This window comes from Streptomyces sp. NPDC053367, from assembly GCF_044545925.1.
Lineage (GTDB): Bacteria > Actinomycetota > Actinomycetes > Streptomycetales > Streptomycetaceae > Streptomyces.
Genome location: NZ_JBITYN010000004.1, coordinates 504,647 through 561,118 on the forward strand (window position 1 = coordinate 504,647; position 56,472 = coordinate 561,118).

General features: G+C 73.9%; 51 protein-coding genes (2 of these 51 only partly in view). 27 read left to right on the top strand and 24 right to left on the bottom strand.

The genetic code is table 11. The features are described 5' to 3' along the window. A protein-coding gene (locus ACIGXJ_RS14980) for a hypothetical protein (RefSeq protein ID WP_399644680.1) crosses the window boundary here: on the top strand, positions 1-34 show its 3' portion. 1,460 nt of this gene lie to the left of the window's left edge; only the last 34 of its 1,494 coding nucleotides appear in the window; its start codon lies off the left edge, out of view; the stop codon is at positions 32-34. Between the two features lie 36 nt (positions 35-70). Here the strand turns inward: ACIGXJ_RS14980 and ACIGXJ_RS14985 are convergent, their stop codons facing one another. Further along, entirely contained in the window at positions 71-1,486 is a 1,416-nt protein-coding gene (locus ACIGXJ_RS14985) for a PP2C family protein-serine/threonine phosphatase (RefSeq protein WP_399644682.1), read from the bottom strand. A gap of 402 nt (positions 1,487-1,888) precedes the next feature. On the opposite strand from ACIGXJ_RS14985, the gene ACIGXJ_RS14990 reads away from it, so the two are divergent. Beyond that, positions 1,889-2,302 carry an SsgA family sporulation/cell division regulator gene (locus ACIGXJ_RS14990; protein WP_399644865.1) on the top strand — a complete coding sequence of 138 codons (414 nt, stop codon included), beginning with the start codon at positions 1,889-1,891 and terminating at the stop codon, positions 2,300-2,302. A 12-nt stretch (positions 2,303-2,314) separates the two neighbouring features. Here the strand turns inward: ACIGXJ_RS14990 and ACIGXJ_RS14995 are convergent, their stop codons facing one another. The 3 genes from ACIGXJ_RS14995 to ACIGXJ_RS15005 all read right to left on the bottom strand — a co-directional run bounded on the left by ACIGXJ_RS14995 (position 2,315) and on the right by ACIGXJ_RS15005 (position 6,222). Then, on the bottom strand, positions 2,315-3,328 hold the full coding sequence (locus ACIGXJ_RS14995; protein WP_399644684.1) for a Gfo/Idh/MocA family protein: 1,014 nt from the start codon (positions 3,326-3,328) through the stop codon (positions 2,315-2,317). Between the two features lie 85 nt (positions 3,329-3,413). After that, complete coding sequence (locus tag ACIGXJ_RS15000) at positions 3,414-4,508, bottom strand: chemotaxis protein (protein ID WP_399644687.1); 1,095 nt, start codon at positions 4,506-4,508, stop codon at positions 3,414-3,416. A gap of 70 nt (positions 4,509-4,578) precedes the next feature. Next, positions 4,579-6,222 (bottom strand): alpha/beta hydrolase, encoded by a 1,644-nt coding sequence (locus tag ACIGXJ_RS15005; protein ID WP_399644689.1) that lies wholly within the window; start codon positions 6,220-6,222, stop codon positions 4,579-4,581. A 268-nt stretch (positions 6,223-6,490) separates the two neighbouring features. Between ACIGXJ_RS15005 and ACIGXJ_RS15010 the strand changes: the two genes are divergently transcribed. Together ACIGXJ_RS15010 and ACIGXJ_RS15015 are read left to right on the top strand one after the other, a co-directional pair. Beyond that, the gene (locus ACIGXJ_RS15010; RefSeq protein ID WP_399644691.1) at positions 6,491-7,189 is read left to right on the top strand and encodes a chaplin; all 699 of its coding nucleotides are present in this window, start codon (positions 6,491-6,493) and stop codon (positions 7,187-7,189) included. Positions 7,190-7,341: 152 nt separating this feature from the next. Further along, complete coding sequence (locus ACIGXJ_RS15015) at positions 7,342-9,105, top strand: glycoside hydrolase family 15 protein (RefSeq protein ID WP_399644693.1); 1,764 nt, start codon at positions 7,342-7,344, stop codon at positions 9,103-9,105. Positions 9,106-9,141: 36 nt separating this feature from the next. On the opposite strand, the gene ACIGXJ_RS15020 is transcribed toward ACIGXJ_RS15015, so the two are convergent. The 3 genes from ACIGXJ_RS15020 to galE all read right to left on the bottom strand — a co-directional run bounded on the left by ACIGXJ_RS15020 (position 9,142) and on the right by galE (position 15,466). Then, positions 9,142-9,903 (bottom strand): class I SAM-dependent methyltransferase, encoded by a 762-nt coding sequence (locus tag ACIGXJ_RS15020; RefSeq protein WP_399644695.1) that lies wholly within the window; start codon positions 9,901-9,903, stop codon positions 9,142-9,144. A 12-nt stretch (positions 9,904-9,915) separates the two neighbouring features. After that, positions 9,916-14,202 (bottom strand): aminotransferase class I/II-fold pyridoxal phosphate-dependent enzyme, encoded by a 4,287-nt coding sequence (locus tag ACIGXJ_RS15025; protein ID WP_399644866.1) that lies wholly within the window; start codon positions 14,200-14,202, stop codon positions 9,916-9,918. 163 nt (positions 14,203-14,365) lie between these two features. Continuing rightward, a complete protein-coding gene (gene galE, locus ACIGXJ_RS15030) occupies positions 14,366-15,466 on the bottom strand; it encodes a UDP-glucose 4-epimerase GalE (protein ID WP_399644697.1) in 1,101 nt (366 codons plus the stop codon). A 449-nt stretch (positions 15,467-15,915) separates the two neighbouring features. Between galE and ACIGXJ_RS15035 the strand changes: the two genes are divergently transcribed. After that, positions 15,916-16,692 carry a GNAT family N-acetyltransferase gene (locus tag ACIGXJ_RS15035; RefSeq protein ID WP_399644699.1) on the top strand — a complete coding sequence of 259 codons (777 nt, stop codon included), beginning with the start codon at positions 15,916-15,918 and terminating at the stop codon, positions 16,690-16,692. Positions 16,693-16,806: 114 nt separating this feature from the next. Here ACIGXJ_RS15035 and ACIGXJ_RS15040 read toward each other — a convergent pair whose 3' ends face one another. Continuing rightward, positions 16,807-17,247: an SPW repeat protein gene (locus ACIGXJ_RS15040; protein ID WP_399644701.1), complete on the bottom strand. Its 441-nt coding sequence runs from the start codon at positions 17,245-17,247 to the stop codon at positions 16,807-16,809. A gap of 278 nt (positions 17,248-17,525) precedes the next feature. Continuing rightward, positions 17,526-18,134, bottom strand: a complete 609-nt coding sequence (locus tag ACIGXJ_RS15045) for a sigma-70 family RNA polymerase sigma factor (RefSeq protein WP_399644704.1) — start codon at positions 18,132-18,134, stop codon at positions 17,526-17,528. 218 nt (positions 18,135-18,352) lie between these two features. On the opposite strand from ACIGXJ_RS15045, the gene ACIGXJ_RS15050 reads away from it, so the two are divergent. After that, positions 18,353-19,381, top strand: coding sequence for a MerR family transcriptional regulator (locus tag ACIGXJ_RS15050; RefSeq protein ID WP_399644706.1), 1,029 nt, complete (start codon positions 18,353-18,355; stop codon positions 19,379-19,381). A gap of 57 nt (positions 19,382-19,438) precedes the next feature. Here ACIGXJ_RS15050 and ACIGXJ_RS15055 read toward each other — a convergent pair whose 3' ends face one another. From ACIGXJ_RS15055 to ACIGXJ_RS15065, 3 genes are all read right to left on the bottom strand, one after another. Beyond that, complete coding sequence (locus ACIGXJ_RS15055) at positions 19,439-20,812, bottom strand: cryptochrome/photolyase family protein (protein WP_399644708.1); 1,374 nt, start codon at positions 20,810-20,812, stop codon at positions 19,439-19,441. Continuing rightward, positions 20,809-22,383 (bottom strand): SDR family oxidoreductase, encoded by a 1,575-nt coding sequence (locus ACIGXJ_RS15060; RefSeq protein WP_399644710.1) that lies wholly within the window; start codon positions 22,381-22,383, stop codon positions 20,809-20,811. Before ACIGXJ_RS15060 ends, ACIGXJ_RS15055 begins: the two co-directional genes overlap by 4 nt. A gap of 294 nt (positions 22,384-22,677) precedes the next feature. Continuing rightward, complete coding sequence (locus ACIGXJ_RS15065; RefSeq protein ID WP_399644713.1) at positions 22,678-23,709, bottom strand: acyl-CoA dehydrogenase family protein; 1,032 nt, start codon at positions 23,707-23,709, stop codon at positions 22,678-22,680. A 110-nt stretch (positions 23,710-23,819) separates the two neighbouring features. Here ACIGXJ_RS15065 and ACIGXJ_RS15070 point away from each other — a divergent pair, with 110 nt between their 5' ends. The 3 genes from ACIGXJ_RS15070 (at position 23,820) to ACIGXJ_RS15080 (ending at position 26,778) form a co-directional block, all read left to right on the top strand. Continuing rightward, a complete protein-coding gene (locus ACIGXJ_RS15070; RefSeq protein WP_399644867.1) occupies positions 23,820-24,176 on the top strand; it encodes a YciI family protein in 357 nt (118 codons plus the stop codon). Between the two features lie 193 nt (positions 24,177-24,369). Then, on the top strand, positions 24,370-25,560 hold the full coding sequence (locus tag ACIGXJ_RS15075) for an RNA polymerase sigma factor (protein WP_399644716.1): 1,191 nt from the start codon (positions 24,370-24,372) through the stop codon (positions 25,558-25,560). A gap of 297 nt (positions 25,561-25,857) precedes the next feature. Beyond that, positions 25,858-26,778, top strand: coding sequence for an aldo/keto reductase (locus ACIGXJ_RS15080; protein ID WP_399644719.1), 921 nt, complete (start codon positions 25,858-25,860; stop codon positions 26,776-26,778). Here ACIGXJ_RS15080 and sph read toward each other — a convergent pair. Both sph and ACIGXJ_RS15090 read right to left on the bottom strand, forming a co-directional pair. Further along, on the bottom strand, positions 26,751-27,737 hold the full coding sequence (gene sph, locus ACIGXJ_RS15085; RefSeq protein WP_399644722.1) for a sphingomyelin phosphodiesterase: 987 nt from the start codon (positions 27,735-27,737) through the stop codon (positions 26,751-26,753). The two genes, ACIGXJ_RS15080 and sph, sit on opposite strands and share 28 nt — an antisense overlap. 156 nt (positions 27,738-27,893) lie before the next feature. Next, positions 27,894-28,292, bottom strand: a complete 399-nt coding sequence (locus ACIGXJ_RS15090) for an ester cyclase (protein ID WP_399644724.1) — start codon at positions 28,290-28,292, stop codon at positions 27,894-27,896. Between the two features lie 535 nt (positions 28,293-28,827). Here ACIGXJ_RS15090 and ACIGXJ_RS15095 point away from each other — a divergent pair. Further along, on the top strand, positions 28,828-29,229 hold the full coding sequence (locus ACIGXJ_RS15095) for a VOC family protein (protein ID WP_399644726.1): 402 nt from the start codon (positions 28,828-28,830) through the stop codon (positions 29,227-29,229). A 56-nt stretch (positions 29,230-29,285) separates the two neighbouring features. Further along, the gene (locus ACIGXJ_RS15100; protein WP_399644728.1) at positions 29,286-30,350 is read left to right on the top strand and encodes an adenosine deaminase; all 1,065 of its coding nucleotides are present in this window, start codon (positions 29,286-29,288) and stop codon (positions 30,348-30,350) included. On the opposite strand, the gene ACIGXJ_RS15105 is transcribed toward ACIGXJ_RS15100, so the two are convergent. Both ACIGXJ_RS15105 and ACIGXJ_RS15110 read right to left on the bottom strand, forming a co-directional pair. Continuing rightward, on the bottom strand, positions 30,338-30,847 hold the full coding sequence (locus tag ACIGXJ_RS15105) for a DinB family protein (protein ID WP_399644730.1): 510 nt from the start codon (positions 30,845-30,847) through the stop codon (positions 30,338-30,340). The genes ACIGXJ_RS15100 and ACIGXJ_RS15105 overlap by 13 nt on opposite strands. A 17-nt stretch (positions 30,848-30,864) precedes the next feature. Then, a complete protein-coding gene (locus tag ACIGXJ_RS15110) occupies positions 30,865-31,758 on the bottom strand; it encodes a LysR family transcriptional regulator (RefSeq protein ID WP_399644731.1) in 894 nt (297 codons plus the stop codon). A 139-nt stretch (positions 31,759-31,897) separates the two neighbouring features. Between ACIGXJ_RS15110 and mgrA the strand changes: the two genes are divergently transcribed. From mgrA to ACIGXJ_RS15135, 5 genes are all read left to right on the top strand, one after another. Then, complete coding sequence (gene mgrA / locus ACIGXJ_RS15115) at positions 31,898-32,890, top strand: L-glyceraldehyde 3-phosphate reductase (RefSeq protein ID WP_399644733.1); 993 nt, start codon at positions 31,898-31,900, stop codon at positions 32,888-32,890. Positions 32,891-33,100: 210 nt separating this feature from the next. Beyond that, positions 33,101-33,511 carry a hypothetical protein gene (locus tag ACIGXJ_RS15120; protein ID WP_399644735.1) on the top strand — a complete coding sequence of 137 codons (411 nt, stop codon included), beginning with the start codon at positions 33,101-33,103 and terminating at the stop codon, positions 33,509-33,511. Positions 33,512-33,591: 80 nt separating this feature from the next. After that, on the top strand, positions 33,592-35,940 hold the full coding sequence (locus tag ACIGXJ_RS15125; RefSeq protein WP_399644737.1) for an FHA domain-containing protein: 2,349 nt from the start codon (positions 33,592-33,594) through the stop codon (positions 35,938-35,940). 6 nt (positions 35,941-35,946) lie between these two features. After that, positions 35,947-36,849, top strand: coding sequence for a hypothetical protein (locus tag ACIGXJ_RS15130; protein WP_399644739.1), 903 nt, complete (start codon positions 35,947-35,949; stop codon positions 36,847-36,849). Further along, entirely contained in the window at positions 36,839-37,810 is a 972-nt protein-coding gene (locus tag ACIGXJ_RS15135; RefSeq protein ID WP_399644741.1) for a serine/threonine-protein kinase, read from the top strand. The genes ACIGXJ_RS15130 and ACIGXJ_RS15135 overlap by 11 nt, the downstream gene beginning before the upstream one ends. On the opposite strand, the gene ACIGXJ_RS15140 is transcribed toward ACIGXJ_RS15135, so the two are convergent. Beyond that, positions 37,807-39,075, bottom strand: a complete 1,269-nt coding sequence (locus tag ACIGXJ_RS15140; protein WP_399644743.1) for a streptophobe family protein — start codon at positions 39,073-39,075, stop codon at positions 37,807-37,809. The genes ACIGXJ_RS15135 and ACIGXJ_RS15140 overlap by 4 nt on opposite strands. A gap of 186 nt (positions 39,076-39,261) precedes the next feature. On the opposite strand from ACIGXJ_RS15140, the gene ACIGXJ_RS15145 reads away from it, so the two are divergent. From ACIGXJ_RS15145 to ACIGXJ_RS15160, 4 genes are all read left to right on the top strand, one after another. Beyond that, positions 39,262-40,422 (top strand): DUF6777 domain-containing protein, encoded by a 1,161-nt coding sequence (locus ACIGXJ_RS15145; protein WP_399644745.1) that lies wholly within the window; start codon positions 39,262-39,264, stop codon positions 40,420-40,422. Between the two features lie 90 nt (positions 40,423-40,512). Next, on the top strand, positions 40,513-40,968 hold the full coding sequence (locus ACIGXJ_RS15150; RefSeq protein WP_399644747.1) for an ATP-binding protein: 456 nt from the start codon (positions 40,513-40,515) through the stop codon (positions 40,966-40,968). Between the two features lie 55 nt (positions 40,969-41,023). Further along, on the top strand, positions 41,024-41,605 hold the full coding sequence (locus tag ACIGXJ_RS15155; RefSeq protein WP_399644749.1) for a DinB family protein: 582 nt from the start codon (positions 41,024-41,026) through the stop codon (positions 41,603-41,605). A 158-nt stretch (positions 41,606-41,763) separates the two neighbouring features. Continuing rightward, on the top strand, positions 41,764-42,180 hold the full coding sequence (locus ACIGXJ_RS15160) for a helix-turn-helix domain-containing protein (RefSeq protein ID WP_399644751.1): 417 nt from the start codon (positions 41,764-41,766) through the stop codon (positions 42,178-42,180). Between the two features lie 6 nt (positions 42,181-42,186). On the opposite strand, the gene ACIGXJ_RS15165 is transcribed toward ACIGXJ_RS15160, so the two are convergent. Both ACIGXJ_RS15165 and ACIGXJ_RS15170 read right to left on the bottom strand, forming a co-directional pair. After that, positions 42,187-42,789 carry a ClpP family protease gene (locus ACIGXJ_RS15165; protein ID WP_399644868.1) on the bottom strand — a complete coding sequence of 201 codons (603 nt, stop codon included), beginning with the start codon at positions 42,787-42,789 and terminating at the stop codon, positions 42,187-42,189. Positions 42,790-42,791: 2 nt separating this feature from the next. After that, positions 42,792-43,430: an ATP-dependent Clp protease proteolytic subunit gene (locus ACIGXJ_RS15170; protein ID WP_399644753.1), complete on the bottom strand. Its 639-nt coding sequence runs from the start codon at positions 43,428-43,430 to the stop codon at positions 42,792-42,794. Positions 43,431-43,589: 159 nt separating this feature from the next. Here ACIGXJ_RS15170 and ACIGXJ_RS15175 point away from each other — a divergent pair, with 159 nt between their 5' ends. The 5 genes from ACIGXJ_RS15175 (at position 43,590) to ACIGXJ_RS15195 (ending at position 47,800) form a co-directional block, all read left to right on the top strand. Then, on the top strand, positions 43,590-44,072 hold the full coding sequence (locus tag ACIGXJ_RS15175; RefSeq protein WP_399644755.1) for a VOC family protein: 483 nt from the start codon (positions 43,590-43,592) through the stop codon (positions 44,070-44,072). A 172-nt stretch (positions 44,073-44,244) separates the two neighbouring features. After that, positions 44,245-45,045: a VOC family protein gene (locus ACIGXJ_RS15180; protein ID WP_399644757.1), complete on the top strand. Its 801-nt coding sequence runs from the start codon at positions 44,245-44,247 to the stop codon at positions 45,043-45,045. Positions 45,046-45,076: 31 nt separating this feature from the next. Beyond that, positions 45,077-45,775, top strand: a complete 699-nt coding sequence (locus ACIGXJ_RS15185) for a ribonuclease H (RefSeq protein WP_399644759.1) — start codon at positions 45,077-45,079, stop codon at positions 45,773-45,775. Positions 45,776-45,952: 177 nt separating this feature from the next. Continuing rightward, positions 45,953-47,167: an FAD-dependent monooxygenase gene (locus ACIGXJ_RS15190; RefSeq protein WP_399644761.1), complete on the top strand. Its 1,215-nt coding sequence runs from the start codon at positions 45,953-45,955 to the stop codon at positions 47,165-47,167. 207 nt (positions 47,168-47,374) lie between these two features. Then, a complete protein-coding gene (locus ACIGXJ_RS15195; RefSeq protein WP_399644869.1) occupies positions 47,375-47,800 on the top strand; it encodes a DUF6328 family protein in 426 nt (141 codons plus the stop codon). Between the two features lie 60 nt (positions 47,801-47,860). Here the strand turns inward: ACIGXJ_RS15195 and ACIGXJ_RS15200 are convergent, their stop codons facing one another. Then, a complete protein-coding gene (locus ACIGXJ_RS15200; protein ID WP_399644763.1) occupies positions 47,861-48,901 on the bottom strand; it encodes a hypothetical protein in 1,041 nt (346 codons plus the stop codon). A gap of 140 nt (positions 48,902-49,041) precedes the next feature. Here ACIGXJ_RS15200 and ACIGXJ_RS15205 point away from each other — a divergent pair, with 140 nt between their 5' ends. Continuing rightward, complete coding sequence (locus ACIGXJ_RS15205) at positions 49,042-50,490, top strand: serine hydrolase domain-containing protein (protein ID WP_399644765.1); 1,449 nt, start codon at positions 49,042-49,044, stop codon at positions 50,488-50,490. On the opposite strand, the gene ACIGXJ_RS15210 is transcribed toward ACIGXJ_RS15205, so the two are convergent. The 4 genes from ACIGXJ_RS15210 to ACIGXJ_RS15225 form a co-directional block, all read right to left on the bottom strand. Further along, entirely contained in the window at positions 50,468-52,069 is a 1,602-nt protein-coding gene (locus tag ACIGXJ_RS15210; protein WP_399644766.1) for a protein kinase, read from the bottom strand. The genes ACIGXJ_RS15205 and ACIGXJ_RS15210 overlap by 23 nt on opposite strands. A gap of 143 nt (positions 52,070-52,212) precedes the next feature. Further along, the gene (locus ACIGXJ_RS15215) at positions 52,213-53,190 is read right to left on the bottom strand and encodes a threonine/serine dehydratase (protein ID WP_399644768.1); all 978 of its coding nucleotides are present in this window, start codon (positions 53,188-53,190) and stop codon (positions 52,213-52,215) included. Positions 53,191-53,225: 35 nt separating this feature from the next. Beyond that, complete coding sequence (locus tag ACIGXJ_RS15220) at positions 53,226-54,506, bottom strand: CAP domain-containing protein (protein ID WP_399644770.1); 1,281 nt, start codon at positions 54,504-54,506, stop codon at positions 53,226-53,228. A gap of 154 nt (positions 54,507-54,660) precedes the next feature. Continuing rightward, positions 54,661-55,857, bottom strand: coding sequence for a serine hydrolase domain-containing protein (locus tag ACIGXJ_RS15225; RefSeq protein WP_399644773.1), 1,197 nt, complete (start codon positions 55,855-55,857; stop codon positions 54,661-54,663). Between the two features lie 198 nt (positions 55,858-56,055). Here ACIGXJ_RS15225 and ACIGXJ_RS15230 point away from each other — a divergent pair, with 198 nt between their 5' ends. Continuing rightward, positions 56,056-56,472 carry the beginning of a M4 family metallopeptidase gene (locus ACIGXJ_RS15230; RefSeq protein WP_399644774.1) on the top strand. The gene runs 1,332 nt beyond the window's last position, so the window shows 417 of its 1,749 coding nt (coding positions 1-417); the start codon lies at positions 56,056-56,058; the stop codon falls past the right edge of the window.

Consider the following 56,472-nt stretch of genomic DNA (forward strand, 5'->3'; position numbering starts at 1 on the left):
GAAGGGCAAGGGGGGCCGCACCGCACCGGCGTGACCCCCGCGGGGGTTCGACGGCAGGGCGGCAGCCCGGTCACGCGACGACCTTGGCGACGAGCACGCAGGCCTCGGCCTCGCGCGCTGCTCCGCCGCACTCCTCCACGACCAGCCGCAGGCAGTCCTGTGCGGTGTCCGCCGCGCCGAGGCGCGGGGCGAGGTCCAGGAGGCGGCGCACGGAGGCCTCTTCGGCGTCCCCGGGGACCAGTCCGGGGGTGTGCAGCAGCAGGACGTCGCCGGCCTCAAGGGTCTCCTCGGCCTCGCCGTAGGAGGCTGTCGTGGTCGCGCCGAGCAGGACGCCGTCCGGGGCGTCCAGCCTGCGTCCCGTCCCGCCGCGGAACAGCAGCGGGGCGGGGTGTCCGGCCCGAGCCCACACCAGGGCGCGGCCGTCGGGCCGGTAGCGGCAGCACAGGGCGCTGCCGAGGGCGGGCTGGACGGTGGCGTCCAGGAGCTGGTTCAGCCAGGTCATCAGCGGGCCGGGCCGGGTGCCGGTCATCGCCATGCCGCGCAGGGCGCCGAGCAGCATCGCCATGCCCGACGTGGCGGCGACGCCGTGGCCGGCGAGGTCGCCGACGCTCAGCAGGGTCTCGCCGTCGGACAGTTCCAGCGCGTCGTACCAACTGCCGCCGATCGCCGCCCGGGAGCTCGGCGGCAGCCGGCGGGCGGCCAGGTGCAGGGCGGGCGGGCCCTGGTGCGGGAGCCGCAGGGAGCCGCGCCACGGGGGGAGCACGGCTTCCTGCAGCTCGACCGCGAGCCGGTGTTCGGTCTGTGCGCGATGCCGGTGGTGCCGGAGCGAGTCACGGGTCTCGCTCACGGCCTCCTGGCTGCGGCGCAGTGCGCTGACGTCCCGCAGCACGGCCCACATCGAGGCGGTGCTGCCGTCGCCGTCGAGCACCGGCTCGCCCATCATGTGGACGGTTCGGGTCTCACCGTCCGGTCGTACGACACGGAACTCGCCGTCGATGCGCTTGGCGTCGACCAGACAGTCCGTGACCATCGCCGTCAGGCGCGGCCGGTCCACGTCCAGCACCAGGGACGGCAGTTCGTCGAGGGTGAGCGGTGCGGAGGCGGGGTCGCGGCCGAGGATCTCGTAGAGCTCGGCGGACCAACTCGCCTCGTCCGACAGGAGGTTCCACTCCGCGCTGCCGACCCGGCTGAGCAGTGACTCGCGGGCGGGTGCGGGGCGTTGCGCGGGAGGTGCCTGCGGTGGCTCGTCCTCGGGGCCGTCGCGCAGTTGCGCCAAGTGCTCGTCGAGGTCGTTGAGCTGGTGCAGGGCCAGGTCGTACAGAGCGCGCTGCCAGCGGTCCTCCGGGTCGGAGCCGTCGCCGGGCACATCGCGCCGCACCGCGTCCACGTCGCCCTTGAGCCGCCGCGTCTGTGTGATCAGCGCGTCGACCGCGCCTCGTCCGGGTGGCTGGGCGGCTGGGTGGTCCGCGGAGAGATGGGGCGGCATGACGCACTCCGATGAGGGGACGGTACGACCAAGGCTGTCGGTGGGACCGCTACGACTGTCGCACAGCCCGCGACGCCCTGTAAGGGATTTGGCAACACACGATACGGTGGTGCTTCTGGCATATGCCACAGTCTTCACGGACCGGTTCCGGCACGCCTTCCGGCTGCCTGTCGTGTCGCGCAAGTCGTAGAGACCGTACGCGAGTTGACGCAGTCGCGGCCGCCGTCCGCCCAGGTCCATTCTCCTGTTCGACGGGCATGCGTTCTGCCACTTAGGCGCGTGACGCAGGTCACACAATTCTTTCGGGTCTCGGTGTAATGCGAACGCCCCTTTCGGGGTCGTACTCACATGCCGGAAGGACCGGCCGACGCTCGACTCACGGGGGACCCCATGGACTCGCAGATCCAGATCACGCTCCAGCAGCCCGCCGGCGCCCGGCTGATCACCGCCGACGAGCAGGAACTGCCGGTGCCCGCCACGCTCCGCTACGTCTCCCAGGACCCGCTCGCCGTGCACATCGACTTCCCGCCCGAGGTCTCCCTGGAGGAACAGCCCGTCACCTGGACCTTCGCCCGCGGCCTGCTCGCCGACGGACTGCACGGCCCGGCCGGGACCGGGGACGTGCACATCTGGCCCTGCGGCCGGGCCCGTACGGTGCTGGAGTTCCACTCGCCGCACGGCCTCGCCCTGCTCCAGTTCGACACCGCCGCCCTGCGCCGCTTCCTGCTGCGCACCTACGCCGTCGTGGGCGCCGGGCACGAGGACCTCGGCGACGCCGTGGACCGGGGACTGAGCGCGCTGTTCGACGGGGTGTGAACCGGGCGGCCCTCACGCGTACAGGGCGGGGCGCGGGGCGAGGTCGACGGTGGTTCGGACGCCGCTCTCCTGCGCCCGCACCCCGGCTTCGGCGACCGCGGAGGCCGCGTAGCCGTCCCAGGCGCTCGGACCGGTGACCCGGCCCCGCCTGACCGCCTCCACCCAGGCTTGCACCTCACGGTCGTAGGCGTCGGCGAACCTCACCAGATAATCCTGCGCCACCTCCTCGCGGGCGCCGCCCGCCGAGGTGACCAGCATGCCGTGGCCCTCACCGATCCGGGCGCTGCCCGCCTCGCACACGGCCTCGCAGCGCACCTGGTAGCCGAAGCCGCAGTTGACGAACACCTCCACGTCCACCAGGGCCCCGCCGGCCGTCTCGAACAGCACGAACTGCGGGTCGAGCAGGCCCTCGGGCGCCCGGCCGGAGGAGCGGGGCCGCACCACGGTCACCGCGGTCAGCTCCTCGCCCAGCAGCCAGCGGGCGGCGTCGATCTCGTGCGCGACCGAGCTGTCGATCAGCATCGCCGAGGTGAAGTCCGGCGGCGAGGACACATTGCGGTGCACGCAGTGCAGCATCAGCGGCCGGCCCAGCCGCCCTTCGTCCAGGACGGCCTTCAACCGCCCGTACTCGGCGTCGTAGCGCCGCATGAACCCGATCTGCGCCAGCCGCCTGCCCAGCCGCACCTCGGCCTCGACGATCCGCAGCGCGCCCCGCGAACCCGGCACCATCGGCTTCTCGCACAGCACCGGCAGCCCACGCGCGAACGCCGCCAGCAGCGCCTCCTCGTGCGCCGGGCCCGGCGAGGCGATCAGCACCGCCTCCACGCCGGGCGCGTCGAGAGCGGCCTCCGCCTCGGCGTGCACACGCGCCCCCGGGATCCCGGCCACGGCGCGCTTCGCCCGCTCCACATCCGGGTCGGCCACGGCGGCGACCCTCGCACCGCTCACCACCCGGTCCAAGCGACGTATGTGGTCGGCCCCCATGTGCCCGGCCCCCAGCACCGCCACACCCAGCAGGTCACTCACGCGCGCACTCCCTCGTCTCCGCCTGTCCCGCCGTAGCGTAGGCCGGGCGGGCCGATCGGTGACGAGGGAGTACGGGGCGGGGGCGTCAGTAGCGCAGCACCCCCGCGATGCCGCCCGATTCGCCGAGCGTGCCGTCCGGGACGAAGCGGACCTCGGCGCCGGTCTCCAGGCACTGCTCGACGATCTCGTCGACGATGTCCTCGCGGGCGTCCAGGTCGCCGCTCACGGCGGGTACCAGATGGGAGCCGTCGTCGCGCACGGTGGCGCGGTAGTTCTCCTCGACGGCCAGCAGCCGGACGCGCGCCTCGCGGGCGTTCTGCCACACCTCGTCGAGCCCGGCCGCGAACTCCCTGCGCCCGCGCGCCGCTTCCAGCTCCCGGGCGACCTCGTCGGTGCCGCGCCGGGCCTCCTCCTCCACGACCGGCCGCAGGGCCTGCCAGACGGCCTCCGGGGAGGCGTGCGCGAGCCCGCCGCGCGGCACCCTCGGCACGCCCCGGGTGTGCAGGCCGACCTCGTCCAGCGCCGACAGCGCGGCCCGCTCGCCGGTGACGTACACCGGGCGCGGGGCGGCCCGCAGGACCGCGCCGAGGGCGGTGTCGGCGTCGCGCAGGAAGCGGCGGGTGTCCTCGTCGCGGAAGGTGCTCGGGTTGTCCCCGATGCGCTCACGGCGCTCGGGGTCGAAGTTCTCCACGCGCCGGGTGAACGGGAAGCCGCCGGAGCGCTCCTCGACGACCCGGTCCGCGCCGCCGTTCCACAGCGTGACCCGGTCCGCCGCCACCGACAGCGCCCAGAAGGGCTGCTCGGCGGCCTGCGCGGAGACGAGGTTGCGGGTGAGGAACGTGTCCGAGAGCACGACCCGTTCGGGCACCTCCCGGGCCACCGACCACACCTGGTGCTCACCGGGGGCGGCGAAGATCACCAGGCCGTCCTCGGCGTGCGTGAGATCGATCTCGGCGAGCGCCTTGTCGAGATGGGCGACCACGTCGACCCGCCGCTCCCGGGTGACCGACGGATCGGACTCCAGCTGTCGCTTGGCCTCGGCCACCACGTTGCGCAGCCGGACCGGGTCCTGGGCGTTCTCGGGTTCGCGGCGATGCGTGGGCGTCAGCACGGACACCGCCGGATAGGGGCGTGGACGCCGCAGTTCGCTGAGGGCCTCGGGGCTGAGTGCGTGCTCCATGACAGCACCATAGGTCCGTTTCGTCCGTCGGGCATTCGGGGTAACGGACCTGTCCGGCAAGGGCCGTCGCTCAGCGGTCGCGGTCGGGACCGCAGGAGCTGCCGTCGGGCGGCAGGGAGCCGTAGAGCAGGAAGTCGTCCACCTTGCGGTGCACACAGGCGGAGGAGCCGTAGCCGGTGTGGCCCTCCCCGCGGTGGTCGAGCACCACCGCCGAGGAACCGAGGCGCTTGGCGGTCTCCACGGTCCAGCGGTACGGCGTCGCCGGGTCACCGCGCGTGCCCACCAGCAGCATCTTCGGCGTGTCCACGTCCTTGACCTGCTCGCGGATGTAGTCGGTGCCCTTCGGCCGGCCGTGGCACATCAGCACCTGGGTGAGCCGGTAGACGCCGAAGACCGGCGAGGCACGCTCGTAGTCGGCGCGCAGCCGGGCCAGATCACGGGTGATCTGCTCGGCCGTCGGGCGGTCGGGATCGTCCGCGCAGTTGACCGCCATCAGCGCCGCGGGAAGGTTGTCCAGCGGGACGTCCTCCCCGTCCACGAGCGCGCCCCCGGTCTCCTCCCCTTCCTCCCCGGCCTTCCCGCTCTCCCGGGTCTTCCCGGCCTCCCCGCGCACCGGCAGGGCGATGCCGCCGCCGGCGAAGGCCTCGATCGCCCGGGTGTCGCCGTCCTCCAGGAGCGAGGCCAGCGCCCGCTCCAGCGACGGCCACAGATCCTCGCTGTACAGCGCCTGCCCGAGCGCGCCGACCAGGTCCTGGCCGCTGAACGGCCCGTCGAACTGGGTCGGCACCGGGTCCTCGTCGAGCGAGCGCACCAGCTGTACGACGTCCTCGCGGGCGCTGCGCGCGTCCTGCCCGAACGGACAGGCGATGTCCTCGACGCACCAGTCGATGAACGCGTCCAGCGCCACCTGCTGCCCCCGGGCGCCCACGATGCCCTGCTCGGTCAGCGGCTCGGTCAGCGTGTCCACGCCGTCCAGCACGAACCGGCCGACCTTGTCCGGGAACTGCGCGGCGTACACCGCGGCCAGCCGGGTGCCGTAGGAGAAGCCCAGGTAGTCGAGCTTCTTGTCGCCGAGCGCCGCCCGGATGACGTCCAGGTCGCGCGAGACGTCGACCGTGCCCATGTGCTCCAGCACCGGACCGGAGTGCGCCGCGCACTCCTCGGCCACCTTGCGCAACTTCCGCAGGACGGACCGAGGGTCGTTGAGCGCGTCGTCCGTGCCGTCCAGGTCCACGGCGGTCTCGTAGCCGGTGTCGCCGCAGCTCACCGGGGAGGAGCGGCCGACTCCGCGCGGGTCGAAGGAGACCACGTCGTAGCCCTCGGCCAGGTCCATGAAGTCCTCGATGCCGTAGGAGAGTTCGGCGACCCCGGAGCCGCCCGGGCCGCCGAAGTTCAGCACCACCGAGCCCTTCGACCTGCCGGTGGCCCGGTAGCGGGCGAGCGCCAGCTCCAGTGTGCCCGCCTCGGGGTGGGCGTAGTCCAGGGGGACGGTGACCTTGCCGCACTGCAGGTCCTCGGGGCGCTCGGTGCCCTCGGCGGTCTCGCACGCCTTGACCGACCAGCGGATCCTCTGGTCGTAGAAGCGGGACAGGCCGGGTCCGTCCTCGTCGGCCGCGGCGGGCAGCCCCGCGCCCAGCAGCGCGAGCCCCGCGGTGCCGGTGACGATCCATCGCCGGACCGCGGGCCGGTGCGCGGCGGACAGCTTGGTCGGCACGATCCCTCCAGATCACGGACCGGGAGACGAAGGCCCTCGGGCCACGATAAGCGGCCCCGCCGGGCACCGCCCGTGGACGAGCGGGCGGCCGGCGACCGGCGTATTCTCCGCCTCCCTGCCTTCACCGGGTTCACCGGCTTCACCGCACGTTCGACGAACCCGGCACCCGATGGGGTGAAAGGTGGTTCGGCCATAACTCCGACGGTTCGCCCGCGTTCTATCGGGTGCGGGCGAGTGCCCGTATCCATGTCTGGAAGGCAGGGAACCTATGAGACGGGTGACCCGAAACGGTGTGATGGCCGTCGTCGCGGCAGCCTCCGGCGCGATGGCCGCCGCGGGCGCCGCGCACGCCGACTCCACGGCCGACGGGACCGCGGCCGGATCGCCGGGGGCGGTCTCCGGCAACAGCGTCCAGCTGCCGGTGCACGTCCCGGTCAACCTGTGCGGGAACACCGTGAACGTGGTGGGACTGCTCAACCCGGCCGCGGGCAACAGCTGCGTGAACGAGTCAGAGGAGAGCAACCCGGCCGGCCCGCCGCCCGGCGCCGACGCCAGTGGCGTCACCGAGGGCTCACCCGGGGTGATCTCCGGCAACGGCGTCCAGCTGCCGGTCGACCTGCCCGTCAACGTCAGCGGCAACTCCGTGAACGTGGTCGGCATCGGCAACCCGGTCCTCGGCAACCACTCCGGCAACATCCCCGGCGAGGAACCCGAGCAGCCGCAGCACCCGCTGCCGCCGAAGAACCCCGTCGAGCCCGAGGCACCGACGAAGCCCGGCCCGCGCAACGTCCCGCCCGAGGCCGAGCCCGGCACCCCGCCGCTCGCCGGGGAGACGGCCCCGCCCGTGCACGCCGCGCTCGCCCACACCGGCACGGACGCCGTCCTGCCCGCCGCGGCCGGCAGCGCCGCCCTCCTCCTCGGCGGCCTCGCCCTGCACCGCGGATTCCGCCGCCGGCCGACCGACTGAGCGCCCTCGGCCGACCCCGGACGACCCTGGACAGCCCCACCGGCCCCCGCCCGGTGGGGCTCCGCACGAGGCGCCCGCACACCGGGCGCGGCCCGACCCGCCGGCGTACGCTGGAAACACGGCGAAGTGCGGGACGGCGCGAGCCTTCGATCATGAGCAGCCTCATCGAGGACTACGCCCTCCTCAGCGACCTGGAGACCGCCGCGATGCTCGGCAGGGACGGGTCGGTCGATTGGCTGTGCCTGCCGCGGTTCGACTCCCCGGCCTGTCTCGCGGCACTCCTCGGCACCGCCGACAACGGCTTCTGGCGCATCGCCCCGCGCGGCGCCGCGGGCCCCTGCACCCGCCGGGCCTACCGGCGCGACACGCTCGTCCTCGACACCGAGTGGGAGACCGCCTCCGGCAGCGTGCGGGTCACCGACCTCATGCCGCCGCGCGCCCAGTTCCCCTGCCTCGTACGGATCGTCGAGGGCCTCACCGGCGCGGTGACCGTGCGCAGCGAACTGCGCCTGCGCTTCCACCAGGGCCGGGTCGTGCCCTGGACCCGCGGCGCCGCCGAGCGCTGCCGGGTCGCGGTCGCCGGACCCGACGCCGTGTGGCTCGGCTCCGACGGACCCGCCGCCGACCTCGCCGAGGACGGCACCACCGTCACCGACTTCACCGTCGGCGCGGGCCGCCGCCTCGCCCTCACCCTCGCCTGGACGCCCTCGCACCGCACGAACGCGCCCGGTGTGCTGTGCGTGCCCGCCGACACCGCGCTGAAGGAGACCGGCGACTTCTGGCGGCACTGGACCGCCCAGTGCCGCTACCAGGGGCCCTGGCGGGACGCCGTCGTACGCTCGCTGATCACCCTCAAGGCCCTCACCTACGCCCCCACCGGCGGGATCGTCGCCGCGCCCACCACCTCACTGCCCGAGCGCATCGGCGGCGAACGCAACTGGGACAGCCGCTTCTGCTGGCTGCGCGACTCCGCCTTCACCCTGTCCTGCCTGCTGCGCAGCGGCTACCACGAGGAGGCCACCGCCTGGCTCGGCTGGCTGGTGCGCGCCGTCGCCGGCGACCCCGCCCGGCTGCAGACCGTCTACGGCGTCGGGGGCCAGCGCCTGCTGCCCGAGACCGAGGCGACCTGGCTGTCCGGGTACGAGGGCTCGACACCGGTACGGTTCGGCACCGCCGCGACGGGCCACCCCCTCGGCGTGCAGGGCGAGATCGGCGAGATCATGGCCACGCTCTGCCTCTCGCTGCGCGCCGGCATCGACGTGCCCCCGCACGTGTGGAGCCTGGTCAAGTCCCTGATGGGCCACCTCCGCACGCACTGGCAGGAACCCGACCAGGGCCTGTGGCAGACCCGCGGCCCGGCCCGGCAGTTCGTCCACTCCAAGGTCATGGCCTGGGTCGCCGCCGACCGCGCCCTCACCCTCGGGGCGCTGCTCGGCGCCGACGTGCCGGACGGCTGGCGGGTCATGCGCGACCAGGTGCGCGCCCAGGTCTGCCGCCGGGGCTGGCACGACGGCCTGCGCTCCTTCGTCCAGGCATACGGCAGCGAACGCCTCGACGCCTCGGCCCTGCTGCTGCCCGCGCTGGGCTTCCTGCCCGCGGCCGACCCCCGGATGAGGGACACCGTGCACGCCCTGGCCGCCCTGGAGCAGGACGGCTTCCTGCGCCGCTACACCCCCGACGACGACCGGGAGGGCACATCGGTGGCCTGCTCGCTGTGGTACGCCGACGCCCTCGCCGCGCTCGGCGAGACCGGCCGCGCCCGAGCCGCCTTCGAGCGGGTCCTCGCCATCCGCAACGACGTCGGTCTGCTCGCCGCGCAGTGGGACCCCGCGGCCCGGCGCCAGCTCGGCAACGCCCCGCTGGCCTTCAGCCATGTCGCGCTGATCGGCACCGCGTTCGCGCTGCGGGACGCCTGAGCCCGCGGAGGCGCGGCGCGCCCTGCGGGACGCCCCTCAGGCGCCGGCCGCCGTCGCGGTGAGCAGCACCATGCCGGTGTCGCCGTAGTCCGGCAGCGTCGGGTCCGCGTCGATCCGGGTCACCGACAGCTCGTCGGTCAGCGGAGCGAACACCTCGGTCACCGTGTCCGGGCCGACCGGACAGCCCGGCCAGCGCGAGGCGGGCCCGATGCGGTAGGTGGGCATGTTCTCCATGAACGCGGCCACCAGATACCCGCCGGGCGCCACGCACCGCACGAACAGCCCGCAGAACTCCGCGAACTCGGCGAAGTCCTCGGTCGCGCCCTCCGCCACGAAGTGCATCGACGCCAGCCCGTAGGCGCCCGGCTCCAGATCCCGTACGTCGGTGTGGACCACGCTCACCCCCGCCAGCGCGGCCGCGAGCGTCGCCGGCACGTCCGGGTTCAACTCCCGGCACAGCGCGTGGAACGGCTGCCAGCTCGCGTCCGGCGCGCACAGGATCTGCCGCTCCAGATAGGCCACGTTGCTCGCGCCCGTCTCGACCGCCTCGATCCGCCGGCACGCGCCCGACGCGAGGATCAGCGGATACAGGTTCGGGCCCGCCCCGAACTCCACCGCGCGGTCCACGCTTCCGCGCGGCAGGCCGCGGTAGAAGGCCGAGTGGTGGGCGATGACCGCGGCGTCCGAGGGGTGCAGGTCCCGGTAGTTCTCGGCGAGGTAGTCCGCCACCGGCCAGCTGTCCCAGTCGACGTCGTCGTTGTGCGTGGTGCGGGCCCCCGGCATCCCGTGTGTCGTCATGGCGCTGCCCTCTCAGCTCCTGGTGCGCAGCGGGAAGCGCTCCGCCAGCCCGGTCAGCGTGGCGTTGAGCCGCTCGATGTCGGCGTCCGAGTTCAGGGCGGTGATCTGGACGCGGAACCCCACCCGGTCCCGCGGCACCAGCGGATACGCGGCCAGCGTCACATAGATGCCGGACCGCCACAGGAACGCGCCGACCGCGTCGAGGTCCTCCGCGCGGGCCAGCGGCACCTCCATGATCGGCAGCCGGTCGCGGTTGAGCGTGGCCACGCCGAGCCCGTCCAGATGCTCCAGCACCCGTACGGTCTTGCGGTACAGGTCGGCCCGGATCACGTCGCCGCGTCGCTCGTTGACGTCCAGCCCGGCGAGCGTGGTCGCCAGCGACGCCGTCGGGGAGGGGCCCGAGTACAGGTACGGCCCGGCCGCCGTCTTCAGCCGGTTCTTGAGCGCGGTCGGCAGCGCCAGGAACGCCAGCAGCGACGAGTACGCCTTGGAGAAGCCGCCGACCAGCACGATCCCCTCGTACGACTCCCCGGTGTGCCGCACCACGCTGTTGCCGCGCGAGCCGTACGGGCACAGCTCGCCCGGGCCGCGCTCGCCGATGACGCCGAAGCCGTGCGCGTCGTCGACGTACAGCGTGGCGCCCCGTGAGCGGCACACGCCGGCGAGGGCCGGCAGGTCGGGGATGTTGCCGCTCATGCTGTTGACGCCGTCCAGGCACACCAGCCGGGGCGGGCCCGGCGGCGCGGACGCCAGCAGTGCGTCCAGCTCGTCGACACGGTCGGCGCGGAAGCGGCGCAGCGAGGCGCCCTGGGAGCGGGCCGCGACACAGCCGTCGTAGATGGTCCTGTGCGCGGTCGCCTCCACGAACACGCTGCCCTGTCCGGCGAGGACCGGGATGACGGAGGAGTGGATGAGCGTGATCGTCGGCAGCAGCAGCGTGTCCTCGGCGCCCAGCAGCCCGGTCAGCCGCTCCTCGATCTGCGGGTACAGACGCGGGCTGCCCAGCAGGCGCGACCAGCTCGGATGGGTGCCCCAGCGGCGCACCGCGGGCTCGACCGCGGCGATGACCTCCGGCTCCCAGTCGAAGCCGAGGTAGTTGCAGGAGGCGTAGTCGATCAGCCAGCGGTCGCCGCTGCGGATGTGGCGCCCGCGCACCTCGTCCAGGACCGCGTCGCTCATCGGGCTGGTGCGCCGCAGATGTTCGAGCCCGGCCCAGCGGACCCCGGGCGCGGAATCGGGCACCGGCTCGGGGATCGGCCCGGACCCGACCGGGGCGGGCGGGGCGAGACGGGTGCCGTTGCCGCTGCGCAGGACCCGTTCGCTCTGCTCCACCGTCATCGGCCGGGCGAACAGATAGCCCTGCCCGAACCGGCAGCCCATGTTCGCCAGCAGGTCCCGCTGCTCCGCGTCCTCGATCCCCTCGGCGATCACCTGCAGCCCGAGGGTGTCGGCGATCCGCACGATGCCCTCCACCAGAGCCACCTGCTGCGCGTCGCGGGCGAGGTCGTCGATGAACGACTTGTCGATCTTCAGGACGTCGATGGGGAAGTCCCGCAGATAGCGCAGCGAGGAGAAGCCGGTGCCGAAGTCGTCGACCGCGATGTGCACCCCCAGCTCCTTCAGCGAGCCCAGCACCGACTGGATCTGCGCGTCCCGGCGCAGCAGCACCGTCTCGGTCAGCTCCAGCTGCAACGAGCCCGGCGCGAGCCCCGGGGTGCGCAGCGCCTGCGCCACCTGGTCGAGGAAGCCGCTGTCGCGGAACTGCCGCGCGGAGACGTTCACGCTGACGTACGGCGGGACGGCCGGGCCGGACAGCCGCTGCAGCCCGGCGATGTCGTGGACGGCGTTGCGCAGCACCCACGAGCCCAGCACCGCGATGTCCCCGGTCTCCTCGGCCAGGGTGATGAAGTGCTCCGGCGCCACCGGCCGGTGCGCGGGGTAGGGCCAGCGCACCAGCGCCTCGAAGCCGACCACCTCACCGGCGGTGATGTCCACCACCGGCTGGTAGCGCAGGGTGAACTCCCGCCCTGCGACGGCCCGGGCGAGCCTGCTCTGCAGGTCGTGCCGCTCGACCATGCGCGTGTGCAGCATCGGCTGGAAGCGCCGCCACTGCCGCTTGCCGGCCGCTTTCGCCGCGTACAGCGCGAGGTCGGCGTGGCTGAGGAGCTCCTCCGCGCCGGTGCTGTCGCGGGCCGTGGCCACACCGATGCTGGCCGACACGGTCACCTTCTCGTCGGCGAGGTCGAAGGGGCGGCTGAGCGTCTGTACGACCTGCGCGGCCAGCAGCTCGGCGTCCAGTGGCCGGCGGGCGTCCTCCATCAGTACCGCGAACTCGTCCCCGCCGAGCCGCGCCGCGGTGTCCGTACGCCGCAGGGTGCGGCTCAGCCGGCCCGCCACCGCGATCAGCAGCTGGTCGCCCGCGGAGTGCCCCATCGTGTCGTTGACCAGTTTGAAGTCGTCCAGGTCGATGAAGAGCAGACAGGTCAGCGTCGACTCGCGGCGCGAGCGCAGCAGGGCGCGCTCGATGCGTTCCATCAGCAGTGTCCGGTTCGGCAGACCGGTCAGCGAGTCGTGGAAGGCACGCTGGGTCAGCTCGTGCTCCAGACGGCGCTGCTCGGTGACGTCCCGCAGCGTGATCACCAGGCCGCCCACGGTGCTCTCGTCGCGGAAGTCGCTGCACCGCACCTCCACCTCGACGCGGCCCTCCCCGCGCTGCACCCACCAGTGGTCGTGGTCGTCGCGCGGCCCGCTCTCCCGTACGGCCGTCAGCCGCCGGGCCGCGCGGGCCCGGTCGCGCGGGTCCAGCAGGTCGGGCAGGACCCGGCCCTGCAGGTCCGCGGTGCCGAACACGGACTCCGCCGACGGGCTGGCGTACCGGATCCGGTCGTCGTCCTCCAGGATCAGGATGACGTCGGAGGCGTTGCGCACCAGGGTGCGGAAGTAGGCCTCGCTCTCCTGGCGGACCACCTCCTGGCGCAGCTGGACCCGCTCCAGGGCCAGCCCGGCGTGCGAGGCGAGGATCTCCAGGGACCGCCGGGTCTCGCCCAGCCGCCGGGCCGGGCCCGCGACCAGCAGCAACCCGTGCGCCTGGTCGGCGACCTGCTCGCGCGGGGTCAGCGGGCACACCAGCGCGGCCTCCAGGCCGGCCAGCTCCTCGGCGAGCTGCGGTCCGAGCCCGTCCGGCCGCAGCAGGCGAGGGGCGCGCAGCCCCAGCTCCTCGGCGCGCTGCGCCGACAGCAGCAGCGCGCGATGGCGCACCGCGGGGCCCAGCAGCGTGTCCACCGCCGCCTCGCAGGTGCGGGCCACCTCCGCCGGCCGGACCGCGGAGACCAGGGAGGCGGCCGCCCCGCGCAGCGCGTGCTCACGGGCGATGGCCCTGCGGTGGGCCACGACCATCCCGGCGAGCCGCAGGATGACCAGCAGGAACAGGATGCCGGAGAACGCGGCGATGACGGACGCGTGCCGGGGCCGGTCCGTCAGCCCCTCGAGCAGCAGCAGGGCCGGCGCGATCAGGGTGGCCAGGGCGAGCAGCACCAGCCGGCGCGGCAGCGGCAGCAGCGACTCGCGGCGCGGCTCGGGAGCGGTCAGCTCGGCCATGGAGGGGTGCAGCGCGGCCAGGCCCCAGGCGGTGTAGAAGACGATCCACCCGGCGTCCAGCAGTGTGCCCACCTGCCACATCGAGTTCAGCTGCAGGATGCCGTACGCGATGTCGAAGCCGAGGAGGGTGGCGGTGCCGAGGGCGAGCAGCTGGACCGAGCGGTTGGGCGCGCTGCGTGGGCCGCGGATCAGCAGCTGGGTCAGCAGCGCGAGCACCAGCACGTCACCGAGCGGGTAGGCGACACTGATCGCCCGCTGCTGCCAGGTCAGGCCCTCGACCTCCGACTGCGGCTGCACCAGGTACACCCACACCGGCAGGGCCAGGCCGGCGGTGACGATCAGCGCGTCGAGCAGGCTGGGCAGGTCGTGCCCGGACCAGCGGTAGCGGACCAGACCGGCCAGGCCGGTCGCGAAGAGCGGATAGGTCACCAGGTAGCAGGCGTCGGCGGGAGAGGGGAACGGGTTGGAGGCGTCGAAGTACGCCTCCAGCACGTTGTAGTACGTGTCTCCGGTGACGAAGATCAGCAGCCCCGCGGCCAGCACCCACCAGGGCCAGGCGTGGGCGGGCCGGTTGACACGGGTGCCGATGAGCACGGCCGCCACCCCGGCAAGGCCGATCACGGCCCACAGCGGCGCCCGGGTGGAGGGCACGGTGAGATACACGGCCGTGACGGCGCCGACCAGCGTCAGATGCGCGGCCATGAGCCGCTGGGGCGGCAGCAAAGGCGGTCTCCTCCTCACCGGGGAGGGCGCCGGGCCGTCTGCCTGGTCCGGACGGGTTTCGATGGTAGGCATCGCCGCTCCGCGCCTGCATCTCGTACGGAGCTGGGGCCCGCCGCCACGGAGGGGGCCGGGGGCGTGGCCGTCATTCCTCCTTGCCGAAGCGCCGGGCCGAGCCGGCGTAGCCGTGCGGGTTGAGCTGCTGGAAGTGCCAGGCGTCGCGGCACATCGCGGACAGGTCCCGGGTCGGTCGCCAGCCCCAGGCCCGGGCCACCGCGCTCGCGTCCGCGATCAGCTCGGGCACGTCGCCGGGCCGTCGCTCGACGATCTCGAAGGGGATCGCGCGGCCGCTCACCGAGCGGAACGCGGCGACCAGGTCCAGCACCGAGCTGCCGGTGCCGGTGCCGAGGTTGAACACGCGCATGCCGGGCGCGTCGGCGAGATGGTCCAGGGCCACCCGGTGGGCCTCCACGGTGTCCATGACGTGCAGGTAGTCCCGGACCGCGGTGCCGTCCGGAGTCGGGTAGTCACCGCCGAACACCGGCAGCCGCTTGCGCCGGCCCACCGCGACCTGGGCGACGTAGGGCATGAGGTTGTCGGGTGTGCCGGGCGGGTCCTCGCCGAGCAGCCCGCTGGGGTGGGCGCCGACGGGGTTGAAGTAGCGCAGGCACAGCACGACGAACTCGGGCCGGTGCCGGCACACGTCGCTCAGGATCTGCTCGCACAGCGCCTTCGAGGAAGCGTAGGGGCTGGCGGGGCGGGCGGGCGTCGACTCGTCGAGCGGGCCGCCGCCCGCGTCGCCGTAGACCGCGCACGAGGACGAGAACACCAGCCGGCGGACCTGGTGCTCGTGCATGGCGGACAGCAGGGACGTGGTGCCGCCGACGTTGTTGTCGTAGTAGCGCACGGGCATCCGTGTCGACTCGCCCACGGCCTTGTGCGCGGCGAAGTGCACGACGGCGTCCACGGAGTGGCGGTCGAAGACGGCCGACAGGGAGCGCCGATCACGGATGTCCAGTTCGTAGACCGCGCCGACGAAGCGGCCGGCGATCCGTTCCACCCGGGTCAGGACCTGGGGGGTGCTGTTGGAGTAGTCGTCGACCACGATCACCTCGTATCCGTGGTCGAGCAGTTCGACGCAGGCGTGGCTGCCGATGAACCCGGCACCGCCGGTGACGAGCACCGTCGAGGGTGCGGACGGCGCGTCCGCCGCCCCGGGCCTGTCGTACGACGTCCTGGTGACCACGGCGGTCACCGGCCCTGCGCGGGCGCATCGCGGGGCAGCCGCCCCGGGGCTGTTCGCGAGGCGCCCGCGGTGTGCCCCGGGAGTGGGCCGGTCGTGACGGACGCGGACGGCGGCGCAGGGGTCGCCAGGCCGGGGCGGGACCGGTGCTTGCCCGGGGCGGGGAGGAGGCCGGATACGGGCGGCAGCGCGGGCGCACCCCCGGCGGTCTCCCGGCGAGCGGGGGCCCGGACGCCGCGTGGCTCGGTACGCGCCATGGGACGCTCCTGCGGGTGCGCTGTACGCTGACGGGGTACGTTTACGTCGTACATGTACGACTTTGCGCGTGTTGCGGGCCCACGTCAAGGCGGGGCGGTGCCCGTTCCCGGTCGACGCCGGAGCAGGGACGTCACCGGCCGCGGCACGGCCGAAATCTGTTGCGGCGTGTGACGGCGGATGCTGCAGTGTCGCGCATGGATCACGCACACGCACTCGCCCTCTACGACCGCGAGATGCGCGAACACGCGCGCCCCGACGGACCCGGCGCGCGGATCGAACGGGCCGGGCGGGTGGTGCGCCAGGTGGCCGGGCCGCTCGACTGGAACGGCGTCCTCTGGTCCCGCCTCGACGCGTCCGACGCCGACGCGGCGATCGCCGAACAGGTGGCTCACTTCGGCGCGTTGGGCCTCGAGTTCGAGTGGAAGGCGTACGGCCACGACCGGCCGGACGACCTGGGCGACAGGCTCCTCGCGGCGGGGTTCACCGCCGAGGCCGAGGAGACCCTGATGATCGGCGAGGCCGCCGGACTCGACCTCACCGCCCGGGAACCCGACGGTGTCCGGGTCGTGCCCGTCACCGACGCGCGGGGCGTCGACCTTGTGGCCGGGGTGCACGAGGAGGTCTTCGGCACGGATGCCTCCCGGCTGCGCCACCGCATGCTCGCGCAACTGGCCGCCACCCCGGACACGCTCCTCGCCGTGCTCGCGCTGGCCGGGGACGAGCCGGTGAGTGCGGCCCGCATGGAACTCGTGCCCGGCACCGGCTTCGCCGGGCTGTGGGGCGGCGGCACGCTTCCCGCATGGCGCGGCCGGGGCATCTACCGCAGCCTGGTCGCCCACCGCGCCCGCGCCGCGCTGTCCCGCGGGTACCGGTACCTCCAGGTCGACGCCTCCGACCAGAGCCGCCCCGTCCTCGAACGCCTCGGCTTCGCACCCCTGACGACGACCACGCCGTACGTCCGCACGCCCTGAGCCCGGGACCGACGAGGCCTCCGTCTCGCATGAAGCCGCGCAGAGAGGCGCGCACGAGGGGGCCGGCCCGCGGGGTGCGCCGGGCCGGCCCTCGACCGTTGTCCAGGCAACCCCCTACGGCGCCGGGACGCTCTTCGCGGCGGTGCCGGCGCACATCAGCCCGAGGATCACCGCAAGGGCGCCGACGATCACGTTGTTCAGCACCACGCCCGCGTCGGGGCTGTCGCCGACGATCCACGGCGAGACGATCATCCACACGCCCAGCGCGCACATCGCCCAGCTCAGGCCGTACATACGCTCCGGGGCCCGGGTGAAGCCCAGCGCCAGCAGACCGATCGCTATGCCGATGACGAGGTTGTGCGGCACCAGGTCCGGCTGGCTGGTGGTGTAGTGGACGATCCAGGGGGATACGGCGCAGTACAGACCGAGCAGGAACACCGGTCCGTCGACGAGCGCCACATCACGGCCGCCGAGCATACGGGCGTAGCGTTCCCGCATCTCGGGGGCGTCGGGGTGGGTGGTGATATCACCTCTCGTATGCGAGACGTCGGCCATGACTCGTCTCCTTTGACTAGCAGGCCTGACCGCGTCCGGTGCGGTAGCGGACGATCGCCGCGTACCTGCATTTTGCGCTTATTTGTCCTTTATGTGTAGAGGTGGCGGCCGCGCGGCCCGCGGGGGAGGCAGGGCGGCCGGCCCCCGGGGAGCGCCGACTCTTCCCAGGGGCGGCCAGGAGGCCGAGGGTCCGGGCGCCCTGCCGGCGGTGCCGAGGGAACCGCACCACCGACACCCCTTCCGCCCACCGTCCGCCCGCGGATGCACCCGTCTCGGCCTCAGTCGCCGAAGTCCTCCCGCAGCTCCCGGCACAGCCGGTGCAGCCCGCGACGCGCGTGGCTCTTGACCGTGCCCAGCGGCCAGCCGGTGCGCTCCGCGATCTGGGTCTGCGTCAGGTCCTCGAAGAACGTCAGCCGCAGCACCTTCTGCTGGGCCGAGGGCAGCCTGGCCAGCTCCCCGCGCACCAGCAGCCGGTCCAGGGCCGCCTCCGGGTGGTCGCGGACGGGCGCGGCGGGCCCGAGCCCGGCGCCCGCGGCGGCGACGAGGTCACCACGCCGGCCACGCGCCGCCAGGGCGTCGGCGATCTTGTGACGGGCGATGCCGACGATCCACCCGGCGACGGGCCCGCGCTCGGGCCGGTAGGTGCAACCGCCCCGCCACACGCCGAGGAACACCTGCTGGGTGACGTCCTCGGCCTCCCCGCGGTCGCCCAGCGCACGCCACGCCAGGGTGTGCACCAGCCCCGACCAGCGCCGGTACGCGACGGTCAGACAGGCCTCGTCCCCGGCCGCCAGCCCGCGTGCCAGGTCCGCCTCGGAGAACACCTCGCAGTCGGCCTCGGGGACTGCCTCGGGGCCGGACGGGCAGAGAACCGGGTGCGCGGTCATGACGGTGACTCCTCCTGCCGGAGCGGACACGGACGGGGTCGGACGTGCGCGCGAGGCCCGGTGCGGGCGGCGGGTCTGGAGCGGACCGGGACCGGCACCGGCCGGGGGCCGGGCGTGGGCCGAGGTGGCGCGTGGAGCGGGCCGGACATGGACGTCATCGTCCGAGTGGTACGGATCACGGCTCAACTCGCATCGATTCTGCGTCGTATCGTGGAGGCATGGACGACAGCACGGCTCACGGGCCCGCCGCGGCCCCGCCCCGGCAGGATCCCGGGGGCGCCCGGCCGGCCCTCACCACCGGGGCGCTGGCGCGTCGGCTGGGGGTGTCGCCCACCACCCTGCGGTCCTGGGACCGCAGGTACGGCATCGGGCCCGCCGCCCGGACGGACGGCCGGCACCGGCGGTGGACCCCGCGGGACGTCGCGGTGCTGGAGGAGATGTGCCGACTGACGTCCGCCGGTGTGCCGCCGGCCGAGGCGGCCCTGGCCGCGCGGGAGTCCGGCGAGGGCATCCCGGCCGAGGACGCCGGCACGGCGGCGCGGCGACCGCGGTCACGGGCGGCCGGCACGCTGCCGCTGGGCGATGTGCGGCAGGAGTGCCGGGGCCTCGCGCGTGCCGCCGTACGCCTCGACGCGGCCTCCGTGGAGGAACAGCTGGTCGCGGCGGTCGACCGGCACGGGCTGGTCGTCGCCTGGCAGGAGGTGATGGTGCCGACCCTGCACGCGGTGGGCCGCAAGTGGGCGTCGTCGGGGGACCGTTACGTCGAGGTGGAGCACCTGCTGTCCTGGCACGTGTCGAGCACGCTGCGGCGGTCTACCCGGCCGCCCGTGCCGCACACCGCGTCGCACACCGCGGGACCGGTGGTGCTGGCCTGCGTCCCCGGTGAGCAGCATGTGCTGCCGCTGGAGGCGCTCAACGCCGGACTGAGCCGACTGGGCCTGCCGGTGCGGATGTTCGGCGCCGCCGTGCCCGCGGAGGCGCTCACCGCGGCCGTGCGCAGGCTCGGCCCGGCCGCCGTGGTGCTGTGGGCGCAGAGCCGGTCCTCGGCGAACCGGCCGCTGGCCCGGCATCTGGCCGACGCCCGCTGGGGGATGAAGGGAGCGCGCCGCGGGCCCTGTGTGCTGACGGCCGGCCCGGGCTGGCTGGGACGCCCCCAGGAGGGAACGCTGCGCCCGGTGTCGTTGCGGGACGCACTGGACGCGCTCGCCGCGCTGTACCCGGACCGGCCGCACCAGGACCGGCCGTGACCGGACGGACCGCACCGAGGCCGACCGTGCCGAGGCCGACCGCACCCGGGCCCGCGGTCAGTCCAGGCCGCGCGCCCGCCGGAACCGGGCCAGCGCGTCCGGCAGCGAGACGATCGGGCCGGGGTAGTCCAGCGCGGCCCGCTCACCGGCGGGCAGCTTCCACGGCTCGTGCACCGCGGCCCCCGCGACCGCCGCCAACTCGGGCACCCAGTGCCGTACATAGGCTCCGTCGGGATCGAACCGCCGTGCCTGGGCGAGGGGGTTGAGGACCCGGTTGGGGCGGGTGTCGGTGCCCGTGCCCGCGACCCACTGCCAGTTCAGCTGGTTGTTGGCGACGTCCCCGTCGACCAGCAGCTCCAGGAAGTACCGGGCGCCCAGCCGCCAGTCCACGTACAGCGTCTTGGTGAGGAAGCTCGCGGTGAGCAGCCGGCCGCGGTTGTGCATCCAGCCCTCGTGCCGCAGCTGCCGCATCGCCGCGTCGACGACCGGGTAGCCGGTACGGCCCTCGCGCCACGCCTCGAAATCGTCACCGGCCTCCCGCTCCGGACGCCACCGGTCACGCCGGGAGCGGTAGTCGGCGCCGGCCGCGGCCGGCCGTGCCGCGAGGACCTGCCGGTGGAAGTCGCGCCAGGCCAGCTGCCGTACGAACGCCTCGGCGCCCGCGCCGCCCGCCCCGCGTGCCCTGTGCACGAGTTCGACAGCGGACAGCGTGCCGAAGTGCAGATGCGGGGACAGCCGGGACGTCGCGTCGCCCGCCAGGTCGTCGTGCCGGTCCTGGTAGGCGCCGAGGCCGCCGCGCAGCCACGCCGTGAACCGGGTGCGGCCCTCCGTCTCGCCGCCCCGGGCCAGCCCCGGCGACACGCCCGTGACGTCCTCGCGGGCGGCCGGGTCCTCCGACCGCACCGCGTCCGGCACCCGCACGGCCCCGGGCGCGCCGAGCGGCTCGCGCAGCCGCTGCTGCGACCAGCGGCGGAAGTACGGCGTGAAGACCGCGAAGTGGTCCGACGCCGCCGGGGTCAGCGCGCCGGGAGCCACGGCCCCGGTCACCGTGTCGTGCACGTGCAGCCGTACGCCCTCGGCCTCCAGCGCCCGCCGCAGCCGCCGCTCCCGGCGCTGCGCGTAGGCGCTGACATCGGCCGCCATGTGCACCTCGTCGGCCTCCGCCTCGGCGGCCACCCGGCACACCTGCTCGACCGGGTCGCCGGACCGCACGACGAGCCGGCCGCCCCGCGCGCGCAGGCTCGCGTCGAGGTCGCGCAGGCAGTCGCCGAGGAACGTCAGCCGGTTCGCTGCCGCGAAACCGGCGCCTGCCACCGCCGGGTCCCGCACGAACAGCGGCACCACCGCGCGGCCGCCGTGCAGGGCCGCCCGCAGCGGCGGGTGGTCGCTCACCCGGAGGTCGGCGGTGAACAGGACGACGGAGGTGTTCACCGCGCCGAGCTCCGCAGCAGACGCGACAGCGTCCGGCGCGGCACCCGGGCCCGGGACCCGGAGGTGCGGCCGGTCGCCCCTGCCCCCGCGGTGCGGGCGATGTTGCGGGCCATACCGCCGAACACGACGGCGTGGAACGGCGAGACGCTCCACCAGTAGAGGTGGCCCAACAGCCCGTGCGGATGGAACACGGCCCGCTGGCGGTAACGGGTGCGGCCGTCGTCGTCCGTCTCGGCGCACATCTCCAGCCAGGCCAGCCCCGGAAGCCGCATCTCCGCCCGCAGCCGCAGCAGACGCCCCGGCTCGATCTCCTCCACCCGCCAGAAGTCCAGCGACTCACCGACCCGCAGCCGGGCCGCGTCCCGGCGGCCCCGACGCAGTCCGACCCCGCCCACGAGACGGTCCAGCCATCCGCGTACCGCCCAGGCCAGCGGGAAGGAGTACCAGCCGTTCTCCCCGCCGATGCCCTCGATCACCCGCCACAGCGCCTCCCGCGAGGCGTCGACCGGCAGCTCCCGGAGGTCCGTGTACAGGCTGCCGCCGGCCCAGTCCGGATCGGTCGGCAGCGGGTCGCTGGGCGCGCCCGGCACCGAGGCCGACGACCACCGGGTGGCGACCTGCGCGTCGCGCACACGCCTGAGCGCGAGCCGGACCGCCTCGTCGAAGCCGATCGGGTGGCCGGGCGGATCGGGGACGTAACGGGCGATGTCGTGCTCGCGGCAGACCACCTCGTGCCGCAGCGACTCCGTCAGCGGCCGGGCGATCGAGGCGGGCACCGGCGTGACCAGCCCCACCCAGTGACTGGACAGGCCGGGCGTGAGCACCGGCACCGGCAGGACGAGCCGTCTGGGCAGGCCCGCCACCGCCGCGTAGCGCATCATCATCTCGCGGTACGTGAGGACGTCCGGGCCGCCGATGTCGAAGGCCCGGCTGACGTCCGCCGGCATCCCGGCGCTGCCCACGAGCCAGCGCAGCACGTCCCGGACGGCGACGGGCTGGATCCGGGTGTGCACCCAGCTCGGGGTGACCATGACCGGCAGCCGTTCGGTGAGGTGGCGCAGCATCTCGAAGGAGACCGAGCCGGAGCCGATGACCACCGCGGCCCGCAGCACCGTGGTCGGCACACCGCAGTCCAGCAGGATGCGCCCCACCTCGGCCCGTGAGCGCAGGTGCGGGGAGAGCTCCCGCTCCGGCACCCCGGCCGGGGTCAGACCGCCGAGGTAGACCACGCGGCGCACACCGGCCGCGCGGGCGGCCTCGCCGAAGATCCGGGCGGCTCGCCGGTCGGTGTCCTCGAAGTCCCGGCCCGAGCCCAGCGCGTGCACCAGGTAGTACGCGACGTCCACCCCCTCCATCGCCCGGGTGACCGACTCGGCGTCCGTCACATCCCCGCGCACCGCCTCGGCCCGGCCGGCCCACGGATGGTCGCGCAGCCGCTCCGGGGAGCGGGCCAGGCACCGTACCCGGTAGCCCGCGGCCAGCAGCTCCGGAACCAGGCGGCCGCCGATGTAGCCCGTGGCGCCGGTCACCAGGCACAGCGGCGCCCCGGCACGATGGTCGTCCGTCGTCATGCGCCCTCGGTCCTTCCCTCGACGATCCCCGTACATTGCTTCCCCCAGGGACACGCCGCCGGATGCGGTGCTGGGCCGAACGGGGGCGGGCCGCTTCCCCGGGGGCCTGTTGCGGGGTGCGGTGCTGGGTGGATCGGGGCCTTTCCCGGGGGGTGTGCCGCTGGACGGGGGGCGTGCCGATCGGGGGCGGGCCGCTTCCCCCGGGGGGCGTGCCGATCGGGGGCGGGCCGCTTCCCCCGGGGGCGTGCCGCTGGATGCGGTGCTCGGCCGAACGGGACCGGCCCCGGGCGCGCCTCAGCCGGTGAGCGCGCGCAGATGCGCCGACCTGGAGTCCGCCGTCTGCCCCTGCACCAGCAGGAAAAGCGCTTCCCTCGCCAGCCGCTGGGCGCGGCTGTCCCGCAGTATCGCGCGGCCGCCGCCCGCCACCACGGCCGCCGTGGTGGCCGCCCGGAGCAGCTCCTGCGCCCGCGTCCGTACGGCCAGCTTCTCCTCCAGCCGCTCGCCCGGGACCGGATGGCCGGCCAGCTCGTACGCCTCGCGGCGCACCTCGGCCAGCCGGGCACGCAGCGGACCGGCCGTCTCCTCGTCCAGGAGGTCCAGCGCGGCACCGGCCACACCGAGGACGGCCGGGTTCGTGCGGGCGGCCTTGGCCCGGTCCAGGACCGCGAACCGCTCGTACGGCGTGCGCAGCACGACATCGTCCGCGGGCAGCCGCAGACCGTCCAGGTCCAGGGCCACGGTCCGGGCCGCCGAAAGCGCCGCCAGCCGCAGCGGAGCCGACGGTCGCAGCCCCGGCTGCTCACGGGCCTCGGCGAAGGCGAACACCACGTCCCCCGTCTCCGTCGCACCGGCCAGCAGCAGCACATCGTTCAGCCCCCACCCCGTGTACCAGGGCACGGTGCCGTCGAAGCGCCACACGTCACCCTCCCGTACGGCGGTCACCGGCCGCCGCGGAAAGGCGCGGACGTGGGCGTAGGCGATGCCCGCCATCAGCTCGCCCGTCGCCAGGCGACGAAGCAGCCGCTCCCGCACCGGTGCCTCGCTCGCCGCGAGCAGCTGCACCGGGGTGTGGTGCTGGGTCTGCACGAACCATGTGGAGCAGCAGGCCCCGGCCAGGATCTCCGCCGTCTCCCGCGCCACCGCCGCGGGCGCGCCCCAGCCGCCGTACGCCTTCGGCGCGGTCACCCCGAGCAGCCCGGACTCCTTGATCGCGGCGATGTGGCCCGCCGGGACGCCCTCCTCGTCGACGAGGGCGGCCTGCGGCGTGAGGAGGCCCTCGGCGATGCGGCGGGCACGGGCGACGAGGGGGTGGGCCGTGGTGGTCATACGGGAATTCTCGCGGTCGCCTGCGGGCGGGGTGTCGAAATACGCGGTTGCCGTTCGTGTAGGAGGTGAGAACACGCCACGAACACGCCACGACGCCCGAGGAGGCCGTGATGAAGTACTACCTGCTCAACGTGATGCAGCCGGTCGGCGAGCCGCCCGCGCCGGAGGTGCTCGCCGAGATCGGTGAGCGGCTCGACGCCCTGAACCGCGAGCTGCGCGAGGCGGGCGCCTGGGTCTTCGCCGGCGGCCTGCACGGCCCGGAGTCCTCCACCGTGCTGCGGCCCCGCGACGGTGACGTACTGATCACCGACGGGCCGTACGCCGAGGGCAAGGAGATGCTCGGCGGCATCAGCCTGATCAAGGCGCCCGACCTGGACGCGGCCCTGGAGTGGGGACGCAGGCTGGCCCTGGCCACCACCCTGCCGATCGAGGTGCGGCCGTTCCAGGGGGAGGCGGACGACGAGTGAGGAAGGCGGAGGGCGTTCACCCGGGGGAGACGCCTGTCGGCGGGGAGGCGGCCGCGGGCAGGGAGGAGGAACGGTGACCGGTCGCGGGCAGGGAGGAGGGGCAGTGACCGGTCGCGGGTACGGAGGAGGAGCGGTGACCGGTCGCGGGTACGGAGGAGGAGCGGTGACCGGTCGCGGGTACGGAGGAGGAGCGGTGGGCGCCGACGTCGAGGGCGTCTTCCGCGCCGAGTACGGCCGCGCGGTCGCCGTCCTGGTCCGCCGGCTCGGTGACATCGACCTCGCCGAGGAGGCGGTCCAGGACGCCTTCGCGGAGGCCGTACGGCGCTGGCCGCAGACCGGCGTGCCGCCCAGCCCGACCGGCTGGATCATCACCACCGCCCGCAACCGCGCCGTCGACCGGCTGCGCCGCGAGGCCACCCGGGAGGAACGCCACGCCCGCGCGGCCCTGTTGTACGCCGAGGACGCACCGCCCGAGGAGGGACCCGTGCGCGACGACCGGCTCCGGCTCCTGTTCACCTGTTGCCACCCCGCCCTCGCCGCGCCCGCCCGGGTGGCTCTCACCCTGCGGCTCCTCGGCGGGCTGTCCACCGCCCAGATCGCCCGCGCCTTCCTGGTGCCCGAGGCGACGATGGCCCAGCGCCTGGTGCGCGCCAAGGCCAAGATCCGCAACGCCGGCATCCCCTACCGCGTGCCCCGCGAGGCCGACCTGCCCGACCGCCTCGACGCCGTGCTCGCGGTCGTCTACCTGATCTACAACCAGGGCTACGAGGGTGACCCGGACCTGCGCGCGGAGGCGGTACGGCTCGGCCGGCTGCTGGCCGGCCTGATGCCCGACGAGCCGGAGGCCGCAGGTCTGCTCGCGCTGATGCTGCTCGCCGAGTCGCGCGCCGCCGCCCGCCAGGACGCGCACGGCACGCTGGTGCCCCTGCCCGAGCAGGACAGGACCCGCTGGGACCGTGACCTGATCGCCGAGGGCCAGAACCTGGTCCGGGCCTGTCTGCGCCGGAACCGGCCAGGCCCGTACCAGATCCAGGCGGCCGTCCAGGCCGTGCACAGCGACGCACCGAGCTTCCGGGACACCGACTGGGACCAGATCCTGCGCCTGTACGACCAGCTGACGGCCGTCGCGCCCAGCCCGGTCGTCGCCCTGAACCGGGCGGTGGCCGTGGCGGAGACCGAGGGCCCGCGGCAGGCCCTCGACCTCGTCGACGCCCTGGACCTCGACGGCTACCACGTCTTCCACGCGGTCCGCGCCGACCTCCTGCGGCGCCTCGGCCGCGACACGGAGGCGGCGCACGCCTACGAACGAGCCGTCGCGCTGACCGACAGCCCCGCCCGACGGGCCTACCTGGAAGGCCGGTTGCGCACCCTCACGCCGGGCTGAGCCGGACCAGCCGGGCGCCGTCGGTTCCGGGGCGCGCCGGTGACGGCACCCGGTACACCTCGGTCGGGCAGCGACCAGCCGTTCCCGGAGTCCGGCGGCTGCGGGGCGGCGAAACACCCGGCGACCGCCGCCCCGCTCACGCGTACCGCGAGCACCCTGCGCAGAAGCCGCCTCACAACTCCCCACGTCAGAAGCGCCGGTGGCCCCGAGGGCAGCCCGGAAGTCTTTCGTGACGTGCCCGTGGTCGAACCGCGATCAGGTCAGCGCTGCCGGCCGGGTCCGTGCGAGACTCCGCCGATGACCACCGAGATCACCGCGGACGCCGCGGGCACCTGGACCCTCGGCGACCTGACCGTCCGCCGCATCGGCCTCGGCGCGATGCGCCTGACCGGCAGCGCCGCCTTCCACCACGGCGTGCCGAGCGAACGGGACCGCGCGATCGCCGTCCTGCGCAGGGCCGTCGAGCTCGGCGTGAACCACATCGACACGGCCGCGTTCTACTTCTCCCGGCTGCGCTCGGCGAACGAGCTGATCAACAGCGCGCTGTCACCGTACGCCGACGACCTGCTCATCGCGACAAAGGTCGGCCCCTTCCGCGACTACGCGGGGGAGTGGGGGACTTCGGCCCGCCCGGAGGAGCTGCGCGGCCATGTCGAGGAGAACCTGCGCCAGCTCGGCCGCGACCATCTCGACCTGGTCTATCTGCGCCGGATGCGCCAGGAGTCGGTCGCCGAGCACTTCGGCGCCCTGGCCGAACTGCGCGAGGCCGGGCTGATCCGCCACCTCGGCCTGTCCGGCGTCGAGCCGAGGCACCTGGCCGAGGCCCAGGCCATCGCGCCGGTGGTGAGCGTGCAGAACCGGTACGCGCTGGACCACGCCGACCCGCTCACCGAGGAGTTGCTGCGCATCTGCGGCCGGCAGGGCATCGCCTTCGTGCCGTTCTACGCCATCGCGGGCGAGGCCGGCCCGCAGGGCGCGACCACCGCCCACGACGAGGCCGTCCGCGTGGTCGCCGACGCGCACGGGGCGAGCCCGGCGCAGGTCCGGCTGGCCTGGACCCTCACCCGGGGGCCGCACGTCCTCGCCATCCCGGGGACCGGCGACCCCGCCCACCTGGCGCAGAACGTGGCGGCCGGCGCGCTGCACCTCACCGACGAGGAGGTGCAGCGGCTGGACGCCGTGCGAAGGGCTCAGCCCGCGGAGCCGGTCACCGGGTAGTGGTCGGAGAGGTTGGTGTACGTGTACGACGTGCCCCAACTCGACACCGTCCAGGGCGCGCTCTGCTCCTCGACCACGTCGTTCTTCCAGACCGCAGGGCGGGCGTGCCCGGCCCGGTGCAGGACGTGGTCGAGGTCCTCGCGCGGGTCGCTCGGGTAGCGGTCCCGGGCGATGGAGTTGTCCTGCGTGTCGAAGGAGTACGGGTGCCCGGTGCGCGCGTCGGCACCCACCAGGCCGCCGTCTGCGAGCATCGAGGCGTACTCGGGGCTGCGCGAGTCGACGTTGAAGTCGCCCGCCACCAGCACCTGTTCGCCCGTGGGGATGTTCTTGGCGTCCAGGAACGCGTCGATCGCCCTGAACTGCCGGCTCCGCATGGCGGCCGCCTCACCCGGGTCGCAGCCGGGGTCGGTCGACTGGGCGTGCGTGCCGACGACGTGCACCCGGCTGCCGTTCACGTCCAGCACGACGTACGCGAAGCCCTTGTTCGACCACCAGTCCGCGCCGCAGGCGTCCTTGAAGACGTACTGCTCCTTGCGCAGGACCGGCCACTTGCTGAGGATCGTGACCCCGCCGTCCTCCGGCGTCGTGGAGGAGTACGCCCCGCCCGTCGCGTCCCAGCCGGAGGTGCTCCGGCCGACCACCGGGGTCTGGTACGGGTACTGCCCGGCGAGGCCACTTCTCAGCGCGTCCGACGAGGGGTTGTCGAACGCCTCCTGGAAGACCACGACGTCGTTGCCGGCGACGAAGGGCGCCCTGGCGATCGTCGAGGCGCGATGGTCCTGGCCCCAGTTGGGGTAGAGGCTCTTGCTGAAGAGGAAGACGTTGTACGTCAGAACCCTCAGTGGCGGCGCCTGCCCGGCGGCCGACGCGGTCGGCGTCGCGCCGGCGAGTCCGGCGGCGGCGAGCGTGAACGCGAGCACGGCCGCGCCCCGGGTGCGGCGCGGTGCGGAGTGCGTCACTGGATCTCCCTGTCGTGTAGGGGGTGAGTGGCGCCGCACATGAAACCACTCGGGGCTACTCCCAGGTAACCACCGTGCAGTGAAGGGGTGTCGGGGAGAAGTACGAGGAGTCCTCGGGGAGCACGCCCTGCTGTGACCCCCGGGGCCACCTGGACGTCAGGGCGACGGGAGCAGTTCCAGCTGCTGGGGCTTCGACAGCTGATCGACGACATGCCAGTGCTCGGCGAGGATGCCGCCCTCCAGCCGGAAGATGGCGATCCCGGCGAAGCGGCACGACCGTCCCGTCGGAGAGATGCCCAGGAACGTGCCGGAGTGGGTCGCGCTGTTGGTCCAGCGGACGACGACGCGGTCCCCCTCGGCGATGACGTCGTCTAGGGCCCTCCACCAGCTGGTCACCCGGTCCTTGACGCCCTCGCGGCCTTCCCGCTGCCCGGGCAGCGGGTCGTGCTCCCGGTAGTCCGTCGCGACCAGTTCGTCGACGATCTCGATGCGCCCAGCGTTGAGCACTTCGTCGTAGAAACGGCGTGCCGGCGCCTTGCCGGTCTCTGTGGACACGTGGCCGTCTCCTTGTCGGTGCCGGTGGACGCCGTCCTTCCCGACGGCACCCGCTCTCTGGCGGGCGGCATCTCCGAGCGGGGCCCGCCGCGGCCCCGTCGCCGCGCGGACGCCGCCTCGCTTCACCCCACCGGCACCAGGCACCCACACGGCACCCGTACCCGCACCGGCACCCGTTCGCCACCCGTACCCGCACCGGCACCCGCACGGCACCCGTACCCGCACCCGCACCGGCACTCGTACGGCACCCGTACCCGCACCGGCACCCGCTCTGGCATCGGCCCCGCACCGGTACCCGCCCTGGCGTCGGCCCCGCACCGGCACCCGCACGGGCACGGCACCCGCAACCGCACCCGGGGCCGTCCGCCCCCCTCTCCTCCCCGCCTCCGCCCCGGCCCCCCGCCTCCGCCCCGGCCCCCGCGACCTCCGTCACGGCCACCCGTCGCCGGGACTGGCATGCGTTACGTTTTACGTATAACCTCGTGCGTCAACCGGCCCCCGGCCCGTCTCGCGGCCACCGCCCCGAAAGGTTCCGATGAAGCGCCTCGCCCTGGTCACCCTCGTCGTCGACGACTACGACGAGGCCGCCCGCTTCTACACCGAGGCCCTCGGGTTCCGGCTGGCCGAGGACACGCCCCGGCCCGACGGCTCGCGATGGGTCGTCGTGGAGCCCGACGCGGGGACCTCCGGCACGGCACTGCTCCTCGCGCGGGCGAAGGGCGACGAGCAGCGGGCCCGGGTCGGGAACCAGACCGGTGGGCGGGTCGGGTTCTTCCTGTACACCGACGACTTCGCTCGCGACCACGCCCGGATGCTGGCGGCCGGCGTGACCTTCCTGGAGGAGCCGCGGCACGAGCCGTACGGCTCGGTCGCCGTCTTCCAGGACCTCTACGGCAACCGCTGGGACCTGCTCCAGCCCGCCGCGACCGCCGGCTGAGCCGGCGGGACCCTCTCCGTCTTTCCGAACCACCCCGCTCCGAGGAAAAGCCTGCCATGACTGCTACGCGCGTAGACGCCGATGTGATCCGCCGCCTCCCCAAGGCCGTCCTGCACGACCACCTCGACGGCGGCCTGCGCCCCGCCACGGTCGTCGAGCTCGCCGCCGAGGTGGGTCACACCCTGCCGACGACCGACCCGGACGAGCTGGCCGCCTGGTACTTCGAGGCCGCGAACTCCGGTGACCTGGTCCGTTACATCGCCACGTTCGAGCACACCCTCGCCGTGATGCAGACCCGCGAGGGCCTGCTGCGGACCGCCGAGGAGTACGTGCTGGACCTGGCCGCGGACGGCGTCGTCTACGCCGAGGTGCGCTACGCCCCCGAGCTGAACACCAACGGCGGGCTGGCCCTCGCCGAGGTCGTCGAGACCGTGCAGGAGGGCCTCGCCGCCGGTATGGCGAAGGCCGCCGCGGCCGGTACGCCCGTCCGGGTCGGCACCCTGCTGTGCGGGATGCGGATGTTCGACCGCGTCCGCGAGGCCGCCGATCTGGCCGTGGCCTTCCGTGACGCGGGTGTCGTCGGCTTCGACATCGCCGGTGCCGAGGCCGGCTTCCCGGCCGCCGACCACCTCGCCGCGTTCGAGCACCTGCGCCGCGAGAGCGTGCCCTTCACCATCCACGCCGGTGAGGCGGACGGCCTGTCCAGCATCCACCAGGCTCTCCAGATCTGCGGCGCCCAGCGCCTCGGCCACGGCGTGCGCATCACCGACGACATAGTCGACGGCAAGCTCGGCCGCCTGGCCGGCTGGGTCCGCGACCGCCGTATCGCGCTGGAGATGTGCCCCACGTCCAACCTGCAGACGGGCGCGGCCACCTCCATCGCCGAGCACCCGATCACCGCGCTGAAGGACCTCGGCTTCCGGGTCACCCTGAACACCGACAACCGTCTGGTGTCGGGCACGACGATGACCCGCGAGATGTCCCTGCTGGTCGAGCAGGCCGGCTGGGGCCTGGAGGACCTGCGCACGGTCACCGTGAACGCCGTCAAGAGCGCGTTCATCCCGTTCGACGAGCGCAAGGCCCTCATCGAGGACGTCGTCCTGCCGGGCTACGCGCTCTGAAGGAGCCCGCGCACATAGGCGGCCTGTCCGACGTGCTGCAGGTCGTCGGACAGGACGCTCACCAGCCGTACGCCGAGCGTGACCGGCGGATCCCAGTCCTCGTCGACGATCCGCTCCAGGTCCTTGGCGGCCAGCGTGCGCAGGCACTCCAGCGTCTGCGCGTGCACGGCGTCGTGGTAGCCGGTCAGCAGCTCCGCCGAGTCGACCCGTACCTTGGCGACCTTGGCGGAGCTGTGGCCGTACCCGGTGTCGCGGGCCGGCAGGCCGAGGCCGAACTTCTTGTCCCAGTCCCGGGCGAGCCACACCTGGTCCGGTCCGAAGGCGTCGGCGATGTGGTCGTCCTGCACGCGGGTGAGGTGCCAGACGAGCCAGGCGATGGAGTTGGCGCCGTCGGCGGGGCGGGCGTTCAGCTCGCCGGGGCCGAGGTCCTCGACCACCGCGTGGACCTCTTCCCGGATGCGGCCGAATCCGTCGATGAGGATGTCCTTGGCATGCATGGCTCCACCATCGCGCATCACCCGCCGTCGTGCGCCCCGGCGTCCAGCAGCTCCATCAGTGCCCGCGCCGCCGGGCTGGTCGCCTGCGGGGGCGGCAGCAGGGCGACCGTCTCGTAGACCACGTCGGCCGTGCCCTTCAGCGGTACGGCGGCCAGCGACTCGCGCTTGTGCCGGAAGTGCCTCGGTACGGCGGCCACGCCCAGGTTCTCGTCCACGAGGTCCAGCAGGGTGTGCACGTCGTTGACCTCGAGGTCGACCGTGCGGCGCACCCCGGCGGCGGCGAACGCGGCGTCGGTGGCCCGGCGCGGGCCCCAGTCGGGGTGGAAGTCGACGAAGACCTCCTCGGCGAGATCGTGCGGCGCGAGGGCCGGACCCGCCGAGGCAAGCGGGTGCCCCGGATGGCACAGCAGGGTCATCGGCTCGCCCGCCAGCGACACCGAGCGCAGCTGGTCGGAGTCGTCCCGCGTGCGGTAGGCGAAGGCCAGGTCGAGCCGCCCGGCGGCGACCTCCTCGGCCAGCGCCAGGGAGCCGGACTGCCGCAGCCGGATCTCCACGTCCGGGTGCCGCCCCCGGAAAGCGGCCAGCAGCGCCGCCGCGTGCACCCCCGCGATGCACTGCTCGGTGCCCAGCGAGAGCGTCCCGCGCAGCACGCCCTGCACGGCCGCCACCGCCTCGTGCGCCGCCCGCACCTGCGCCAGGATCCGCTCGGCCTCGCCGAGCAGCGCCCGCCCGGCCTCGGTCAGGGTCACCCGGCGGGTGGTACGCACGAACAGCGGCGCCCGCAGCTCCCGCTCCAGCGCCCGGATGGACGCCGACAGGCCCGACTGGGACACCATGAGCCGTTCGGCGGCCCGGGTGAAGTGCTGGTCCTCGGCGACCGCGACGAAGTGCTGGAGATGGCGCAGTTCCATGATTGAGCAGTCTATCCGCTCAATCCCATCGGATTCTTCTGTTGGACCACTGTCCGCAGGTGAGGCAAGAGTGGAGGGTGACTCACCCCTCTCATGAGTGACTCACCCCTCTCCTGCCCCCTCCTGTCATGGAGTCGCGTTGTACACCGCACACCCCGACCGCTACACGGACATGCCCTACCGGCGCACCGGACGCAGCGGCCTCAAGCTGCCCGCGCTGTCGCTGGGCCTGTGGCACAACTTCGGCCCCGACCGCCCGGTCGAGACCCAGCGCGCGATCCTGCGCCGCGCCTTCGATCTCGGCATCACCCACTTCGACCTGGCGAACAACTACGGCCCGCCGCCCGGCGCCGCCGAGTCGGCCCTCGGTGAGTTCCTGAAGTCGGACTTCGCGCCGTACCGCGACGAGCTGGTGATCTCCACCAAGGCCGGCTATCTGATGTGGCCCGGCCCGTACGGGGAGTGGGGCTCGCGCAAGTACCTGCTGTCCTCGCTCGACCGGAGCCTGCAGCGGCTGGGCCTGGAATACGTCGACGTCTTCTACTCGCACCGCTTCGACCCGGACACTCCGCTGGAGGAGACGATGGGCGCCCTGCACTCAGCGGTGCAGCAGGGCAAGGCGCTCTACGTCGGCGTCTCCAACTACTCCGCCGAGCAGACCCGCGAGGCCGCCCGCATCCTCGCCGGGCTGGGCACCCCGCTGCTGATCCACCAGCCGCGCTACTCGATGCTCGACCGGCGCCCGGAGGACGAGGGCCTGCTCGACGCGCTCGACGAGCTCCAGGTCGGCTCCATCGCCTACTCCCCGCTGGAGCAGGGCCTGCTCACCGGCCGCTACCTCGACGGCATCCCGGAGGACTCGCGGGCCGCGAGCGACAGCCCCTTCCTCAACCGGGACGCCGTCACCGAGGACCTGGTGGCCCGGCTGCGCGCCCTGGACGACATCGCCAAGTCGCGCGGCCAGACCCTGGCCCAGCTCGCCCTCGCCTGGGTGCTGCGCGGCGGCCGGGTGACCTCCGCCCTGGTCGGCGCGTCCAGCGCCCGGCAGATCGAGGACAGCGTGGCGGCCATCGGCAACCTCGACTTCGACACCGAGGAACTGGCCCGGATCGACGCGCTGGTCGGGCCCTGACCAGCCCTGACGGCACGGGGGCCGCACGCCGTGTGCGGCCCCTGTTCATTTCGGCCAACTCGGGCCGCGAATATGCCAGGAGACTGGCTGGAAAGCCATGGTGACAGTGGTTCAAGAGTGAAGATACTCGACCTCAGTGGGCAGTTCACCGCCCCGAGCCGCACGAGAGCGAGGCCCCACCGGCACCTGGGCACATCGGGGGAGTGGATCGTGCACGACGAGTTCTTATGCCATGTCACCGCGTACGGCACCTGCGACGGCCGGCGCATCGGCGTCCCGCTCGGCACCTACCGGGCGCCCACCCTGGCGCTCGCCCTGTGGTGGCTGCGCGACCGGGCCTCCTGGATCGCCGAGCGGCTCGACCCCGACCCCGAGGCCGGGCACTTACCCCCGAGCGCGCTGGTCCCCGTCGCGGACACCGTGCCCGACGTCCCCCGGCTGCTGCGCGCCTGGTGCGCCGACCCCGGCCAACAGGAGGTGTGCGCCGAGGAGTTGGCCGCCGGACGGCTGGTGCGTATCGCCGCGAGCGACGACACCACCGAATACGAGCTGCTGGCCGAGTCCGTCGACGCCCTGCGCATGCAGCGGACCGCCCAGGCGCTGGTGATGCCCGTCGGCTAGCGGCCCCCCGGTCCCGCCGGCCATGCGGACGGGATCCCGCCGATCAGGCGGGCGGATGGACGTATCGGTAGAATTCTGGCATGGCGAAGCGGCCGGTCGCGTCGACTGCGCCCGAACTCGTGCTGGAGACCGACTGGGGCTCCACGGTGATGAGCCCGGGCCGCGACTACCACGTGGGCCGCGACCCCCTGTGCGACATCGTCATCGACGACGCCCGCGTCTCCTGGCACCACGCGGTCCTGCACCCGGCCGGCGACCACTGGACCATCGAGGACGAACACAGCACCAACGGCACCTGGGCCGACGGCCGCCGCGTCCTGGAGGGGGACATCGGCCCCGGCACCGAGATCCGCTTCGGCAGCCCCTCCGACGGCCCCCGCGCCCTCCTCCTCGGCCGCACCCCGCCCGCCCGTGAGCGCCCCTCCGCGATCGCCGCGGTCGCCCGGCCCGGCGCCACCGGCACCTTCCGGCAGCCCACCAGCGTGCGCCCGCTGTCCGCACGCACCGTACGCATCGGACGCGCCACCGACAACGACCTCGTCATCGACGACCTCGTCGTCTCCCGTCGCCACGCCGAACTGCGCGCCCTGCCCGACGGCGGCCACGAGATCGCCGACCTGGGCAGCCACAACGGCACCTACCTCAACGGCAGCCCCGTCACCAGCGCACCCGTCGGCCCCGGCGACGTCATCGGCATCGGCCACTTCGCGTACTGCCTGGTCGGCGACCAGCTCCAGGAGTACGTCGACACCGGCGAGGTCTCCCTCGACGTCCAGGACCTCACCGTCGCCGTCGACCACGGCCGCAAGACCCTCCTCGACCATGTGTCCTTCCCCGTGGGCGAGAAGTGCCTGCTGGCCGTCGTAGGGCCGAGCGGCGCCGGAAAGTCCACCCTCCTGAACGCCCTCACCGGGCAGCGCCCCGCCGACCACGGCACCGTCCTGTACGACGGCCGCGACCTCTACCGCGACTACGCCGAGCTGCGCCAGCGCATCGGACTGGTCCCGCAGGACGACATCCTGCACGCCCAGCTCACCGTCCGCAGCGCCCTCACCTACGCCGCCGAGCTGCGCTTCCCGCAGGACACCGCCAAGGCCGAGCGCCGCGCCCGGGTCGACGAGGTCATCCGGGAACTGGGCCTGGAGCAGCGCGCCGTCCAGCATGTGCACAGCCTCTCCGGCGGCCAGCGCAAGCGGGTCAGCGTCGCCCTGGAGCTGCTGACGAAACCGTCCCTGCTGTTCCTCGACGAGCCCACCTCCGGGCTCGATCCCGGCATGGACCGCTCGGTGATGCACATGCTGCGCGGCCTCGCCGACGACGGCCGCACCGTCATCGTGGTCACCCACAGCGTCCTCAGCCTCGACGTCTGCGACCGCCTGCTGGTGCTCGCCCCCGGCGGCAGGATCGCCTACTACGGACCGCCCGAGGAGGCCCTTGCCTTCTTCGGGCACGCCGAGTGGCCCGAGGCCTTCGAGTCCTTCGAGCGCGACCAGGACCGCGACTGGGCCGGGACCTACCGCGCCTCGCCGCAGTACCGGCGCTATGTCGCGGACGCCAGCGCCCAGCCCCGCGTCCCCCGCTCCGGCCCGGTGATCATCGCCCCGCCGCCGAAGCCGCGCAGCCGGACCGCCCAGCTCGGCACGCTCGTACGCCGCTACACCGCCGCCCTGAGCGCCGACCGCACCTTCCTCGCCATCATGATCGCCCTGCCGTTCGTGATGGGCGCCATGGCCCGCGCCCTGGCCGGCGGCGAGCTCACCCGCGACACCGCCATGAACGCGCTGCTCATCCTGTGCGTCGGCGGTGTCCTCACCGGCGCGGCCAACGCCGTGCGCGAACTGGTCAAGGAACGCGTGATCTACCGGCGCGAGAGAGCCGTCGGCCTGTCCAGACCCGCCTATCTGATGTCCAAGGTGATCGTCCTCGGCACGATCACCGTCCTCCAGGCCGTCGTGCTCACCCTGGTGGCGTTGCTCGGTGTCGACCTCAACGCGCCGCGCGGGGAAGGAGTGTTGCTGCCCCCGCTCGTCGAGATCACCGTCGCCGTCGCCCTGTTGGCGTTCACCGCGATGATGCTCGGGCTGGTGGTCTCCGCGCTGGTGCGCAAGGAAGAGGTGACGATGCCGCTGCTCGTGCTGCTCGCCATCGTCCAGGTCGTCTTCTGCGGAGCCCTGTTGAAGCTCGACGGCGTGCCCGGCCTGGAGCAGCTGTCCTGGCTGGTGCCCTCCCGCTGGGCGCTCGGTGCGATGGCCGGCACCATCCAGCTGTCCCGGATCGTGCCCGGCGACCTCACCGCCGACCCGCTCTTCGAGCACTCCGCCGGGGTGTGGCTGCTGAACATCGGCATGCTGCTGGTGCTGTCGGCACTGTTCGGCTACGTCGTCTCCCGGCTGCTGCGCCGGCAGGAACCCGTCGTGATGCGGAAGTAGGCGCCGATGACGACCCCCGGCTTCCGGCCCACGCACGTCGTCCCGGGCGACGGCATGCCCGCCTGGGAGGCCCCCGACCCGGCCAGGCCCACCGTGCCCCTCGACCCGCTGCTGCCGGTCCGGCTCCTGGAGCGGCGCGGCGACTGGGGCCACGTACTGTGCTCCAACGGCTGGTCCGCCTGGGTCGACGGCCGCCTCCTGGTCGCCGTACCGCAGGACCCGCCGCCGACCGGGCCGCCCGACGCGACCGCCGACCCGCGCCCGCTGCTCGCCCGCGCCGAACAGGCCCTGGCCCGCTACCGGACCGCCGTCGAGGAGCTGGCCGTCGGCTCGCTGGACGGCGAGACCTTCGCGGCCCGCACCCGGGGCCTGCGGGCCGGGATCGTGGTGGACGGGGAGTCGGTCTGGCTCTACGACCCGGAGCAGGGACGGTGGGTCTACGGCGACGGCGTGCACCAGACGACGTACGCCACCGACGAGGGCCCACGGCAGGCCGCCCGGCGGCCCGGCCGCACACCCACCGAGGCCGCCGCCGCGGAGGAGGCCCCCCGGCACACGCAGGCCGTGACCGGGGACGACGGCTACACCCCCACGCGGGTCGTGGGGGAGGACGACGGTCATACGCCCACCCAGCTCGTCGGCGGGGAGGACGGGCACACCCCCACGTGGGTCGCCGGTGAGGAGGACGGTCGTACGCCCACGCAGGTCGTCGGCGAGGAAGACGGTCGTACGCCCACCCGGCTCGTCGCGGCGGACGACGGGCACACCCCCACGCGGGTCGTCGGGGATGACGACGGGCACACGCCCACGCGGGTCGCCGGTGAGGAGGACGGTCGTACGCCCACCCGGCTCGTCGCCGGGGACGACGGGCACGCGCCCACCCGGGTCGTGACACCCGATGGCCCGTGACAGCAGTCTCTTCTCCGGCCGGCCCTCCGAGCTGATCGGCCGCAGGGTCGCCGGCTACCGCGTCGAGGCCGAGATCGGGCGCGGCGGCATGGCCGTGGTCTACCGGGCCCGTGACCTGCGCCTGGACCGCACGGTCGCGCTGAAGCTGCTGGCGCCGGAACTGGCCCGCAACGACACGTTCCGCCGCCGTTTCACCCACGAGTCGCGGGTGGCCGCCGCCATCGACCATCCGAACATCGTGCCCGTCTTCGAGGCGGGGGAGACCGACGGGGTGCTGTACATCGCCATGCGGTACGTCTCCGGCAGCGATCTGCGCCATCTGCTGGACCGCGAGGGGCCGCTCCCGCTGCCCGCCGCGCTGCGGATCGCCGGGCAGATCGCCTCCGCGCTGGACGCGGCCCATGAGCACGGGCTGGTCCATCGGGACGTCAAGCCGGGGAACGTCCTCGTCGCGCGCGGCACCGACAGCGACCATCCCGAGCACGTGTATCTGACCGACTTCGGGCTGACGAAGAAATCCCTGTCGCTGACCGGGTTCACCACCGTCGGGCAGTTCGTCGGCACGCTCGACTACGTCGCGCCCGAGCAGATCTCCGGCCGGCCGGTCGACGGGCGCTGCGACGTGTACGGGCTCGCCTGTGTGGTGTACGAGATGCTCAGCGGGCGGCCGCCGTTCCTGAGGGACGACGACATGGCGCTGCTGTGGGCCCATCAGTACGACGCGGCTCCGCCGATCACGGGGGCCAGGCCGGGGCTGCCGTCAGGGGTCGACCCCGTGTTCGCGAAGGCGCTCGCGAAGAGGCCGGACGACCGGTACGACTCGTGTCTCGCGTTCGTCGCGGCGCTGCGGGCCGCCGGTGCCGCCGCGCAGGGGCACTCGGCCACCCGGGTGGTGCGGACGGGTGGCGTGCCGAAGCCACCTCCGCGGTGGGCCGCGCCCGTGCTGCCGTCCCAGCCCTAAGTCTGCGCCGGCTCGCCCGTTCTCCTCACCCTGCTCGCCAGGAGCGCGCCGAGGAACCCCGTCACCAGGCCCCACAACAGGGCCAGACCCACCGCCTGCCACAGCCGGGGGCGCAGGAAGAGGTCGCCGCCCAGGTCGCCGCCGAGGTCCCCGATGCCGAGGATCGACAGACCGTAGTGGGCGGAGACGCGGCCCATGAGGCAGATCGTCAGGACGGTCAGGGCGAGGGCCACGGCCATGTGCAGGGCGTGCTGCCAGGCGCGGAACCGGGCGGGGGAGCGGGCCGCCAGCACGAAGGCGGCCGCCAGGAGGAGCACGGCGTCGACCACGACCAGCCACCACACCCGGCCGTCGTACTCGGCGAGCGTGGACAGGTTGAGCTCGGCGGTCCCCTCCGTGCGCAGCACCTGGTCCAGGACGTGCGGCATCGGCAGCCCGAACGGGCCCTCCACCCGGCCGTCCCAGGTCGCGCCGAGCCCGATGGTCAGGGCGAGCCACACCACGTTCGGCAGGCCGAGCAGGATCACCGCGAGCGTCTCGGCGGCATGCCCGCGGGTCACGGCGACGACCAGTCCGATGACGGCGCCGAGCACCACGTACGTCAGCAGGAGCAGGACCATGGCGTACGCGACCGGGCGCACGGACGCCGCGAAGCGCAGCAGCCTGCCCGGCAGCGGCGCCCCGCCGGCCACCAGCAGCGCCACGACGAGGACCCCGGCCAGCCACAGCAGGCCGAAGAACAGCGTCGGCGGCAGGGCTGTCTCGAACCCCACCTCGGGGGAGATGCCGAACACGTCCCCGAGGTCGCCGACCGTGCCCTCGCCGAGCGGGATGGTGAAGGTCTGGCGGGCGCCGAACGACAGGGCGAGCAGCACGACCAGCCACAGCACGGCCAGCCGGGCGGCCCAGCCGGTCAGCTCGGCGGCCGCCGCCACGGCCCGGTGGCGCAGCGGACGCAGAAAGCCCGCGGCGAGCACCAGCGCGCCGACGAGCGTGACGGACAGCGGGACCACGGTCAGCCCGGCGGACGACTCGGCCAGCCCGCCCGCGTTCCCGGACAGCTCGATCGTGCCGCCGACGGCCGTGACGAGGGTCGCCGCGACCACCCGCGGGAACGCCCCGTCCGGCAGATCGGCCGCACCGGCCGCCCACAGGCCGAGGGCCGCGGTGACGCCCATGGCGACCGTCGCGGCCAGCACCGCGGCGGCGGCCTGCACCCAGCCGTGACGGGCGACTGCCTGCTCGGAGGGGGTCCGGGGGCTCACCCTTGCCACGCTAAGCAGGCCCCGCCGGTAGCGCCTGCCGGGAGGGCCGTCCGCGTCCGTTCGCCGGGAGATGGCGTCCGCGTCCGTTTGCCGGGTGGGACCGACCCGCGCACACAATGAGAGCAGTACGCCCGAAGCGGTAGAAGGCGACGACCTGCCATGTGCCGTCGCCGGGAAGAAGGGCCCGTGAGCGTCGAACCGCCGTCGTCCGGCCGCCCCACAGGACCGCCCTCGGGGCCGCTGTCGGGCCCGGGCCGGCCGCCCTCGGGTCCTCCGGGTCCGCCCTCCCAGCCTCCCTCGGGGCCGCCCTCCCGGCCCTCCGGCGGCGGGGCGGCGCCGGAGCCCCACCGGCCCTGGTGGAAGTCCGTGCCGCGGGTCGCGCTGCTCGCCACCGCCGTGGTGGTCGCGGTGGTGCTGGCGGTGGTGCTGACCCGGTCCGACGGCGGCACCGGCTCCGGCGCCGGCGGCGAGGTCTTCCTCCAGGCGGCGGGCAAGTCGGGCCCCGACCCGTTCACCGAGTCCACGGCGACCGACAGCTCCGCGCCCCCGGTCACCCCCTCCCCGGCCACCGAGACGCCCCCCTCCAACGCAGTGCGCGGCGTCGACGGCGACACCCCCGGGCTGTACGGCGGCACCCGCAACACCGCCACCTGCGACGTGCAGAAGCAGATCAGGGCCCTGCGGGCCGCCCCGGCCAAGAACCGGGCCTTCGCGTCCGTGGCCGGCGTCGAACCCTCCGGCGTCCCCGCCTATCTGCGCGGCCTCACGCCCGTGCAGCTGCGCGTCGACACGCGCGTCACCAACCACGGCTACCACGACGGGGCCGCCACCGCCTACCAGGCCGTCCTGCAGGCGGGCACCGCCGTCCTGGTGGACGACCGAGGAGTGCCCAGGGTCCGCTGCGCCTGCGGCAACCCGCTCACCCCGCCGGTCGCCCTCCAGGGCACCCCGCGGCCCACCGGCGACTCCTGGCCGTCGTACCGGTCCTCGAACGTGGTCGTGGTGAATCCGGCGCCCGTCGAGATCAAGGTCTTCGTGATCTACGACCCCGACCACGGCGAATGGATCGACCGCCACCAGGGCGACACCGGTCACAAGGACAAGAAGACCGACCGGCCGGCCGAGGACGTGACCCCCTCGGCGAGCGTCTCCACACCGACCTCGACGCCCCCGTCCTCGCCCTCCACCGGCTCCGAGCCCCCGTCCTCGCAGCCCCCGTCCTCCGAGCCGCCCAGCTCGCAGCCGCCGAGCTCCGGGCCCCCCTCCACCGAAGAACCCTCCGAACCCCCCTCCTCCGAGCCCCCGTCCCCCGTGGGCCCGCTCGCCGCGGGGGCCTCTCACGACTAGGGCGCAACAGGGGTGGACTGCCGCGCCGCCGACTGGGTACGAGGATGGGTGCAGCAGGATCCGGCCAGGCCGGCGTGGAGAGAGAAACGGATGATCGAGCACCGGGACGACACAGTCATGCCGACAGGCTTCGACGTGCCCGTCGAGCCCCTGCGCCGGGCGGCGCACTACACCGGAGATCCGGGATGCATCGCCGAGGCGCGGGCCTTCGCTGCGGCCTTCCTGGAGCGGCTCAGGACCGAGTGGTGCGCGGGCGTCGACGAACGCACCGAGGGCGCCGTGCTCCTCGTGGTGAGCGAGCTGGTCACCAACGCCGACCGGCACAGCAACGGGCCCTACATACTCGAGCTGGAGGGCACGGACGGCGAGGTCTCGGTCTGCGTCTACGACAGCAGCGCCGCCCTGCCCCTGCGCTTCCCGCGCGACCCCGAGCGCGTCGGACGGCACGGCCTGGAGATCGTGCACGCCCTGGCTGCGCGGGTCTCCGCCGAACGCGTCCCCGTCGGCAAGCGGGTGCGCGCGGTGCTGGACCTCGCCACCGGGTGAGCGCCGCCCGGAAATTCGGTGGCACGGCCCCCGCGCGGCGCCCATGCTCGCCCCCATGACCGACATCACGGAGTCAGAGCAGACGCGGCCCGAGCGCACCTTCGGCTGGTGGGACATGTTCGTCCGCCCCGAGGACGACCCGCGCGGCGACGGCGGATACCGCGGCGAGCACGACACGCTCGTCGGCTATCTGCGCGACCAGCGGCTGACGCTGCAGATGAAGTGCGCGGGCCTGGACGCGGAGGCGATGGCCCGCCGCTCGGTACCGCCGTCGAACCTCTCCCTGCTGGGTCTGCTGCGGCATCTGGCCGAGGTGGAGCGCACCTGGTTCCGGCGCGTGATGGCGGGCGAGGACGCGCCCCGCCTCTACCGCACCGAGGACGACCCCAACGCCGACTTCACCGGCGCCCTGCCCGACGAGGAGTTGCTCGACGAGGCGTGGCGGGCCTGGCGCGCCGAGGTCGCCCACGCCGAGGGCTTCGTGGCCGCGGCACCGGGCCTGGACGTCACCGGAACCCTCGACGGCGAGCCGGTCGAGCTGCGGGACGTGATGGTCCACATGATCGAGGAGTACGCCCGCCACAACGGCCACGCGGACTTCCTGCGCGAACGCATCGACGGGCGCGTGGGGCAGTAGAAGGCGTGCGGGCGGTGCGGGCGGTGCGGGTGGCGGCGGGCGCGTGGGGCAGTAGAAGGCGTGCGGGCGGCGGCGGGCTCCGAACGCAGGCTTCCGGTTCCACCGAGAGCGGAACGCCGCCCCCTTCCCCGCACGGACAGTCCTCCTAGGCTGGGAAGGTGACCGATCAAGCGCCGAACGAAGCCCGCGTGATCCCCCTGCGCCCGGGGAACACCCGCCCGACGTCCGCCCGCCCCGCCGCCCTGCCCCGCACCGGGCCACGCCCCGCCGACCCGCTCTGGCGGGACCTCGTCGGCGACGTCCTGCGCCGCGAGCGGCTGGCGCAGGAGCGCACGCTCAAGGACGTCGCCGACGCCGCCCGGATCTCCATGCCGTATCTGTCGGAGGTGGAGCGCGGCCGCAAGGAGGCCTCCTCCGAGGTCCTCGCGGCCGCCGCCCGCGCACTCGGCCTGGGCCTGGGCGACCTGCTGGCCCGGGCCCAGGGCGAACTGGTGCGGCTGACGAGCCGTCACCCCGGCGGGCACGGCCGCAACGCCACCTCGTCCTCGCACAACGGACTGTGCCTGGCCGCCTGACGCCGCTCAGACGCGGACGAGGCGCCGGCTGAGCACCTCGTCCGCGAGGCCGTACGCCACCGCCTCCCGGGCGGTGAACACCTTGTCGCGGTCCATGTCCGCGCGCAGGGTGGCGATGTCGTGGTGCGTGTGCCGGGCGAGGACCTCCTCCACCTGGGCGCGGATGCGCACCATCTCCTTGGCCTGCAGCGCCAGATCGGACACGGTGCCCTGCCGGCCGCCCGACGCGGGCTGACCGAGCAGCACGCGCGCGTGCTCCAGCACGAACCGCCGCCCCGGATCCCCGCCGGCCAGCAGCACCGCCGCGGTGGAGGCGGCCTGGCCGACGCAGAACGTCGAGATGGGCGCCTGCACGAACGTCATCGTGTCGTAGATCGCCATCAGAGAGGTGAACGAGCCGCCGGGCGAGTTGATGTAGACCGCGATCTCGCTCTCCGGCGCCGAGGACTCCAGATGGAGGAGTTGCGCGATGACGACATTGGCCACCCCGTCGTCGATCTCGGTGCCGAGGAAGATGATCCGCTCGTTCAGCAGCCGGCTGAACACGTCGAAGGACCGCTCGCCCTGCGGGGTGCGCTCGATGACGTTCGGAATCGTGTAACTGCCCATGGTCACAGCCCCGTCCGTCGCCTCGTCGCGGCCGGGCGCACGTCGGCGAACGACTCCACCACCCGGTCCACCATGCCGTACTCCCGGGCCTGCTCGGCCGTGAACCAGCGGTCCCGGTCACCGTCCCGGGAGATCGTCTCCGGGCTCTGCCCGGTGTGCTCGGCGGTGATCCGCTCGATGGTCCGCTTGGTGAACTCCAGGTTGTCCGCCTGGATCTCGATGTCCGCGGTGGTGCCGCCGATGCCCGCCGACGGCTGGTGCATCATGATCCGCGCGTGGGGCAGCGCGTACCGCTTCCCGGGCGTGCCCACGCTCAGCAGGAACTGGCCCATGCTGGCGGCGAAGCCCATGGCGAGCGTGGAGACGTCGTTGGGGATCAGCCGCATCGTGTCGTAGACGGCCAGGCCCGCGTGCACCGAGCCGCCGGGGCTGTTGATGAACAGGCTGATGTCGGTGCGCGGGTCCTCCGCCGACAGGATCAGCAGCTGCGCGCAGACCCTGTTGGCGGACACCTCGTCGACCTGCGTGCCCAGCAGCACGATCCGCTGCCCGAGCAGCTGGGCCGCCAATTGGTCGTCGAACCGGGTGGGCTGGGTGTCGCCCTCCTCGGCGCGGGGGGTGAGCAGGGTCGGTGGGGTCATCGGTCCTCCCTCGTCGGTGCCTTCGCCCTCACTGTCGCCCCGGCGCCCCCGCCTTCGGCGGTTTCTCTGCCCGCGGCAGATCTGCCACGGGCAGAGCGATGACTTTCGCGGGGCGCGGCGGTCTCTACTGCCGACCGGTTCCAAGCCCAGGAGGACGACATGACCGCCGACGGATTCACCACCTGCCTCTGGTTCGACGACCAGGCCGAGGAAGCCGCCCACTACTACGTCTCGATCTTCAAGAACTCCGGCATCCAGAACGTGTCCCGCTACCCCGAGGGCGCCCCGCAGCCGGCCGGGACCGTCCTCACGGTCGAGTTCACGGCCAACGGCCACAAGTTCTGCGCGCTCAACGGCGGCCCGCAGTTCACCTTCAACGAAGCCGTCTCCCTGCAGATCTTCTGCGAGAACCAGGACGAGGTCGACTACTACTGGACCAAGCTCACCGAGAACGGCGGCGAGGAGGGCCCCTGCGGCTGGCTCAAGGACCGGTACGGGCTGTCCTGGCAGGTCGTCCCGGAACGGCTCCCCCGGATGATCACCGACCCCGACCCGGCCAGGGCGACCCGCACCACGCAGGCGATGATGGAGATGCGCAAGCTCGACATCGCCGCCCTTGAGAAGGCCTACGCGGGCGAGTGACCCCCCGGCCGGGCTCCGCTGCGCCCCGCGACCGCCCGGGTGATCCCCCGCCCCGCGCGGGCTCCCCGTGCAGTGGAGTGCGGCCCCGCCCCGCCGCTCTCCAGCGCGCGGCCGTGCCCGGGCATGGCTAGCGTGAGGAAGCGGACACGTCTCCGATCCGAGAGGGCCGATCATGGCCGCAATGCCTGAGGGCACCCCCTGCTGGGTGGACGCGATGTTCACCGACCTGGAGGGCGCCAAGAGCTTCTACGCCGACGTCCTCGGCTGGACCTTCGGCGAGGCGTCGTCGGAGTACGGCAACTACACGCAGGCCTACGCGGGCGGCAAGGCGGTCGCCGCCGTGGTGCCGCCGATGCCCGGGCAGGAGGGCACCTCGCAGTGGTGCCTGTACTTCGCCTCGCCGGACGTGACCGCGACCGCGCGGAAGATCCGCGACAACGGCGGCGACGTACTGATGGAGCCGATGCAGGTCGGCGAGTTCGGCACGATGGTGCTGGGCCGCGACCCGAGCGGCGTGGTCTTCGGCGTGTGGCAGGCCGGCGTCCACCTCGGCTTCGAGGCGCCGCCCGAGCAGCCCGGGGCGTTCTGCTGGGCGGAGGTCTTCACCCGCGAGCCCGAGAAGTCCGACGGGTTCTTCCCCGCCGTCTTCGGCTACAGCGCCAAGCAGATGCAGGACGACGCGGTCGACTTCCGCCTCTACAACCTCGGCGACACCACCGTCCTCGGCCGGATGACGATGACCGAGGAGTTCCCGCCCGAGGTGCCGCCGTACATCAACGTCTACTTCACCGTCCCCGACTGCGACGACGCCGTGGAGAAGGCCACCGAGCGGGGCGGCACCCTGCGCTTCGGCCCGCTGGACACGCCCTTCGGGCGGTTCGCGGCGCTCAGCGACCCGCAGGGCGCGAGCTTCTCCGTGATCGACGTCACGACCACCGCGGGCGAGATGCCGCAGACCACCGACGTCACCTGAGGCACGCGAAGGCGGCCCCGCCGCCCATGGCATGATCGGACGCATGCGTGAACGTGTTGTGGCCGCGTGCGACGGGGCTTCCAAGGGAAACCCCGGCCCGGCCGGCTGGGCCTGGGTCGTCGCCGACGCCACCGAGACCCCCGACCGCTGGGAGGCCGGGCCGCTCGGCAGGGCCACCAACAACGTCGCGGAACTCACCGCGCTGGAGCGGCTGCTGGCGGCCACCGACCCGTCCGTGCCGATCGAGATCCGCATGGACTCGCAGTACGCCATGAAGGCCGTCACCGCCTGGCTGCCCAACTGGAAGCGCAACGGCTGGAAGACGGCCGCGGGCAAGCCGGTCGCCAACCAGGACTTGGTCGTACGCATCGACGAACTGCTCACCGGCCGCGAGGTCGAGTTCCGCTACGTCCCCGCGCACCAGGTCGACGGCGACCGGCTCAACGACTTCGCCGACCGGGCCGCCAGCCAGGCCGCGAGCGCCCAGGAGAGCGCGGGCAGCGCCCTCGGCTCCCCGGAGCCGCCGCCCGCGCCGGACGTGCCGGCGAAGGCCCCGCGGCGCAAGCCGGCCGCCCGCGGCTCCGGCGCAGGCTCCGGCAACGGGTCCTCCCGCACGATCAAGGCCAAGTTCCCGGGCCGCTGCGGCGTCTGCGGCCGTTCCTACGCGGCCGGCGAGCCCATCGGCAAGACGCCCTCCGGCTGGGGCCACCCGGAGTGCCGCACCGCCTGAGGGACCGCGAGGTACGGACCTCCCGTGCTCGGGGCCGGGCTCTGAGCATCCCTTCGTACGGCGGGACGATGCGGCGATCCCCGTACTCGGTTGCCCCCAAGTGGCACGTCTCCACTCCCCGTGACTGCTACCCTGCGTCGCACACCAACCGCTCTGAGTGATGACCAGGGGTGCCGCGTGAAGGTCGCCATCGTCGGAGGCGGGCCCGCCGGCCTGTATCTGTCGGTCCTGCTGAAGCTCCAGGACCCCGCCCACGACATCACCGTCCACGAGCGCGATCCCGAGGGCTCGACCTACGGCTGGGGCGTCACCTACTGGCAGGGGCTGCTCGACCAGCTCAACGCCCACGACCCCGAGACCGCGCGGGCCGTCGACGCCGCCTCGGTCCGCTGGAGCGACGGCGTCGCCCTCGTCGGCGGCCTGAGCACCCGCCACCGCGGCGACCAGGGCCACGGCATCGGCCGCCACCGCCTGCTGGAGATCCTCGCCGCCCGGGCCCGCTCCCTCGGCGTGCGGCTCCGCTTCGAGCACGAGATCACCGAGGCGCGGGCCGTCGCGGACGCCGACCTCGTCGTGGCCGCCGACGGCGTCCGCAGCGCCCTGCGCACCCGGCACGCCGACCACTTCGGCACCGAGGTCGCCGCCGGCCGCAACTCCTACATCTGGCTCGGCACCACCAAGGTCTTCGACGCGTTCACCTTCGCCTTCGTCGAGACCGACCACGGCTGGATCTGGGCCTACGGCTACGGCTACAGCGACACCCACAGCACCTGCGTCGTCGAGTGCTCCCCCGAGACCTGGACCGGCCTCGGCCTGGACCGGGCCGACGAGGCCGAGGGGCTCGCGCTGCTGGAGAAGCTGTTCGCGGACACCCTCGACGGCCACCCCCTCATCGGCCGCGACCGCTCCGACGGCGGCCCCCAGTGGCTGAACTTCCGCACCCTCACCAACCGCACCTGGCACCGCGACAACCTCGTCCTGCTCGGCGACGCCGCCCACACCACGCACTACTCCATCGGCGCGGGCACCACCCTCGCCCTGGAGGACGCCATCGCCCTGGCCCGCGCCCTCGGCGAGCACGACGCGCTGTCCGACGCCCTGGCCGCATACGAGCGCGAACGCAAGCGGGCCCTGCTGTCCGTGCAGAGCGCGGCCCGCTACAGCGCCCAGTGGTACGAGAACCTGCCCCGCTACATCCACCTCCCGCCCGAGCGGATGTTCGCCCTGCTCGGGCAGCGCCACTCGCCCCTGCTGCCGTACGTCCCGCCCCAGCTGTACTACCGGCTGGACCGGGCGGCCGGACAGCTTGAGCCGCTGCGCCGCCTCAAGCGCTGGCTCGGACCGAGGCTGGCCCGCAGCGTGCACGCAAGGAGGCTGGAATCCCGCGAGTGACCGGCGGACGAGCCACCCGTTTGGACCACTCGCTCCGCGGATACACGAGTGCCCATGACAGCGGAGGCGGCGAAGACGGAGAAGCCGGAGAACCCGGGAAACAGAGAGAATCCGGGGCGGACGGGGCAGGCAGGACAGACAGAACAGACGGGGAAGCCGGAGCGGCGGACGGGGCGCGACGAGACGCCCGAGGAACGCGCCGACCGGATGTGGGGCGAGCTCATCCAAGAGATCCGGGTGGCCCAGACCGGCGTGCAGATCCTCTTCGGCTTTCTGCTGACCGTCGTCTTCACACCGACCTACAAGAGGCTCGCGGACACCGACCAGGCGATCTACATCGTCACCGTCGTCCTCGGCGCCTGCGCCACCGGCGCCCTGATAAGCCCCGTCTCGCTCCATCGGCTCGTCTCCGGCCGCCGGGTGAAACCGCAGGCGGTGAGGGTGGCCCACAAGCTGACCCTGCTCGGACTCGTGCTGCTGCTCGCCACGATGACCGCGTCCCTGCTGCTCATCCTGCGCGTGGCCACACACGACGGCTTCGTGCCCTATCTGGTCACCGCCGTCGTCGCCTGGTACCTGCTGTGCTGGTTCGGCATCCCGCTCTGGACGCGCTTCCGCCACACCTCGCGGTGAGCGTCAGAGCCGGCCGAGCCGGCGATCGCCCTGCATCAGATGCCCGAACCTCGCCCGGCATCACTTCCCGGAGCTGCCCTGCCGGGCCCCGCGCAGGGCCGTGAGACAGCTGCCGATGGCCTGCTGCAGCTCCTCGAGACGCTGCACCATGTCGTCCTCGTAGAAGTCCTGGGCGTCGTCGAAGGTCAGCTCCTCGAACACCTTCGTCGCCTTCTGCAGACTGCTGTAGAACTTGGTCCGCCGCTCCTGCACGCGCAGTTCGGGATCGGCCTCCACCGCCTCGGCGACCAGCGACTTCATGGTGTCGTACGCCTCGGCCGCCCACTCGCCGGCGTCGTCGTCCGCCTCCAGTTCGTCGATCAGCGACAGATGCCGTTCGGCCTCCTGCCGCACGTCGAGCGGCGCGTCCACGGTCTGCCCGGCCGGGGTGCGGATCTGCCCGGACTCGGCGATCTGCCGGACGTACCCGATCCGGTCGGCGACCCGGCTCTCGCCGGCCACGGCCTTCTTCAGATCGTCCGTGCGTACGACGTCCCGCGCCAGCTCGGCCTGCAGCTCCGGGTCCTCGCGCACCCGGTCCAGCAGCGCCTGGCGGGCCGCGCGGGCGGTGGAGGGGTCGGCGAGGATCGCGGCCCGCAGCGCGGTCGGGTTCTCCGCGACCTCCAGCGCCTTCGTCGGGCGGATGCCCTCGGCCTCGGCGGCCTCCGCGATGGCGGTGCCCCGCTCGGACGTCGCGCTGGAGCGGGCCACGTAGTAGCTCAACCACACGTCGGCGTCCGGCAGCTCGACCTCCTGCCCCGGGGTGAGCGCCTCGAAGTGCGGGACCATGCCGTCGTCGGCGGCCCGGTCCCAGGCCTTGTAGTAGCGCATGACCCGCTCCGCGGAGCACCCGGCCAGCTCGGCGAACTCCTTCGCCGACACCTTCGGCGTCTCCTGCGCACCCTGCCCGCCCGGCCGTACGCTGCGCGCCACCATCAGGGCGAAGGCCCAGCCGCCGGTACGCGCGTACGCGCCGAACTCGCGCGCGTCGCGGGCCACCAGGTCGGCGAGCGGCGCGGGGGAGGCGGGGGCCGGGTCGAGCGAGGGGGTCGCCAGGGTCACGGATGATCTCCTAGGGAGGGACGCGGTTGCAGAGGGGAAGCCTATATGCACCGGTTGGCCGTCCTTTGGCATCCCTCGCCGGGGTACATGGCGCGAACGGACCCTCGATCTTCCGGGCCGATTCCGGACAGGATGGCCCCATGACAGCGCGCCCCCTGCCCTCCAGCGCCCCTTCGGCCCAGGGCGTCGACGCCGACGGCGTCCTCGCCCTCCTCGACGCCCTGGACGCCGAACCCGACATCGAGATGCACAGCCTGATGGTCCTGCGCCACGGCCATGTCGTGGCCGCAGGCTGGTGGGCGCCGTACGCGCCCGAGCGCCGCCATCTGCTGTACTCGCTGAGCAAGAGCTTCACCGCGACGGCCGCCGCGTTCGCGCTCGCCGACGGGCTGATCGGCCTCGACGAGCCGGTGCTCGCCCATTTCCCCGAGTTCGAGGCGGACATCAACGACCCGCGCAGCCGCGCCATGCTGATCAGGCACGTGGCCACCATGTCCAGCGGCCACCTCGCCGAGACGGTCGACGCCGCCTACGGCACCGACCCCGCCGAACCGGTCCGTGGCTTCCTGCTCCAGCCGCCCGAGCGCGACCCCGGCACCGTCTTCGCCTACAACCAGCCCACCACCTACACCCTCGCCGCGATCGTGCAGAAGGTCACCGGGCAGCCGCTCACCGCGTACCTGCGCCCCCGGCTCCTCGACCCGCTCGGCATCGGCGAGGCGGCCTGGCTGTGCGACGGCACCGGCCGCGAACTCGGCTTCAGCGGACTTCACCTGACCACGCAGGACGTGGCCCGGTTCGGGGAGCTGTATCTGCGCGACGGCGTCTGGCAGGGGCGGCGGCTGCTGCCCGAGGGCTGGGTCGCCGAGGCGAGCCGCGCCCACGTACCGACCGCGGGCGGCATGTTCGACGCCGGCCACGAGGACTGGGACCAGGGCTACGGCATCCAGTTCTGGCGCTCCCGGCACGGCTTCCGCGGCGACGGCGCGTTCGGCCAGTTCTGCCTGGTGCTCCCCGAGCAGGACGCCGTGATCGTCACGACCGCGGCCACGGAGCAGATGCAGACCCTGCTGAACCACGTCTGGGACCACCTGCTGCCCGCCTTCCACCCCGCCCCGCTGCCCGGTGCGCGGGACGCCGCCCTCGCCGACCGCCTCGCCCGGCTGGCGCTGTCGCCCGCGACCGGCAAGCCCGCCCCGGCCGAACGCCCCGAGGCGTGGACGGGCGCGCCCTTCGCCCCCGAGGGCGGCGAGTGCGCCGACCAGCCCGGGCTGACCGGCGTGGAGCTCACCCAGGGCGCGGACGGCTGGACGGCCACCCTCACCGAGAACGGCCACCGGCTCGGGCTGCGCCTCGGCACCGGTGGCTGGGCCGTCGCCGAGGAACCGCTGCCGGTCGCGGTGAGCGGCGGGTGGACCGACCCCGACACGCTCGTCGTGGAGACGCTGTTCCTGGAGACCCCGCACCGGCTGGTGCTGACCTGCTCGCTCCCGGACCGCACGTTCACCGCCCGCTGGCGCCACGCCCCGCTGCACCGCCCGCCGCTGGGACGGCTGCGCGCGCCGCTCACGCCGGGTCCGACTGCCTGAACGTCCGCAGGAAGGTCGCCAGAGCCGCCCGGTTGCCGGCGTCCGCCCAGTCGGCGGCCGGGGTCGTCCAGCGCAGTGAGAAGCCGCGGCCGTCACCGAGCAGGAAACCCCGGCCGAGGGTGCGCAGCCGCGTGCCGCCCGCCTCGCTGAGCCACTGCATGTCGGCGGCCTCGCGGCCCCGGTACGTGCGTGCCGTGATCGCCCCGACCCGGCGGAAGCCGCCTGCCCGGCGCAGGTCCTGCTCCACACCCCGCCAGACGGCGACGGGGTCCGGGCCGACGCGCTCGCTGTAGGTGACGGTGAGTGTGCGCGGGTCGCCGGAGGCGCCGAGGACGACGCGGTAGGCCAGGTCGTCCACCCGGTTCGTGCTCAGCGGGCGCCAGCCGTCGGGCAGGGCCACGGAGAAGCCCTCGGGGGAGCTGTACGTGCGGAAGCCGTCCGGGAGCCCTGCCCCGGTGGAGGTGGGGGCCGGCGCGGCGGTGCGGGTGGGCGTCGGTGTCGGTTTCGGCGGTGTGGCGGGCGCGGCGGGGGGCGGCGCCGCGGGGACGGACGTACGCGGTGCGGCTCGGCGGTCCGAGGCGGCGGTGTCCGGGCCGGAGAACGCGCCCGTCGCCGCGAGCACCGCCACCGTCACCGTGACGACGGCGAGGGCCGCACCGACGGCGATCATGCGTCCGCCCCGGCCCGAACCCGCGCGGCACACCGCGGCGGCGTAGGTGTGCCGCACCCGGGGACGCGGTATCGGCGCCGGCGCGGGGTCCTCGGACAGCACCCGGGTCAGGGCCTCGCGCACCACCGGCCGGGGCAGCCGGTCCCGGGACTCCTTGCGCAGCAGGCCCTGCACCGCCCGGGTGAGCGGACCGGACCGCACCGGGGCGCGCAGCGGCAGCCGGTCCACGCCCTTCAGCGTGGCCTCGGCCCGGCCCCGCTCACGGAACGGCGGGCGGCCCTCGACCATCGTGTAGAGGATCGCGCCCAGCGCCCACAGATCCGCCGCCGGACCGATCCGCTCGTCGCGAGCCTGCTCGGGCGAGGCGTACGACGGGGCCGTGAGCCGTGGGGCGAGCGTCGACCCCGCCAGCCCGAACCCGCCCACGACGGCCGGCCCGCGGTCCGGCACGAACACCTGCCCGGGGCTCAGCTCGCCGTGCGTGATGCCCGCCGCGTGCGCCGCGTCCAGCACGTCGAGCACCTCCAGGCCGATCCGCGCCGCCCGCACGTAGTTGAACGCACCGCGCTGGGCGAGGAGTTCGCCGAGCGGGGTGCCGTCCACCCACTCCGTGACCGTCCACAGGGCACCCGACTGCGCCACCGCGTCCAGGACCGCCGGGACCCGGCCCGGGCACAGCGTCCGCATGGTCTCCGCGGCACGCATCACCCGGCCCGCCGCGCGCCGGGCACCGTGCGCGTCCAGGACGCCCTCGGGCAGTTCCACCCGTGTCAGCAGACAGGTGAGGCCCGTCTCGACGTCCTCGCCGTACCAGCCGACGCGATTCGTCTCCTGGTGCACGACCTCCAGAGGCCGGTACCGGCCGGCGATCAGCTCTTCCGCGGAGACGTGCGGCTCGACCATGGTCATTCCCTCGCTGGACCCCGGACTGTCGGTTTCCCAGTGGTACGACGAGCGAGAGGCCGGGCGTTCAACGGCGGCGGCAACGCTGACCGGACGTCAGGAGAGCCCCGCCGAGCGGCCGGTCGGAGGGGTCGGTCGGGCCAGGTCGGTCAGGACGGGCCGTCCCTGCCGTCCAGGCCGAAGCGGGCCGTCCAGCCGGCCATGTCCGCGGCCGACACGTTCCCCCCGCACACCACCAGCCCGAGCCGCGCTCCCTCGCCGACCCGCTCCAGCACCCGGCGGGCCGCGGGCAGCAGACAGCCGGCCGCCGGCTCGGCCCACACCTTGGCGTGCTCGGCGAGCTCCAGGCAGCCGCGCACGGCCTCCCGGTCGGGGACCACCAGGACCTCGGTGACCAGGGACGTCACATGCTCGTAGGTCAACGCGCTCACCGACGGGGCGCTCAGGGTGCTCACGATCGAGGACAGCGGCACCGGCACCGGGCCGCCCGCCGCCAGTGCCGCCGACATCGCCTCGGCGCCCTCGGTCTCCACGCCCCACACCCGCACCTGCGGTCGGCGTGCCTTCAGGGCCGCCGCCACACCGGCGATCAGGCCGCCACCGCCGATGCTGACCAGCACGTCCGTCAGCTCGCCCGCGTCCTCGGCCAGTTCCAGACCCACCGTGCCCTGGGCCGCGACGACCATCGGGTCGTCGAAGGGGTGCACCAGCGTCAGACCCTCCGCGCGCAGCCGGTCCATCAGCGCGAACGCCTCGTCCATGGTGTCGGTCAGCCGCACCGACGCCCCCGCCGCCCCGGCGATCCGCACCGCGCGGGCCGGCGCCGAACGCGGCATCACCAGCGTGGTCTTCACCTGGAGGGCGGCGGCCGTCTCGGCGAACGCGATGCCGTGGTTGCCGCCGCTGACCGCCACCACACCGGCCGCGCGCTCGGCCTCCGTGAGCGACAGCATCTTGGCCGTGGCACCGCGGACCTTGAACGAGCCCGTGTGCTGCAGCAGTTCCAGCTTCGCCGTGACCGGGGCGCCGAGCAGCGCGCTCAGCCCCGGGCTGGGCAGGGTGGGGGTGCGGACGATGTGCCCGGCGATGCGCTCGGCCGCGGCCTCGATGTCCGTGATGCTGATCAAGAACTCACCTTTCCTGTACTCGGGTCCCGAGCCGATCACGCACCGAACAACTGTGTCCAGTACGTGCCCGCCCGGCCGCCGCCCGCGAAGCCGACGCCTATGTGGGTGAAGCCGGGCGCGAGGATGTTCGCGCGGTGCCCCGGGCTGTTCATCCAGCCGGTGACCACCTCGGCCGGGGAGCGCTGGCCGCAGGCGATGTTCTCCCCTATGGACCGCCGGGCGGCGCCCGCCGCGGCGGCCCGGTCCCAGGGCCTGCTGCCGTCCGGCGCGGTGTGCGCGTAGAAGTCCCGGGCCACCATGTCCGCGCTGTGCGCCTGCGCGGCCCTGGTGAGCGCGGGATCCCCGGCGAGCGGCGGCAGCCCGGCCGCGGCGCGCTCGCGGTTGGTCAGCGCCACCACCTCCGCCTCCGTACGGGCCAGGTCCCCGGGCCCGAGCGGCCGGGCCCACAGCGCCGTCCAGAACGCACCGGCCCGGCCGAGCCCGGCGTGGGTGAACGCGGCGTCCTGAAGGGTGCGCAGCGCCTGCGGACGGCGCAGGCAGTGGTCGAGGAACTCCTCCGCGGTGCGCGGTCCGGACACCAGGTGCTCGCCGACGCGCACGTACGCGTACCCGGTCCGTGTGAGCCGCTGATAGACCGAGACGCCGTCCCCGCCCTCGACCCCGAGCCGTCCCGCCGCGGCCATGGCGGCGGCATGGGCCTGCGCGGCGGAGGCGAGCCGGGCCTCGAACGCCACGGGCGGGGAACCGGCGCGGGACCGGGTGGAGTTGACGGTCAGGAGCCAGGAGGGGGCTTCCGGGCGGGGGCCGTCTCCGGCCGCCGGTGAAGGGGCCGCCCCGTCGTCCGTCACTTCCACCCCGAAGTCCCGGGCGAGGCCCGCCAGGCCCTCCGTGTAGCCCTGGCCGAGCGCACGGAGCTTCCAGTCGGGGCCGCGGCGGTAGAGCTCGGCCAGGAGCAGGACGCTCTCCTCGCGGGGGCGGGGCGGGGAGAAGCGGGCGAGGAGGCGGCCGGCCTCGGTGGTGACGTGCAGGGTGGGGGAGGGGAGGCGGTTCAGGGGCGTGCCCTGATCGGCGGGGCTCACGGCGACGGTGACCCGAGTGGCACCGGCGCGCAGGGCACCCGGGTCGACGGTGAGCGTGTCGCCGGAGAGGCGGGCGCCCGGCGCGGACGGCTGGTTGAAGAACACGAAGTCGGCGTCACCGCGGACCCGTCCGCCGTCGTCCGTGACCAGCGCGCACACGTCGAACGGCCCGGGCACCCGCACGATCAGCACACCCGGCGGCAGGGGCACATTGCCCCCGGGGACCAACTCGCCCATGACACCCCCTGCCCGGCCGTGGCTCTCACCCGCACAACGGCCGGGCCGCGGCCGGGGTTCCCGCGTCCGCGCGCGCCGGACTGATCTTCCGGGGCCGCGGCCGGGGTGACCGGCCTGACCGGCCGGGCAGGCCGGGCAGGCCGGCCGCGCCGACTCAGCCCTCGTCGAGGGTGCGCGGCACCACGCCCGGCGCCGCCGCGCGCCGCGCCGCGCTCTTCCCGCAGAACGCCGACTCCAGCGTGCCCAGCATGGTGTCGAGGACCTTGCCGTTGTTGGAGGTGTTGGCCAGGGCGGTGAGGCTGCGCTTGCCGTCCTTCGAGGTGAACGCGTAGCTGTAGTAGCCCTGGACCGCGCCCGTGTGGCCGTACACCGACACCCCGCAGGACAGATCGCGCCGCCGCAGGCCGAGGCCGTACGCCTGGGTGCTGTTGACCGGTGTCCACCGGGTCATCTGCCGGAGCGCCGCGGCCGAGGTCAGCCTGCCCCGCATCAGCGCCGAGGTGAAGGTGTTCAGGTCCCGGGCGGACGAGATCAGGGCCCCGGCGCTCTGCGCCCAGGACACCGTCTGGCGGGTGGAGTCGACGAGCCGCGCGCCCGCCTGGTCGGGGGTGAGGTATCCGCGCGCGTACCGGCCGGGCAGGGCCGTCTCCGGGTGGACGTAGAAGGTGTCGCGCAGCCCCAGCGGCTCGATGATCCGGGTGCGGTAGGCGCTGCCCACGCTCGTGCCGGTGAGCTTCTCGATCAGCATGCCGGCGACGACGAAGTTGGTGTTGGAGTACGAGTACACGGCCCCCGGCGCGCCCGTGCGCGGCCGGCGCAGCGAGCGGTCCACCAGCTGCCGGTAGGTGAAGACCTTGTTGCGGACCGCCTCGAAGCCGGGCACGGTGCTGGCGAACATGTCGTTGGTGTAGTCGTACAGCCCGCTGCGGTGGCTCAGCACATGCCGGACCGTGATGCGGTCGTCGGGCAGCAGCCCGGGCAGATAGCGGTTGACGGACACGTCCAGCCTGAGCCTGCCTTCGTCGACGAGCTGGAGCAGCACCACCGCGGAGAAGACCTTGGTGACGCTGCCGACCCGGAAGCGGTCGGTGGTCGTGATCGCCCGCCCGGTCCCGCGGTCGGCGACGCCGGAGGACACCCGGTGCACGACACCGTGGTCGTCGACGCGCGCCATCGCGCCGGGCGCACCCTGCCGCCGCGCCGTGGCCAGGACGCCGCGCAGGCCCACGAGGTCGGGCGCCGCCAGGGTCTCCGGGACGTCCTGGGCCGCCGTGGCGGGGGCCGGCACCGCCAGGAAGGACAGCACCACCGCGCCGAGTACGGCGGTGGTGCTCACCGTTTTCTTCACCATCCGGTTCTGCTCCCTCTCCTGCCTGGGGGTTTGGTCATGTCTGCGCACGAGACGGGGGGTTTGCGTGCGAGATCGGTCACATCCAGGCGGGGCAACTTTCTCGCATCCCGTCACATCTCCACAGGCGACACACAGTTGGCGGCCGAACCTGCCCTCGCGGCCCGGCGAGCCGCCCCCGGCACAAAGGAAGCCACCACAGTGCGCAGACCCCACATACGCGGCCTGGCGGTCGCCGTCGCCGTGACGTCGGCCGCCACGGGCCTCACCGGCACGGCATTCGCGAACCCCACCGCCTCGCCCTCGGTCGTCGACGCGGCGCGGTCCGCCGCCTTCGCCCACGCGAGCGCGACCGGTGTCGTCCGCGGCGACCAGCTGCGGCCGCAGGACGTGCTGACCGACCCGGAGGGCGCCCGGCACGTGCGGTTCGTCCGCACCCACGACGGCATGCCCGTCCTCGGCGGCGACCTCGTCGTCCACCTCACCGAGAAGCTGGCCTACGCCGGCGTGACCCGCGCCGCCGACCACTCCGTCCGCCCCGACACCACCCGCGCCGAACTCACCGCGGGCGAGGCCCGGGCCAAGGCCGCCGCTGCCGCCAAGGGCACCGCCGGCGCC

Coding starts and splice junctions, on each gene's coding strand:
- ACIGXJ_RS14985 (WP_399644682.1), bottom strand. CDS start 1,486: ATGCCGCCCCATCTCTCCGCGGACCACCCAGCCGCCCAGCCACCCGGA.
- ACIGXJ_RS15000 (WP_399644687.1), bottom strand. CDS start 4,508: ATGGAGCACGCACTCAGCCCCGAGGCCCTCAGCGAACTGCGGCGTCCA.
- ACIGXJ_RS15010 (WP_399644691.1), top strand. CDS start 6,491: ATGAGACGGGTGACCCGAAACGGTGTGATGGCCGTCGTCGCGGCAGCC.
- ACIGXJ_RS15015 (WP_399644693.1), top strand. CDS start 7,342: ATGAGCAGCCTCATCGAGGACTACGCCCTCCTCAGCGACCTGGAGACC.
- ACIGXJ_RS15020 (WP_399644695.1), bottom strand. CDS start 9,903: ATGACGACACACGGGATGCCGGGGGCCCGCACCACGCACAACGACGAC.
- ACIGXJ_RS15025 (WP_399644866.1), bottom strand. CDS start 14,202: ATGGCCGCGCATCTGACGCTGGTCGGCGCCGTCACGGCCGTGTATCTC.
- ACIGXJ_RS15035 (WP_399644699.1), top strand. CDS start 15,916: ATGGATCACGCACACGCACTCGCCCTCTACGACCGCGAGATGCGCGAA.
- ACIGXJ_RS15040 (WP_399644701.1), bottom strand. CDS start 17,247: ATGGCCGACGTCTCGCATACGAGAGGTGATATCACCACCCACCCCGAC.
- ACIGXJ_RS15045 (WP_399644704.1), bottom strand. CDS start 18,134: ATGACCGCGCACCCGGTTCTCTGCCCGTCCGGCCCCGAGGCAGTCCCC.
- ACIGXJ_RS15050 (WP_399644706.1), top strand. CDS start 18,353: ATGGACGACAGCACGGCTCACGGGCCCGCCGCGGCCCCGCCCCGGCAG.
- ACIGXJ_RS15060 (WP_399644710.1), bottom strand. CDS start 22,383: ATGACGACGGACGACCATCGTGCCGGGGCGCCGCTGTGCCTGGTGACC.
- ACIGXJ_RS15065 (WP_399644713.1), bottom strand. CDS start 23,709: ATGACCACCACGGCCCACCCCCTCGTCGCCCGTGCCCGCCGCATCGCC.
- ACIGXJ_RS15070 (WP_399644867.1), top strand. CDS start 23,820: ATGAAGTACTACCTGCTCAACGTGATGCAGCCGGTCGGCGAGCCGCCC.
- ACIGXJ_RS15080 (WP_399644719.1), top strand. CDS start 25,858: ATGACCACCGAGATCACCGCGGACGCCGCGGGCACCTGGACCCTCGGC.
- ACIGXJ_RS15095 (WP_399644726.1), top strand. CDS start 28,828: ATGAAGCGCCTCGCCCTGGTCACCCTCGTCGTCGACGACTACGACGAG.
- ACIGXJ_RS15100 (WP_399644728.1), top strand. CDS start 29,286: ATGACTGCTACGCGCGTAGACGCCGATGTGATCCGCCGCCTCCCCAAG.
- ACIGXJ_RS15105 (WP_399644730.1), bottom strand. CDS start 30,847: ATGCATGCCAAGGACATCCTCATCGACGGATTCGGCCGCATCCGGGAA.
- ACIGXJ_RS15110 (WP_399644731.1), bottom strand. CDS start 31,758: ATGGAACTGCGCCATCTCCAGCACTTCGTCGCGGTCGCCGAGGACCAG.
- ACIGXJ_RS15125 (WP_399644737.1), top strand. CDS start 33,592: ATGGCGAAGCGGCCGGTCGCGTCGACTGCGCCCGAACTCGTGCTGGAG.
- ACIGXJ_RS15130 (WP_399644739.1), top strand. CDS start 35,947: ATGACGACCCCCGGCTTCCGGCCCACGCACGTCGTCCCGGGCGACGGC.
- ACIGXJ_RS15135 (WP_399644741.1), top strand. CDS start 36,839: ATGGCCCGTGACAGCAGTCTCTTCTCCGGCCGGCCCTCCGAGCTGATC.
- ACIGXJ_RS15150 (WP_399644747.1), top strand. CDS start 40,513: ATGATCGAGCACCGGGACGACACAGTCATGCCGACAGGCTTCGACGTG.
- ACIGXJ_RS15155 (WP_399644749.1), top strand. CDS start 41,024: ATGACCGACATCACGGAGTCAGAGCAGACGCGGCCCGAGCGCACCTTC.
- ACIGXJ_RS15165 (WP_399644868.1), bottom strand. CDS start 42,789: ATGGGCAGTTACACGATTCCGAACGTCATCGAGCGCACCCCGCAGGGC.
- ACIGXJ_RS15170 (WP_399644753.1), bottom strand. CDS start 43,430: ATGACCCCACCGACCCTGCTCACCCCCCGCGCCGAGGAGGGCGACACC.
- ACIGXJ_RS15175 (WP_399644755.1), top strand. CDS start 43,590: ATGACCGCCGACGGATTCACCACCTGCCTCTGGTTCGACGACCAGGCC.
- ACIGXJ_RS15180 (WP_399644757.1), top strand. CDS start 44,245: ATGGCCGCAATGCCTGAGGGCACCCCCTGCTGGGTGGACGCGATGTTC.
- ACIGXJ_RS15185 (WP_399644759.1), top strand. CDS start 45,077: ATGATCGGACGCATGCGTGAACGTGTTGTGGCCGCGTGCGACGGGGCT.
- ACIGXJ_RS15195 (WP_399644869.1), top strand. CDS start 47,375: ATGTGGGGCGAGCTCATCCAAGAGATCCGGGTGGCCCAGACCGGCGTG.
- ACIGXJ_RS15205 (WP_399644765.1), top strand. CDS start 49,042: ATGACAGCGCGCCCCCTGCCCTCCAGCGCCCCTTCGGCCCAGGGCGTC.
- ACIGXJ_RS15210 (WP_399644766.1), bottom strand. CDS start 52,069: ATGACCATGGTCGAGCCGCACGTCTCCGCGGAAGAGCTGATCGCCGGC.
- ACIGXJ_RS15220 (WP_399644770.1), bottom strand. CDS start 54,506: ATGGGCGAGTTGGTCCCCGGGGGCAATGTGCCCCTGCCGCCGGGTGTG.
- ACIGXJ_RS15225 (WP_399644773.1), bottom strand. CDS start 55,857: ATGGTGAAGAAAACGGTGAGCACCACCGCCGTACTCGGCGCGGTGGTG.